General features: G+C 66.5%; 52 protein-coding genes (2 of these 52 running past the window's edge). 23 read left to right on the top strand and 29 right to left on the bottom strand.

Translation table 11 applies throughout. The features are described from left to right. A protein-coding gene (locus ACW17V_RS04100) for a hypothetical protein (RefSeq protein ID WP_492107613.1) crosses the window boundary here: on the top strand, positions 1–262 show its 3' portion. 179 nt of this gene lie to the left of the window's left edge; 262 of the gene's 441 nt are visible here — the last part of the coding sequence; its start codon lies beyond the left edge, outside the window; its stop codon occupies positions 260–262. On the opposite strand, the gene ACW17V_RS04095 is transcribed toward ACW17V_RS04100, so the two are convergent. Further along, complete coding sequence (locus tag ACW17V_RS04095) at positions 246–977, bottom strand: phosphatase PAP2 family protein (RefSeq protein ID WP_492107612.1); 732 nt, start codon at positions 975–977, stop codon at positions 246–248. The genes ACW17V_RS04100 and ACW17V_RS04095 overlap by 17 nt on opposite strands. A 150-nt stretch (positions 978–1127) precedes the next feature. Between ACW17V_RS04095 and ACW17V_RS04090 the strand changes: the two genes are divergently transcribed. Both ACW17V_RS04090 and cobS read left to right on the top strand, forming a co-directional pair. After that, on the top strand, positions 1128–1514 hold the full coding sequence (locus ACW17V_RS04090) for an RcnB family protein (RefSeq protein WP_492107611.1): 387 nt from the start codon (positions 1128–1130) through the stop codon (positions 1512–1514). A gap of 234 nt (positions 1515–1748) precedes the next feature. Next, on the top strand, positions 1749–2759 hold the full coding sequence (gene cobS, locus ACW17V_RS04085; RefSeq protein ID WP_492107610.1) for a cobaltochelatase subunit CobS: 1011 nt from the start codon (positions 1749–1751) through the stop codon (positions 2757–2759). Positions 2760–2862: 103 nt separating this feature from the next. On the opposite strand, the gene ACW17V_RS04080 is transcribed toward cobS, so the two are convergent. The 3 genes from ACW17V_RS04080 to ACW17V_RS04070 all read right to left on the bottom strand — a co-directional run bounded on the left by ACW17V_RS04080 (position 2863) and on the right by ACW17V_RS04070 (position 5076). Further along, entirely contained in the window at positions 2863–3930 is a 1068-nt protein-coding gene (locus tag ACW17V_RS04080; RefSeq protein ID WP_492107609.1) for a DUF5677 domain-containing protein, read from the bottom strand. A gap of 219 nt (positions 3931–4149) precedes the next feature. After that, on the bottom strand, positions 4150–4476 hold the full coding sequence (locus tag ACW17V_RS04075) for a HigA family addiction module antitoxin (protein WP_492107608.1): 327 nt from the start codon (positions 4474–4476) through the stop codon (positions 4150–4152). A gap of 249 nt (positions 4477–4725) precedes the next feature. Continuing rightward, positions 4726–5076, bottom strand: a complete 351-nt coding sequence (locus ACW17V_RS04070) for a DUF3147 family protein (protein ID WP_492107607.1) — start codon at positions 5074–5076, stop codon at positions 4726–4728. 105 nt (positions 5077–5181) lie between these two features. Between ACW17V_RS04070 and ACW17V_RS04065 the strand changes: the two genes are divergently transcribed. Next, positions 5182–5427 carry a DUF2188 domain-containing protein gene (locus ACW17V_RS04065; RefSeq protein WP_492107606.1) on the top strand — a complete coding sequence of 82 codons (246 nt, stop codon included), beginning with the start codon at positions 5182–5184 and terminating at the stop codon, positions 5425–5427. Positions 5428–5500: 73 nt separating this feature from the next. Further along, positions 5501–5995 carry a bactofilin family protein gene (locus ACW17V_RS04060; RefSeq protein ID WP_492107605.1) on the top strand — a complete coding sequence of 165 codons (495 nt, stop codon included), beginning with the start codon at positions 5501–5503 and terminating at the stop codon, positions 5993–5995. A 354-nt stretch (positions 5996–6349) separates the two neighbouring features. On the opposite strand, the gene ACW17V_RS04055 is transcribed toward ACW17V_RS04060, so the two are convergent. After that, complete coding sequence (locus ACW17V_RS04055; protein WP_492108730.1) at positions 6350–6583, bottom strand: hypothetical protein; 234 nt, start codon at positions 6581–6583, stop codon at positions 6350–6352. A 282-nt stretch (positions 6584–6865) separates the two neighbouring features. Beyond that, positions 6866–7249 carry a hypothetical protein gene (locus tag ACW17V_RS04050; protein WP_492107604.1) on the bottom strand — a complete coding sequence of 128 codons (384 nt, stop codon included), beginning with the start codon at positions 7247–7249 and terminating at the stop codon, positions 6866–6868. A gap of 198 nt (positions 7250–7447) precedes the next feature. Here ACW17V_RS04050 and ACW17V_RS04045 point away from each other — a divergent pair, with 198 nt between their 5' ends. The 6 genes from ACW17V_RS04045 (at position 7448) to ACW17V_RS04020 (ending at position 16137) form a co-directional block, all read left to right on the top strand. Continuing rightward, positions 7448–7945 (top strand): chemotaxis protein CheW, encoded by a 498-nt coding sequence (locus ACW17V_RS04045; protein ID WP_492107603.1) that lies wholly within the window; start codon positions 7448–7450, stop codon positions 7943–7945. A 106-nt stretch (positions 7946–8051) separates the two neighbouring features. Next, positions 8052–9152: a Zn-dependent alcohol dehydrogenase gene (locus ACW17V_RS04040; protein WP_492107602.1), complete on the top strand. Its 1101-nt coding sequence runs from the start codon at positions 8052–8054 to the stop codon at positions 9150–9152. A 202-nt stretch (positions 9153–9354) separates the two neighbouring features. Further along, positions 9355–9558 carry a hypothetical protein gene (locus ACW17V_RS04035; RefSeq protein ID WP_492107601.1) on the top strand — a complete coding sequence of 68 codons (204 nt, stop codon included), beginning with the start codon at positions 9355–9357 and terminating at the stop codon, positions 9556–9558. Continuing rightward, the gene (locus tag ACW17V_RS04030; protein ID WP_492107600.1) at positions 9555–12017 is read left to right on the top strand and encodes an AAA family ATPase; all 2463 of its coding nucleotides are present in this window, start codon (positions 9555–9557) and stop codon (positions 12015–12017) included. Before ACW17V_RS04035 ends, ACW17V_RS04030 begins: the two co-directional genes overlap by 4 nt. Before the next feature lie 605 nt (positions 12018–12622). After that, positions 12623–13942: a M20/M25/M40 family metallo-hydrolase gene (locus tag ACW17V_RS04025; RefSeq protein ID WP_492107599.1), complete on the top strand. Its 1320-nt coding sequence runs from the start codon at positions 12623–12625 to the stop codon at positions 13940–13942. Between the two features lie 80 nt (positions 13943–14022). Then, a complete protein-coding gene (locus ACW17V_RS04020) occupies positions 14023–16137 on the top strand; it encodes a phosphocholine-specific phospholipase C (protein ID WP_492107598.1) in 2115 nt (704 codons plus the stop codon). On the opposite strand, the gene ACW17V_RS04015 is transcribed toward ACW17V_RS04020, so the two are convergent. From ACW17V_RS04015 to ACW17V_RS04000, 4 genes are all read right to left on the bottom strand, one after another. Beyond that, entirely contained in the window at positions 16134–16604 is a 471-nt protein-coding gene (locus ACW17V_RS04015) for a hypothetical protein (RefSeq protein WP_492107597.1), read from the bottom strand. The two genes, ACW17V_RS04020 and ACW17V_RS04015, sit on opposite strands and share 4 nt — an antisense overlap. A 120-nt stretch (positions 16605–16724) precedes the next feature. Then, complete coding sequence (locus ACW17V_RS04010) at positions 16725–18092, bottom strand: M23 family metallopeptidase (protein ID WP_492107596.1); 1368 nt, start codon at positions 18090–18092, stop codon at positions 16725–16727. Positions 18093–18340: 248 nt separating this feature from the next. Continuing rightward, the gene (gene ctrA / locus ACW17V_RS04005) at positions 18341–19036 is read right to left on the bottom strand and encodes a response regulator transcription factor CtrA (protein ID WP_419254388.1); all 696 of its coding nucleotides are present in this window, start codon (positions 19034–19036) and stop codon (positions 18341–18343) included. Between the two features lie 412 nt (positions 19037–19448). Then, positions 19449–20225 (bottom strand): LytTR family DNA-binding domain-containing protein, encoded by a 777-nt coding sequence (locus tag ACW17V_RS04000; RefSeq protein WP_492107595.1) that lies wholly within the window; start codon positions 20223–20225, stop codon positions 19449–19451. 120 nt (positions 20226–20345) lie between these two features. On the opposite strand from ACW17V_RS04000, the gene ACW17V_RS03995 reads away from it, so the two are divergent. From ACW17V_RS03995 to ACW17V_RS03985, 3 genes are read left to right on the top strand one after another with little or no spacing between them, the layout of a single operon-like run. Beyond that, a complete protein-coding gene (locus ACW17V_RS03995; RefSeq protein ID WP_492107594.1) occupies positions 20346–21335 on the top strand; it encodes an alpha/beta hydrolase family protein in 990 nt (329 codons plus the stop codon). Positions 21336–21392: 57 nt separating this feature from the next. Then, the gene (gene fliI, locus ACW17V_RS03990) at positions 21393–22730 is read left to right on the top strand and encodes a flagellar protein export ATPase FliI (RefSeq protein WP_492107593.1); all 1338 of its coding nucleotides are present in this window, start codon (positions 21393–21395) and stop codon (positions 22728–22730) included. Then, entirely contained in the window at positions 22727–23146 is a 420-nt protein-coding gene (locus ACW17V_RS03985; RefSeq protein ID WP_492107592.1) for a flagellar export protein FliJ, read from the top strand. Before fliI ends, ACW17V_RS03985 begins: the two co-directional genes overlap by 4 nt. On the opposite strand, the gene ACW17V_RS03980 is transcribed toward ACW17V_RS03985, so the two are convergent. The 13 genes from ACW17V_RS03980 to ACW17V_RS03920 all read right to left on the bottom strand — a co-directional run bounded on the left by ACW17V_RS03980 (position 23143) and on the right by ACW17V_RS03920 (position 36851). Next, positions 23143–23424: an antibiotic biosynthesis monooxygenase gene (locus ACW17V_RS03980; RefSeq protein WP_492107591.1), complete on the bottom strand. Its 282-nt coding sequence runs from the start codon at positions 23422–23424 to the stop codon at positions 23143–23145. The two genes, ACW17V_RS03985 and ACW17V_RS03980, sit on opposite strands and share 4 nt — an antisense overlap. 4 nt (positions 23425–23428) lie before the next feature. Further along, complete coding sequence (locus tag ACW17V_RS03975) at positions 23429–23860, bottom strand: DUF4282 domain-containing protein (RefSeq protein ID WP_492107590.1); 432 nt, start codon at positions 23858–23860, stop codon at positions 23429–23431. 64 nt (positions 23861–23924) lie between these two features. Next, positions 23925–24434: a hypothetical protein gene (locus ACW17V_RS03970; RefSeq protein ID WP_492107589.1), complete on the bottom strand. Its 510-nt coding sequence runs from the start codon at positions 24432–24434 to the stop codon at positions 23925–23927. Between the two features lie 119 nt (positions 24435–24553). Further along, on the bottom strand, positions 24554–26656 hold the full coding sequence (gene flhA, locus ACW17V_RS03965) for a flagellar biosynthesis protein FlhA (protein ID WP_492107588.1): 2103 nt from the start codon (positions 26654–26656) through the stop codon (positions 24554–24556). Positions 26657–26781: 125 nt separating this feature from the next. Continuing rightward, positions 26782–28152 (bottom strand): sigma-54-dependent transcriptional regulator FlbD, encoded by a 1371-nt coding sequence (gene flbD / locus ACW17V_RS03960; RefSeq protein WP_492107587.1) that lies wholly within the window; start codon positions 28150–28152, stop codon positions 26782–26784. Between the two features lie 27 nt (positions 28153–28179). Then, positions 28180–28515, bottom strand: coding sequence for a flagellar motor switch protein FliN (gene fliN / locus ACW17V_RS03955; protein ID WP_492107586.1), 336 nt, complete (start codon positions 28513–28515; stop codon positions 28180–28182). Positions 28516–28520: 5 nt separating this feature from the next. Beyond that, positions 28521–29171, bottom strand: a complete 651-nt coding sequence (locus ACW17V_RS03950; RefSeq protein WP_492107585.1) for a FliH/SctL family protein — start codon at positions 29169–29171, stop codon at positions 28521–28523. A gap of 13 nt (positions 29172–29184) precedes the next feature. Then, positions 29185–30207: a flagellar motor switch protein FliG gene (gene fliG / locus ACW17V_RS03945; RefSeq protein ID WP_492107584.1), complete on the bottom strand. Its 1023-nt coding sequence runs from the start codon at positions 30205–30207 to the stop codon at positions 29185–29187. Continuing rightward, the gene (gene fliF, locus ACW17V_RS03940; RefSeq protein ID WP_492107583.1) at positions 30207–31856 is read right to left on the bottom strand and encodes a flagellar basal-body MS-ring/collar protein FliF; all 1650 of its coding nucleotides are present in this window, start codon (positions 31854–31856) and stop codon (positions 30207–30209) included. The genes fliG and fliF overlap by 1 nt, the downstream gene beginning before the upstream one ends. Before the next feature lie 246 nt (positions 31857–32102). Next, complete coding sequence (gene sciP / locus ACW17V_RS03935) at positions 32103–32384, bottom strand: CtrA inhibitor SciP (RefSeq protein WP_062148715.1); 282 nt, start codon at positions 32382–32384, stop codon at positions 32103–32105. A gap of 169 nt (positions 32385–32553) precedes the next feature. Next, positions 32554–34230, bottom strand: a complete 1677-nt coding sequence (flgE, locus tag ACW17V_RS03930) for a flagellar hook protein FlgE (RefSeq protein ID WP_492107582.1) — start codon at positions 34228–34230, stop codon at positions 32554–32556. Positions 34231–34362: 132 nt separating this feature from the next. Beyond that, positions 34363–35097 (bottom strand): flagellar hook assembly protein FlgD, encoded by a 735-nt coding sequence (locus ACW17V_RS03925; protein ID WP_492107581.1) that lies wholly within the window; start codon positions 35095–35097, stop codon positions 34363–34365. 14 nt (positions 35098–35111) lie between these two features. Then, entirely contained in the window at positions 35112–36851 is a 1740-nt protein-coding gene (locus ACW17V_RS03920) for a flagellar hook-length control protein FliK (RefSeq protein ID WP_492107580.1), read from the bottom strand. Between the two features lie 404 nt (positions 36852–37255). Here ACW17V_RS03920 and flgK point away from each other — a divergent pair, with 404 nt between their 5' ends. From flgK to mnmA, 3 genes are read left to right on the top strand one after another with little or no spacing between them, the layout of a single operon-like run. Then, positions 37256–39364, top strand: coding sequence for a flagellar hook-associated protein FlgK (gene flgK, locus ACW17V_RS03915; RefSeq protein WP_492107579.1), 2109 nt, complete (start codon positions 37256–37258; stop codon positions 39362–39364). Between the two features lie 9 nt (positions 39365–39373). Then, positions 39374–40294, top strand: coding sequence for a flagellin (locus ACW17V_RS03910; RefSeq protein ID WP_492107578.1), 921 nt, complete (start codon positions 39374–39376; stop codon positions 40292–40294). 34 nt (positions 40295–40328) lie between these two features. Continuing rightward, positions 40329–41537: a tRNA 2-thiouridine(34) synthase MnmA gene (gene mnmA, locus ACW17V_RS03905; protein WP_492107577.1), complete on the top strand. Its 1209-nt coding sequence runs from the start codon at positions 40329–40331 to the stop codon at positions 41535–41537. On the opposite strand, the gene ACW17V_RS03900 is transcribed toward mnmA, so the two are convergent. Continuing rightward, on the bottom strand, positions 41534–42001 hold the full coding sequence (locus ACW17V_RS03900) for an Lrp/AsnC ligand binding domain-containing protein (RefSeq protein ID WP_419254370.1): 468 nt from the start codon (positions 41999–42001) through the stop codon (positions 41534–41536). The genes mnmA and ACW17V_RS03900 overlap by 4 nt on opposite strands. 433 nt (positions 42002–42434) lie before the next feature. On the opposite strand from ACW17V_RS03900, the gene putA reads away from it, so the two are divergent. Together putA and ACW17V_RS03890 are read left to right on the top strand one after the other, a co-directional pair. Next, positions 42435–45524, top strand: coding sequence for a bifunctional proline dehydrogenase/L-glutamate gamma-semialdehyde dehydrogenase PutA (putA, locus tag ACW17V_RS03895; protein WP_492107576.1), 3090 nt, complete (start codon positions 42435–42437; stop codon positions 45522–45524). Positions 45525–45619: 95 nt separating this feature from the next. After that, entirely contained in the window at positions 45620–46939 is a 1320-nt protein-coding gene (locus ACW17V_RS03890; protein ID WP_492107575.1) for a glycoside hydrolase 5 family protein, read from the top strand. On the opposite strand, the gene ACW17V_RS03885 is transcribed toward ACW17V_RS03890, so the two are convergent. Then, entirely contained in the window at positions 46936–48354 is a 1419-nt protein-coding gene (locus tag ACW17V_RS03885) for a S41 family peptidase (protein ID WP_492107574.1), read from the bottom strand. The two genes, ACW17V_RS03890 and ACW17V_RS03885, sit on opposite strands and share 4 nt — an antisense overlap. A 155-nt stretch (positions 48355–48509) precedes the next feature. Here ACW17V_RS03885 and ACW17V_RS03880 point away from each other — a divergent pair, with 155 nt between their 5' ends. Further along, on the top strand, positions 48510–50129 hold the full coding sequence (locus ACW17V_RS03880) for a carboxylesterase/lipase family protein (protein ID WP_492107573.1): 1620 nt from the start codon (positions 48510–48512) through the stop codon (positions 50127–50129). On the opposite strand, the gene ACW17V_RS03875 is transcribed toward ACW17V_RS03880, so the two are convergent. Further along, positions 50126–51328 (bottom strand): acetyltransferase domain-containing protein, encoded by a 1203-nt coding sequence (locus tag ACW17V_RS03875; RefSeq protein WP_492107572.1) that lies wholly within the window; start codon positions 51326–51328, stop codon positions 50126–50128. The two genes, ACW17V_RS03880 and ACW17V_RS03875, sit on opposite strands and share 4 nt — an antisense overlap. 78 nt (positions 51329–51406) lie before the next feature. After that, entirely contained in the window at positions 51407–52573 is a 1167-nt protein-coding gene (gene carA / locus ACW17V_RS03870; protein ID WP_492107571.1) for a glutamine-hydrolyzing carbamoyl-phosphate synthase small subunit, read from the bottom strand. 299 nt (positions 52574–52872) lie between these two features. On the opposite strand from carA, the gene ACW17V_RS03865 reads away from it, so the two are divergent. Next, positions 52873–53157 carry a DUF1272 domain-containing protein gene (locus ACW17V_RS03865; RefSeq protein WP_492107570.1) on the top strand — a complete coding sequence of 95 codons (285 nt, stop codon included), beginning with the start codon at positions 52873–52875 and terminating at the stop codon, positions 53155–53157. 113 nt (positions 53158–53270) lie between these two features. Beyond that, positions 53271–53414: a hypothetical protein gene (locus tag ACW17V_RS03860; protein ID WP_492107569.1), complete on the top strand. Its 144-nt coding sequence runs from the start codon at positions 53271–53273 to the stop codon at positions 53412–53414. 4 nt (positions 53415–53418) lie between these two features. Here the strand turns inward: ACW17V_RS03860 and ACW17V_RS03855 are convergent, their stop codons facing one another. After that, complete coding sequence (locus tag ACW17V_RS03855; RefSeq protein WP_492107568.1) at positions 53419–54579, bottom strand: alpha-hydroxy-acid oxidizing protein; 1161 nt, start codon at positions 54577–54579, stop codon at positions 53419–53421. A 132-nt stretch (positions 54580–54711) separates the two neighbouring features. On the opposite strand from ACW17V_RS03855, the gene ACW17V_RS03850 reads away from it, so the two are divergent. Continuing rightward, positions 54712–55428, top strand: a complete 717-nt coding sequence (locus ACW17V_RS03850; RefSeq protein WP_492107567.1) for an HAD family hydrolase — start codon at positions 54712–54714, stop codon at positions 55426–55428. Here the strand turns inward: ACW17V_RS03850 and ACW17V_RS03845 are convergent. Further along, positions 55385–56379 carry the 3' portion of an acyltransferase family protein gene (locus ACW17V_RS03845; protein WP_492107566.1) on the bottom strand. 112 nt of this gene lie beyond the right edge of the window, so 995 of the gene's 1107 nt are visible here — the last part of the coding sequence; the start codon falls outside the window, past its right edge; its stop codon occupies positions 55385–55387. The genes ACW17V_RS03850 and ACW17V_RS03845 overlap by 44 nt on opposite strands.

The following is a 56379-nucleotide window of genomic DNA, read 5'->3' as shown; positions in this document are numbered from 1 at the left end:
CGCCGAACCCTGGGCGCGGATGTTCGGCGTCATGCTGATCGCCTATTCGCTGGCCTATCACGTCGCCGGCTGGACGGGGCAGCGCACCTATATGCGCGCCTCGGTGGCCCTGCGCTGCGCCTCGCCCGTGGTGATCGGCGCGCTGGTGTTGACCGGAAACCTGCCGCGGCCCTGGATTCTGATGGGCCTGATCGATCTGGCCGGGGCGGCCTGGACCTCCGCCGAACTGGCCTGGCGGCCCAAGGTCAAGCCGGCCGTCTAGCGCGCCGCCAGCGGGTCAGGGCGAAAGCCGCCAGCCAGCAGGCCATCGCCCAGGCCGCGCCCACACACCAGCCGGCCAGCACGTCGCTGGCCCAGTGGACGCCCAGATAGACCCGGGTGAAGCCCACCAGCAGCGACAGGAAGACCGCCGCGCCCAGGGCCAGAACCTTGAGCCGCCTAAGGTCGGTAAAGCGCGCGGCCAGGGCGCCCAGGGTCAGGAACACCACCGCCGACAGCATGGCGTGGCCGGAGGGGAAACTGGCGTTGACTGCCTCGACGGCGCGGTAGTCGAAATCGGGACGCTCCCGGCCAAACAGCATCTTCAGGCCCTGGCTGATCGCCAGACCGCCGCCGGCCCCGACCAGCAGCAGCAGGCCCTCGCCCCAGCGCTTGAGACAGGCCAGCAGCGAAAAGGCCAGCAGGATCAGCAGGGACAGCACCGCCAGCGAGCCCAGTGAGGTGATGTCGACAGCCGCCACGTGCAGCCAGTCGGGACCGATCAGGTCGCGCGGGCGCCCCGGCTGACGCAGGGCGTCGAGAATGGCCAGGTCGATGGCCCGGGTCTCGCCCTCGGCCACCTCATCGGCGATCGACAGAAAGGCCATGGCCGACAGGGCGGCGACCAGCAGGGCGGCGGTCGCGCCCAGTTCGCGCCGGGCGGCCCCCAGCAAGGCGGGCAGATCACGGCGCGGGTCGAAGGCAAAAAGCGGTTTCATGCCCTCCCAACGCGCAAGGCCAAGCTTGGCTCCCGACCCCGGCCGCGGTCGAGACGTCGTCAATGAAACATGAACGGGAGCTGACCGTGGCCGTTCATGTCGGGGCCACATCGACTTCACTAGGTTGGGGTCATCGAAAAGGAGACCGCCATGAAGCGCCTAGCCATCACTGCCATCGCCCTGTCGCTACTGGCCGGGACCGCCGCCACCGCCGCGCCGCAACGCCACGATGACCGCGGCAATGGCCGTTACGAACAGAACCGCTACGACGACCGCCGTGACGACCGCCGCGATCACCGCGCCGAGCGCCGCGACTATCGCGACGACCGCCGCGACTATCGTGAACATCGCCGCTGGGCCCGGGGCCAACGCCTCGACCACCGATACCGGGATAACCGCTACTACGTCTCGGACTATCACCGTCGCGGCCTGCGCGCCCCGCCGCGCGGCTATCGCTGGCAGCGCGTGAACGACCAGTACGTCATGGCCGCGATCGCGACCGGCCTGATCGCCTCGGTGATTATCGCCAACCGCTAGAGCATTTTCCGACGAAGTGGACGCCGGTTCGTCGTCAGAAAATGCGTAAAACAAAAGACTAGAGCATTTCACCGATCCAGCTGGATCGGAAAATGCTCTAGGTCCTGATCGACCCGGCCTGTTCGCCCCGGATGGCCCCCGCCGTCCGGGGCGTTCGCGTTTGAACGCCTTTTTTGAGGATCAGGCGGCCTCCGCTCTTCCCCTCCCCCACGTCAAGGCGGTAAGCGGATAGACATGCCCGAGTTCGCCGAAACCAGCTCCGCCGCCGATCCCCTGATCACCCTGGTCCCCGACAAGTGGGTGACGCTCCGCGACGCGTTCGGCGTCGACAGCGACATGAAGGTTCCAGCCTTCAGCCATCGCGACAGCCACGTGCCGGATATCGATCCGTCGTACAAATTCGATCCGCAGACGACCAAGGCCATCTGCGCCGGCTTCGCCAACGACCGTCGCGTGATGGTCCAGGGCTATCACGGCACCGGCAAGTCGACCCACATCGAGCAGATCGCCGCGCGCCTGAACTGGCCGCTGGTCCGCGTGAACCTCGACAGCCACATCAGCCGGATCGACCTGGTCGGCAAGGACGCCATCGTCCTGAAGGAAGGCAAGCAGGTCACCGAATTCCGCGAAGGCATCCTGCCGTGGTCGCTGCAGCGCCCGATCGCCCTGGTATTCGACGAATATGACGCCGGTCGTCCCGACGTGATGTTCGTGATCCAGCGCGTGCTCGAGGCCGGCGGCAAGCTGACCCTGCTGGACCAGAACCGCGTGATCCGCGCCAACCCGTATTTCCGGCTGTTCTCGACGACCAACACCATCGGTCTGGGCGACACGACGGGCCTCTATCACGGCACCCAGCAGATCAATCAGGGCCAGATGGACCGCTGGAGCATCGTCACGACGCTCAACTATCTGGAACACGACGTCGAAGCCGCCATCGTGCTGGCCAAGAACCCCTCGTACGACACGGTCGAGGGCCGCCGCACGATCTCGGCCATGGTCCGCGTCGCCGACATGACCCGCAACGCCTTCATGAACGGCGACATCAGCACCGTCATGAGCCCGCGCACCGTGATCACCTGGGCCCAGAACGCCGAGATCTTCGACCACGACATCGCCCTGTCGTTCCGCCTGACCTTCCTCAACAAGTGCGACGAACTGGAACGCCCGACCGTGGCCGAGTTCTTCCAGCGCGCGTTCGGGACGGACCTGCCGGAGAGCGCGGCGCGGGTGAAGGTGGCTTAGAGGCTTCCGCTCACCGCGATTCCCAAACGCCCGTCTCGCAAGAGGCGGGCGTTTTGCTTTTGGGTTTTGGGTTTGGGGAGCAGCGGTCGCTTCGAACTGGCTCTCAGCCACTTTTGCCTTCATTGCCGCGCTTCTTTCGCACTGCTTTGAGCGTGGCCTTCTCTAGGCGAGCGCCCAGCTTGTTCATCCTTCTCGCCATCTTCACGAGCACCGCCACAAAGATGCCTACGTCAAAACTCGGCCGGATGTTGATGTAGAGCGCCGTGACTTCTGCCAGACTCATCGCCCCCAAAGTCAGCGGGCCGACCATGCCCGAGTTGCTTGGGCCAACCAGAACAATTGTCTCCCGGCTTTCGGACATGCCCAAGAGGTCGTCGTAGGCCCGATGGTTGCTGTGTATGTGCTGTGAGGCGAACTTGTAGAAATACCGCGCCTCACCCTTGTTGGCCTTTTTTTCGAGGTCCTCGAAATTAGGCTGCTTTTTGCCAATCAGGGCGCAAGCCCAACCGTAGTTCCTCCCAAGTTCGGGCCCAAACCGGGATAGGCCGAGATCTGCTCTAGCCTTTACCGCCAATAGATCCTCGTCCTGAGCAATGGCCTCCGCGTCCAGTCCCTTGAGCGCCTGTACGTCGGCATGCGCAAGATATCGCAGCGCTAAGTCCTGGTCCGCCTGAGACAGGAGAACCGCAACCACAGTCAGTTCATGAAGGGTCCGCCACCTGCTGATCGCCGCGTCGGGAAATCCGCCCTTCATCAAGCAAATCATCTCCTCACCCACCAGGAGTGACCGCGCATGAACTGCGGTCATGGCCTCGAAGATAAAGTCTTGCTCCTGCACCGCTTGGGACCTGAAGTATTGGTTGAAGTTTCGGCCAATCTCTTCGCAGCAAACCCAGACAGTTTCGAACAGATCGAACGCCTCGCGCCACCGACGCAGGTTGCGCGTTTGGAAGCCGGCTTGGGCTTTGCGCCGCCGCGCGAGCATCTTCGGCGCCCGGTCGATCAGGTTCTTGCTGAACTCCTTGACCGATCCCTTCATCACCCTGAGGAGCATCTTATGCTGTCGCTTCGGCGACAGGGCCTGGAATATTTCATCCTTGCGCAAGGTCTCGACGAGCGCGGTTTCCAGCTCGTCCATCGGCCAGGTCTCGTTCGTATCGCGCTTGTCCATGCCGCTCTCACTCTGGACGAGAGCATGGACTTGCCAGCACATCGACACAATCTTTCCGTGTGCGGGCGGGTGGTGATCCAAAAGGTTTGTGCGAACGCAGTCATTCCGGCCACAATCACCGGCGTAAGTCCCTGTCGGTCCAGACGAACACTCGCCACGTCGGCAGAGTGTCGCTGGCCACAAGCTATTGGATCGCCGCGAACGCTGAGCGATGCACTGCTAGGCCGCCCTCGGCGTGATCTTCGCCAGCACCGCGCCCATCTTTCGGCGCTGTTGCATCAGATCAAAATCCATCTGAAGGCCCAGCCAGAAGCCCTCCGACAGCCCCCAGTAGCGCGCAAGGCGCAGATCGGTGTCGGCGGTGACGGCGCGCTTGCCGAGAATGATTTCGTTGATCCGGCGCGGCGGCACGCCGATCGCCTTGGCCAGGGCGGTCTGGCTCATGCCCAGGGGCTTGAGGAACTCTTCCAGTAGGATGTCGCCGGGCGTGGGATTGTGCAGCCAGTCCGTGGGATCGATCTGAAGGGGCTCGGCGGATTCCGACATCTTCCTGGGACCTTGGGTTCAGCGAAACAAGGGCCTGAGTAGGGCCGCATAACGCCACGCGTTATACCCTCATGCTGACCCTTACAAAAGCCGATACCCCAAAGTCCCCGCTCTCCCCGGCGAAGGCCGGGGCCCAGATTCAGCCTGAGCGTCTGGGGATGATGCGCCTTCTGACCGAGTCAGATCGACACTCGCCCGAGGTTCGATCTGGGCCCCGGCCTTCGCCGGGGAGAGCGGAAAAATTGAGCCCTACAGCTTCACCCCAAACCTCGGCCCCAGCGCCATCATCGCCCAGTAGAGCCCGATCGTCAGGACGCAGCCGGCCAGCAGGGCGGGCCAGAAGCCGAGGCCGCGCCGCAGCAGCGCCGGGATGACCAGGAACATCGGCAGGCACGGCAGCACGTACCAGAAGGTGGCCTCGACATGGCTGGCCATGCGGGCAGCATCGCGGGTGTCGCGCCACAGCCAGATCATGCCGAGGATTGAGATCAGCGGCAGCGAGGCGACGAGCGCGCCAAAGCCCGGCGACTTGCGGGCGATCTCTGAAATGGCGGCGATGATCACGCCCGAGAGGGCGGCCTTGAGGATGAGATACAGCATCCCGCTGTTGTCCGCGCTCGAGCTCTTCCCGACAAGACGTGGCGCCCGGAACCTTGGCTGCTGACGACTCGTTGATCCTTCCAACAGCCTCAGGAGCCCTCCCCCATGACCGACATCACCTACATCATCGTCGAACACGACGGCGGCTGGGCCTACAAGCTGGGCGACGTGTTCTCCGAAACCTTCGCCAGCCATGCCGCCGCCCTGGCCGCCGCCCAGCGGGTCGCGGCCGAGCAGGAGGTTTCGGGCGAAACCACCGGCATCACCTACGAAGACGCCAAGGGCCAGTGGCGCGAAGAGATCGCGGCGGGCGATGATCGACCCACGACCCACGTCGCCGACAACCCATAACAACGTTGGGCGAGTGGCCCCTGTCTTGCTCCCGAAAGCTCCGACGAGCCATTTCGAGACAGGGTCCACGCCGATGTTCGCCAAGAAGAAAGAAACCCCCGCCCCCGCCGCCCTGGCGATGCAGGAGCCCCCGCGCGCGCCGGCCGCCCAGGCCGCCGCCGCTCCGGTCGCCCGGCCCAAGCCGGCCTCGATGATCGCCCAGGGCGTCACCATCAAGGGCGACGTGGTCGGCGACGGCGAGCTGCATCTGGACTGCGTGGTGCTGGGCGACATCCGGGTCGGCAAGCTGATCCTGGGCCCCAACAGCCGGGTCGAGGGCAGCGTCACCGCGCAGGTGATCGAGATCCACGGCAATGTTCTGGGCAGCGTCACCGCCCAGGCCGTGCGCCTGTACGGCACCGCGCGGGTGGATGGCGACATCACCCATGAGCAGCTGGCCATGGAAACCGGCGCCGAGTTCCAGGGCCGCAGCCTGAAGTTCCAGCGCCCGGCCCCGGCCGCCGCCCCGGCTCCGAGCCACGTTCCGCCGATGCCGCAGGGCGCGCCGGCCTACGTCGCCCAGCACTGATCTTCCGGCCGTTTCGCACCGTTGGGGCGGTGAGCCGTGGCGCAAGCGCCATGCCTCTCCGCCCTGGCCGGTCGTGGCCCGCGAGGACGTCGAACACCTGGATCGCGGCATGACGCACCGGGTCAGCCGAACCTTCCGGACAGCCGGGCACCGGACCCCGCCATCGGGGTTCTTCCGCCGTCACGAGGACAACGGCGGAAGAACCCCGCGGCTTCCCGCCGTTTGGTGGGGGGACGGGACGGCGGGGTGCTCTGGCCGGCGGGGATTTCACCCTCCGGGCCATTGCGTGCAAATGCAGATACGTGCGGGCCCGCCGGTTGGATGCGCCGAAATGTCGCGGCGAGGCGTAAACGGTTAACCGGCCGCGTTAGCCATCTTCCGCAGGCGCCGGGCCAGGTCCTCAGGACGGTCGGCGATCTGGTCGAACAGGGCCTGGACCTCGGCTTCATGGAATCCGGCCGCCCGCAGGGTGCGCCAGGCGCCGGCCAGGACGGCCTCGGCGATCTCGATCCGGTCCTCGCCGGACACCGGCGTGTCAGGCCGACAGGCGAAGGCCCCCGCGAAGGCGGAACCAGGCGCGACAGACAGGATCGAGGCGGCGGACATCGGCAGGCTCCCTTGAATGGAGCCTCATCATGTTCCCTTTTTGTTCGCAATGACAAGCCCCCTCATACCCAAATGAAAAAGCCCCGGAGCGGGGGCTCCGGGGCTTTCCATGATCTCTGCGCGGTGACCGGTCCGGAACCCTGGAGGGGCGCGTCCCGCCGCCTCGGCCAGGCGGCCAGGGCGCAGGCGCCCGTCGTCAGGCCAGGCCGGTCCGCCTCGAAAAATCCTTCAGAAACGAGACCTTAGCCTGACCGTTCGCCGGATCTAACGGCAGACCGTCCGCTCATAGACGACGCCGCTGCGGCGGTCATAGTCGCGGGTGGTCCAGCAATCGCTGCGATAGTCGTCATAATAGTCACGGCCATAATAGCGCGGCGGCGGGGGCGGCGGGGCGTAACCATAGCCATAGCCGCGAGCCGGGCGGGCATAGCGGCCATCATTGTCATTACTGCTGGCGATCGCCGCGCCCAGGGCCAGACCCAGAACGCCGGCCACGATGGCCGCCTCGGTCTTGCCGCCGCCGTTGTGGCCGTGGTGGCGATAGTGGCGACGCGAATCCGCCGACGCCGTGGTCGCCGCGGCGACCATCGAGAGCGCGGCGAGGCCGGCGGCGACCTGGCCGATCACGGTGCTGATCTTGCGGGCCATCAGCCCCTCCCCTTCGTGTCGATCCGCCCGGCGGCGGCTTGCGTGATACCGTGAGGGCAGTCTCGCGCCGCCTGCCTGAACCGCACCTGAACGGGTGCCAGGGGTAAACCCGGCGCCGGTTTATTCACTATTTGCCGCCAAACTGGGATCGTTCGACGGAGTCACCTTCGTGGGACGGGTCGACCAGCGGAGACTTCCATGACCAGCAACGTGGCGTACAAGACGGGCGAAGCCCTTCAGGTTCTGTCGTTCGAGGTCGGAACCCAGACCTATTGCGTGCCGGTCAATTCGGTTCGCGAGATCCGCGGCGTCACCCCGCCGACCCAGCTTCCCGACGCCCCGCCTTATGTGCGCGGCGTGATCAACCTGCGCGGCCAGGTCATGCCGGTCATCGACCTGTCGGCCCGTCTGGGCAAGGGCGTGGCCGAGGACGGCCCACGCCAGGTGATCATCGTCATCGAGAGCGGCGACGACGTGGCCGGCCTGCTGGTCGACGCGGTGTGCGACAGCTTCATCGTCAATGGCGACCAGATCAATCCGCCCCCGTCGATGGGCGAAGAGAACTCGCCGCTGGTCTCGGCCGTGATCACGTCGGACACCGGCATGACCGTGCTGCTGTCGGTCAGCCACATCATTCCCGAACGCGCCAGCGCCGCCGCGGCCGCCGCTGCCGACTCCGCCGCCATCGCGGCCTGAGACCGCCGGACCTCCAGACCCCAACAATTCGAACGATTGTTCGGATAGCCCCTTCCGCTCTCCCCTGACGGGGCGATAGACTCCTCCCATTGCAGGGAGAGAGCGAATGAAGGCGGCTGTGCTGCGCGAGGTGGGCAAACCCCTCCAGATCGAAACCGTGTCCATCAGCAAGCCGGGCCCGCGCGAGGTGCTGATCCGCACCAAGGCCGCCGGCGTCTGCCACTCCGACCTGCATTTCGTCGAAGGCTCCTACCCCCACGCCCTGCCCGCCGTGCTGGGCCACGAGAGCGCCGGCGTCGTCGAGGCGGTCGGGTCCGAAGTCCGCACGGTGAAGGTCGGCGACCACGTTATCACCTGCCTCAACCCCTATTGCGGCCACTGCGAAGTCTGCCTGACCGGCCACCTGAACCTGTGCATCAGCTCTGAGACCCGCCGCGCCAAGACCGACGAGCCGCGCCTGTTCCGCGAAGACCTCTCGGGCGCCGGCGACACGAAGATGGCCCAGTTCCTGAACCTGTCGTCCTTCGCCGAGATGATGCTGGTGCACGAGCACGCCTGCGTCGCCATCCGCCGCGACATGCCCTTCGACCTGGCCGCCCTGATCGGCTGTTCGGTGCTGACCGGCGTCGGGGCGGTGATCCACACCTCCAGCGTGCGCGCGGGCGAGACCGTGGCCGTGATCGGCTGCGGCGGCGTGGGCCTGGCCACCATCAACGGCGCGGCCATCGCCGGCGCCGGCCGGATCATCGCCATCGACCGCGTGCCGGCCAAGCTGGAACTGGCCCGTCAGTTCGGCGCCACCGACCTGATCAACGCCGACGACGGCGACGTGGTCAAACAGGTGCAGGAACTGACCGGCGGCGGCGTGCAGCACAGCTTCGAGGCCATCGGCCTGAAGGTCACCGCCGAGCAGTCGTTCAAGATGCTGCGCCGGGGCGGCACGGCCAACATCATCGGCATGATCCCGGTCGGCACCAAGATCGAGCTGAACGGCTCCGACTTCCTGGGCGAAAAACGCATCCAGGGCAGCTTCATGGGCTCCAACCGCTTCCCGGTCGACATGCCCCGGCTGGTCGACTTCTACATGTCGGGCAAGCTGAAACTGGACCAGATGATCTCGCGGCGGATCAAGCTGGAAGAGATCAACTCGGCGTTTGATGAGCTGAAGCGGGGCGAGCTGGCGCGGTCGGTGATCGTGTTTGATTGAGGGGGCGTGAGGGCCGAGGTCACGCCGCTAGGCGGACATTGCTATTAGGATGGCGGATCGCCGAACCGAGCTCAACGCGGAGGTTTAGGGATTCCCCCATACCGTTGTTTACGACAACGGCTGTAGCACTCGGCAACAACCTGCACTTTTCTCTTCCCAGAATTTCGTGCTTGGATAGATCGTCCAATAGGCGGGGATTCAAATGGAAGACGAACAGAACGGGATAGACGCCCAGATTCAAGTGGTGCCGACCGTAACCTCTTCGGTTCTCGGAGCTTTTTTTGACGCCTTGGCAAAGGAAGAAGACCTCGCTGATCTAGCTGTCGGCTTGAGGAAATTGATCCTGGACGACGGCGTATTCGCCGAACCAGCGATCCGGACCTTAATGTTCCCTGAAGCGCCATGATCAAGATTGACGCCATAAACATTCATGAGTTTCGGGGCATTCGAAACCTCGAGCTAAAGCCTAACGGAAGCAACTTCGCGGCCTGCGGACCTAATGGTACGGGCAAAAGCGGGATCGTTGACGCGATAGAATTCGGCCTTACCGGCAAGATATCGCGGTTGTCCGGCAAAGGCACCGGCGATCTTTCGGTGACCAAGCACGGACCTCATGTCGATTTTCGGGACAAGCCTAACGAAGCCTGGGTCGAACTCACTGTTTCGATAGCCGCGCTAGGCGGTAAGAAGGCCGTCATTCGCAGGACAGTGAAGGGCGCAAATTCGCCAATAGTGACGCCGGCCGATGCGGATGTGCTGGCGGCGCTGGAGATGGTCAAGCTTCACCCCGAGTTCGTCCTCTCCCGTCGCGAGCTGATCCGCTATGTTATTTCAGAACCCGGCGATCGAGCGACTGAGGTTCAAGCGCTTCTGCGGTTGAGCGACGTGGGAAAACTCCGTCAGGTTCTCCAGAAGATCGACAACGCCTATCGCAATGCATTGCCGCCGCTCGAACGAGCAGAAACCGAAGCGACCAAACAGCTAATCGCCGCGCTTGGCATCACCCAACTGACCAAGGCGGCTGTGTTGGGGGTCGTAAACCCGCACCGTCAGGCATTGGGGCTAGCGCCGTTCGTAGATCTAACGCCTGCTACGCCATTGACCGACGGCCTAGCGACCGTAGGCGCGGGCGCGACCCCGCAACAAATCCCCAAGGCCCAGGCCGCCAGCGACCTCGTCGCCGCCAAGGAGGCCTTGGCATCTCTCGCGGTAAATCCATTCGTGGCAGCCGCCGCCGCGTTGACGCCTAAGCTTAAGGTTCTGGCGGCAGACCCTGCAGCGGCGGCTGGCGTCAAACGCGAAACCCTGCTGACAACCGCGCTGGACCTCTACGACGGCGAGCAATGCCCGACCTGCGACACCCCCTTCGGGCCAGACACCTTCGTGCCACACCTGAAGGGGAAGCTGGCGCACCTCAAGGAGGTTGCAGACCAACGCGCGAGCCTAACAAAGGATATCGCGCCCCTTTTGACCGCTATCCACGCAGCTGGAACTGGCCTGGCCGCCATCATTCCTTACGGCGGGCAGTTGCAACCTCCCCTGGACTGCAAGCCTCTAATAGACTTCAAGCAAGTTCTACTGGGCCGTTATCAGCAGCTCCAAGCGCTCGTCCCGCTCGAAGATACGATCGCGGTTCTGGAGGCCGCTTACGAGCTGGCTGATCTGACGCCGACCCTCGGAGCCTTGGAAGATGCCGTAGCCGGCCTGCCAGAGCCAACGGCCCAAGACGCCGCGCGGCAGTTTCTTACGATCGCCGAGGAGCGCCTGATCCACTACCGCGCAGCTCGTCAGGCGCATGCTGCTGGCAAGGAAAAGGCAACTAAGGCGGCCCGAGTCCACTCCATCTTCAACAATGCCACGACCAAGGCGCTGGAGGCCATCTACACCCAAGTCCAGGATCAGTTCGCCGAGTTTTACCGGGCGCTCAACAAAGACGATGAGAGTGAATTCACAGCCAAGCTTATTCCTTCCTTTGGCAAGCTTGGCTTTGACGTCGACTTCTATGGGCGCGGTCAGTTTCCACCGGGTGCCTATCACAGCGAAGGTCACCAAGATGGTATGGGATTGTGCCTCTACCTCGCCCTGATGAGCCATCTGCTGGCTGATGGGTTCACAATCGCGGTCCTCGATGACGTTCTGATGTCTGTAGATAAGGGGCACAGGCGCGAGGTCTGCACCCTCCTCAAGTCTCAATTCCCGAACACGCAATTCATCTTCACAACCCACGACGACGTGTGGCTAAGGCATATGCGATCGGAAGGTATCATCACCGACAAGAACGTCGCGCACTTCAAAACCTGGAGTGTGGACACCGGACCCGCCGAATGGACGCATGATACCGTATGGGACGAGATCGACGCTCAGTTGGCAGAATGCAATGTGCCCGGTGCTTCCGGCACCCTTCGTCGCTATCTTGAGTATTTTACCGGGGAGGCTAGCCATCGGCTCAGGGGAAAGGTCGAATATCGCGGCGATGGACAGTTCATGCTCGGGGACCTGCTGCCGGGTGCACTGTCCGCCATGGGCGACGGTTTTAAGAAGGCCAAAGCTGCGGCGGGCTCATGGAACCAAAAAGATATCGTCGAAACCATAGCTAAACGCGAAGCTGCATTCGCAGCGGCGCGGCAAGCGGCAGGTGCCGACCAATGGCAGCTAAATGCGGCCGTCCACTACAATCCTTGGGCTGACCTATCGAAGGAAGATTTCGTGCCCGTGGCGGCAGCCTACAAAGCTCTGGTGGAGCTATATTCCTGTCCTGTTTGTAAAGGGATGTTCCACATCACGCCGTCTCGCGGGCCGAAAGAGGCGCTGAGGTGCGGCTGCGGCGACACGAATCTCAATCTGACAACCAAGGGCAATGCCTGAGGCTTCCGGATGACGGCGAGCGCCTATCCCCACACTGTCACGAGGATAAGCCCACCTCCACCCCAACAAATTCAACGCCCTACCTCCCCGCCCCAGCGTCACGATCGAAAATCGACGCAGCCCCCTGGAAACCTCCCGCATAATCATCCTCGCCCCGTCACTGGGGAGGCCGTCCAGCTGGCGACCTGACGGGTGATGGGGGCGGTTGTACGGGTTCAAGAGGGCGGGTGACGTAAACCCGTCTATCGGAGGAAGGCCAAGCCTCCGCCCGTCCGAAGGTTCGCTCCGGGTTCCTCCGGAATCGGCGTGGCTGCAGCTTGAGGGCTGGGTCCGTCGCGAGGAGGAGAAAATCCGGGTGGGGCATAGGGTTGAACAAGACCCGCGCGCCCCGGCCAGAGGGATAACGACCGCGCGGAGCGCTCCGGCCACGGCCGAAACGGTACTCCACTACACAGTCCTCCGGGCCTGGCCCGGACGCTCCGCCGCCTCCCCAACTTGCCGCTAAAACCGGCGAGGCTGCGAACCTGTGTCCGCGCGGCGGCCACGGGATGACACCGCGCAGGGCTCCCCCTAGGCTGGCGCCGCCAGTCAGGGATTCTCGCCGCATGATCAACACCCTTCGCCGCTCCGCCTCGCTGATCGCCTTCGCGGCGGCGCTGGTCGCCTCGTCCGCCACCCTCGCCCCGGCCTGGGCGGCGCCCAGGACCGATCACGCCGGGACCGTGCGCAAGCTGGTGGGCTCGCCGGCCTTCAAGAAGGCGGCCGAAAAGCTGGACGCCGACTTTGACCGCACCATCGCCGACGTCATCACCCTGACCGAGATTCCCGCCCCGCCGTTCAAGGAAGAGGCGCGGGCCAAGGCCTATCTGGAGATGCTGAAGGCCCACGGCCTGAGCGATGTGACGATGGACGCCGAGGGCAATGTCATGGGCGTGCGGCCCGGCACGGCGACCAAGGGCAAGGGCCCGTTCGTGGTCATCGCCGCCCATCTCGACACCGTCTTCCCGGAAGGCACCGACGTAAGGGTCCGGCGCGAGGGCACGAAACTGATGGCGCCGGGCATCGGCGACGACACCCGCTCGCTGGCCACCCTGCTGGCCTATGTGCGGGCCATGGACGCGGCCGGCATCAAGACCAAGAGCGACATCCTCTTCGTCGGCAATGTGGGCGAGGAAGGCCCGGGTGACCTGCGCGGCGTGCGCTATCTGTTCAACAAGAGCGCCTTCAAGGGGCGGATCACCGCCTTCTTCTCGATGGACGGTTCGGACCCCTCGCGCATCGTCGACGGCGGCACCGGCTCCAAGCGCTATCACGTCACCTTCAAGGGTCCGGGCGGCCACAGCTATGGCGCCTTTGGCGCGGTCAATCCGATGACGGCCATGGCCAGGAGCGTGGTCGATCTGTACGCGGTCGAAACGCCCAAGGATCCCAAGACCACCTATTCGGCCAGCGTCACCGGCGGCGGCACCTCGGTCAATTCGATCCCGCACGAGGTCTTTATGGAATTCGACATGCGCTCGGAAAGCGCTGACGAACTGGCCAAGCTGGACAAGACCCTGATCGGCATTCTGGATGGCGCGACGGCGGCCGAGAACGCGGCGCGGTCCACCCGGTTTGGCAAGATCAGCTATGATCCCAAGGTGATCGGCGAGCGTCCGGCGGGCAAGACCCCGGCCGAGCAGCCGATCGTGGGCCTGACGGCGGCGGCCGTCACCGCCTTTGGCTTCAAGCCCGAGCACGGCGCGTCCTCGACCGACTCCAACATCCCCATGAGCCTGGGCATCCCGGCCGTGACCATCGGCTCGGGCGGCAAGGCCGGCCGCGCCCACGCCCTGGACGAATGGATCGATGTCGAGAAGGGCGAAAGCCTGAAGGGTATGCAGGTCGGCCTCGCCGCCCTGCTGGCCGTAGCCGGGGTCGACTAGGGCTTCAGGCGGGGCGGACTGTCACGGGAACGCCATACGGGGGCGGTATCTGGTCCAGACCAAACTGTGCGAGGTTTCCCGTGAGCTCGATCGGCCGCCGACACCTGATGCTATCGGCGGTCGGGGCGCTGACCGCGCCGCCGGCCATCGCCCGGGCGCTGGCCATCGACGCCGACGTGCGGCGCGGGACCCTTGAGGACGTCGAGCACGTGGTGATCCTGATGCAGGAGAACCGCTCGTTCGATCACTATTTCGGCGGCCTGAACGGCGTGCGCGGCTTTGCCGACCGCTTTCCGATCCCGGTCGCCGATATCCCGGGCCGCACGGGCAAGACCGTCTGGACCCAGGCCAACGGCAAATCCGCTGACGGCCCGCCGCTGATCGCGCCCTTTCCGCTGAACAGCGCCCAGACCTTCGCCCACATGCGGGTCGAGGGCACGCCCCACAGCTGGTCCGACGCCCAATATGCCTGGGATCAGGGCCGCATGGATCGCTGGCCGGAAAGCAAGCACGCCCATGCCATGGGCTATTACCGGCGCGAGGACATCCCGTTCCAGTACGCCCTGGCCGACGCCTTCACCCTCTGCGACGCCTATCACTGCGCCACCCAGACCGGCACCAACACCAACCGCCTGTTCCTGTGGGGCGGGACCAACGACCCGTTCGGCAAGCTGGGCGGCCCTTCGATTTCCAACTCGCACGACGAGCTGGCCACCAAGGGCGGGGCGGCCGAGGGCTATCGCTGGAGCACCTATGCCGAGCGCCTGCTGGCCGCCGGGATCACCTGGCGCGTCTATCAGGACATGGACGACAACTTCACCGACAACCCGATGGCCGGGTTCCAGAGCTTCCGCGACAGCCACGCCAAGGCGCCGGGCGCCGACCCGCGTCTGGCGGAACTGGGCCTGTCGACCCGCAAGCTGGACGGCCTGCGCGAGGATGTGCTGAACGGGACCCTGCCGCAGGTCTCCTACCTAGTCGCCCCCGCCGCCGATTCCGAGCATCCCGGCCCGTCCAGCCCGGCCCAGGGCGCCGACTACACCGCCCGGGTGCTGGACGCCCTGACCGCCGATCCCAAGGTCTGGGCGCGGACGGTGCTGCTGGTGATGTTCGACGAGAACGACGGCTTCTTCGACCACGTCCCGCCGCCGTCGCCGCCGTCGCGCGATCCGGCCCGGCCGGGCGCCGTGCTGGGCGGCTCGACCGTCGACACCACGGCCGACTACCACCAGGTGCGCAACCCCACCGAGGCCAAGGACGAACGCGACGACCTGATGGGCCGCCCCTATGGCCTGGGCCCCCGCGTGCCGATGTACGTGATCTCGCCCTGGAGCCGGGGCGGCTGGGTCAACAGCCAGGTGTTCGACCACACCTCGGTGATCCGGTTCCTGGAAACGCGGTTCGGGGTGATGGAGCCCAACATCTCGCCCTGGCGGCGGGCGGTCTGCGGCGACCTGACCAGCGCCTTCGACTTCCGCACGCCCAACACCAGGCCGTTCGTAGCCGACCTGCCCAAGACCCTGGAAGACGCTCGCCGCGCAGGGGCCCTTCCGGGCCGCACCACGCCGCCGACCCCGCCCCTGCCGCTGGTCCCAGAGCAGGCGGCGGGACCGCGCCTGTCGCGCGCCCTGCCCTACAGCCTCGACGTCGCTGAGAGCACGCGGGACGGCGCCGTCGCCTTACGGTTCGTCAATGCCGGCAAGGCCGCCGTGGTGCTGCATGTCTATGACCGCCTGCGGCTGGACCAGCCGCCGCGCCGCTACACGATCGAGCCCGGCAAGCGCCTGGAAGACGCCTGGCCGACCGGGGCCTACGACCTGTGGATCCTGGGCCCCAACGGCTTCCACCGCCACCTGATCGGCGCCGCGCCAAAGGCCGAGCCCGTGGTCGAGGTCGCGTCCGATCCTTCCAGCCGCGCGCTGACCCTGACCCTGCGCAATGACGGCCCGACGGCGCGCCGCATGGTCGTCACCCAGAAGCCGGACGGTCCGGCGTGGCGGATCACGCTCAAGCCCGGCCAGGCCGCCAAGCGCGTCTGGCCGCTGAAGTCGACCGGCGGCTGGTACGACCTCTCGGCGCGGATCGAGGATGAAGCCGGCTATCTGCGACGCCTGGCCGGACGGCTGGAAAGCGGCGCGGACTCGTTCACCGACCCGCTGATGGCAGGCCGGGCGCTGATGGACCAGTCAGACTAAAGCGCGACCAGAAGGATCGGCAGGACGGCGCCCGCCGCCAGCAGGATCCAGCCCGCCCGCTTGTCGCGTCCATAGGCTTGGGCCATCCAGACGCCCAGGATCGTCGACGCCGCCAGGCCGATGGCGACAATCAGGAAGATCGCCTTGAGCATCGTCACCGAGACCTTGGCTTTCTCCTCGGCCTTGGCGGGAGCCGCCGGACCGGGAACCGCGGGTTTGGCCGGCTCGGCCGCCCGTTTGGGCTTGGCCTGAAAGACCTGCTTCATGTGAACGCGGCCCAGCTTCTCGACGAGCGGCGCGGGCTGGTAGCCAGGCTGGCTCTCATGCAGGCCATACAGCTGGTAGGCGCCCGTCAGCGCGAAGAACACCACGCTGGGCGCGATGAACAGGCCCAGCCACGTGTGAATCCGGCGCAACAGCGCATAGCGCAGGGCAGGATTGACGCGCGGCTTGGCTGGAGCGGTCATGAGGCTCTCTTCAGAAATCTGGATGCACGGCGGCCATGGATCGGCCCCGCGACCACGTGATCATGGTCTACGGGCCGGGCAGCGCTAATGACCTGGATCAACTAACCGCCGCGAAGGCGCCTAGCGCAGTTTCGGCGCGGCTTCGGTCTTCAGTTCGGCCAGGGCCAGCTTGGGCGTGTCCTCGCTGGCGGCGACGGACCCGCCATCGGCCAGCATGCGGTCGATGCGCGACTTCTTGGCCTTGAACGACGCCAGTTCACCGCCGCTTAGGATGGTGCCCTGCGGCACCTTGGCCCCGATCGGATTGACCCGCTGGCCGTTCAGCCAGACTTCGTAATGCAGGTGAGGACCGGTCGACATGCCGGTCGAGCCGACATAGGCCACGACCTGGCCCTGGCGAACGCGCATGCCGGCCTTGATGCCCGGCGCATAGCGCGAGATGTGGGCGTAGCCAGTGTCCCACTTGCCGGCGTGGCGGATGCGCAGCCAGTTGCCATAGCCGCTCCAGCGGCGGGCCTCCAGCACGACGCCGTCGCCGGCCGCCAGGATCGGGGTGCCCTGCCCTGCTCCGAAATCCACGCCCTTGTGGGCGCGGTTGAAGCCCAGGATCGGGTGGCGCCGGGCGCCGAAGGTCGAGGTGATGCGGGCGCCGTCGACCGGCGTGCGCAGCAGGAAGCCCTTGATGTTCTTGCCGGCCTCGTCGAAGAACTGGGTCTTGCCGTCGCGCTCGAAGCCGTAGAAGCGCTGGCCCTTGACCTCGGCATATTCCAGATCGCCGGCCTCGATCGTGCGGCCGCTCTCGGTGACCTTGCGGTCGAACACCAGGCAGAACTTGTCGCCTTCGTGGATATCCCGCGAGAAGTCGATCTTGTGCGAGAACAGCTTGGCCGCGTCGCTGATCACCCGGGGCGTGCCACCCACATTGGCGACGCTTTCATAGAACGAGCCGTTCATCTCGCCGCAGGCGACCTTGGTCTCGTCGCGGACCTCTTCCTCAAGCTCGCGCAGCTTCAGCGCGCCGTCGAAAGTGCGCGAGACGGTCAGGGTCGAGGATGGGCTGGTGCGCATCGACAGGCCGATCAGGCGGGCCGGGCCGCGCTGGCTGCGACGCTGGGCGATGGCGGCTTCGAAGGCCATGCCGGCCTTGATGTTGACGGTGTCGATGGCGCCATGCAGGGCGGCGACCACCTGGCGAGCCTCTTCCGGCGCGACACCGGCGCGCTGGACGGCGCCTTCGAGGGTCTCGCCGGGACGAACCTTGACGGGGATGCTCTGGGGACGGTCGAAGCCGGGCTGGGCTTCGGCGCTGGCGAAGGCGATATGCTGCAGGGCGACCAGGGCGGCGGGATCGAGCGCGGCCTTGACGGGAGTCGGGACGTCAGCGGCCGTCAGCTTCCAACCCAGGCCCAGAGCGGCCAGGCCGGCGACGGCTGTGAACAGCCGGGGCGCCAGACGAAGGGTCGGGCGTCGCGGATCAAATTCTTGCATCGGTCCCCCGTCGGTTTCGATGCCGCGCAAGGTCAAAATGACACGGCTGGGTAGCCCCCCAGCAATCGCTGCGCCGGAACATGGCCGTGAGCCTTTCCGGCGGCAAGCACTATTCTGCGCTTCGGTCGTTTTGTCACGGATGAGGTTCAAAGCCCGACCGATCAATGGGCAAGCCTATGACTGTAAAAGAAAAACGCCCGCCTTTGGGGCGAGCGCTTTGCTTGTGCGAAAAAGAATCGGCGCACCGATCAGGCGGCGGCGACCTGCTCGTTCGGATCGCGCAGCACATAGCCGCGGCCCCAGACCGTCTCGATATGGTGCTTGCCCTGGGCCGAGGCGGCCAACTTCTTGCGAAGCTTGCAGATGAAGACGTCGATGATCTTCAGTTCCGGCTCGTCCATGCCGCCGTACAGGTGGTTGAGGAACATCTCCTTGGTCAGGGTCGTGCCCTTGCGCAGGGAGAGCAGCTCCAGCATCTGATATTCCTTGCCGGTCAGGTGAACGCGGTTGCTGTTCACTTCCACCGTCTTGGCGTCGAGGTTGACCACGATGTCGCCGGTCTTGATGACCGACTGGGCGTGACCCTTGGAACGACGGACCACCGCATGGATGCGGGCGATCATTTCGTCCTTGTGGAAGGGCTTGGTCATGTAGTCGTCGGCGCCGCCGGAGAAGGTCTTCACCTTCGTGTCGATTTCCGACGAACCCGACAGGATCATGATCGGCGTGTTCACCTTCGCCACCCGCAGGGTGCGCAGAACATCCAAGCCGCTCATGTCAGGCAGATTCAGGTCGAGAAGGATCAGATCGTAGTCGTAGATCTTGCCCAGATCGACGCCTTCTTCGCCAAGATCCGTCGTATAGACGTTGAAGCCTTCAGACTTCAGCATCAACTCGATGGTCTGCGCCGTTGCGCTGTCATCCTCGATCAACAGTACGCGCATGAGCCCCTCCACGCCACTCGGTGGCGTTATTCGACGTCTTGGCGGAAGCCGCCTGATTAACCCTGCCTGCACTTTGCGGCGAGTTAATTTAAGACTGGTTAATGGTGAATGATCCTGTTGGCTGAATGGTTAATCTGATTTGCGAATCGGGTGCAAGCGGTCGCTGAGTCGCAGCGCAAATTCGTCGGGGATGACTTTCAGGCCCGCCAAAGCGGATTCTCCCGCACCGCGAAATCGCTAAAGTCAGCCCCTTCAACGCCATGGCGTCCAAGCTGGCCCTGGGGCGAGCCCGCGCAGCCCCAAGGCCTTGGCGCACCCTTGCGGCGTTCTGTCGCTAAGAATTTCCGAGGCTTTCGACGGCGCCCTGGCGATGTTCAGGTCCTGCCGCGACAGCACGTCGCGGACGAAAAATTCACGGCTCAGACGGCAGCCACCCCACCTGCCGGAGTTTGGCCACCGAAGCGCGCGAAACGGGAGCCTGAAGGCCGTTGGAAAGCTCCAGCTTGAGGTTGCGTCCGTCGGCCCGGACCCCGATCACGGCGGATCGCGCGACCCACCAGGACCGATGAACGCGCATCCCCTCGCGATCACCCAAACCTGAGATCACGCGCTCGAAGGGCCCGGCGACAAGGCGCGACCCGGCTGGGGAATGGATTCGGACATAGTGATCCTCCATTCGCAGGCACAGGACTTCATCCAGGAGCGGCGGCGCCAAGGGTCCGGGCTGAAGGACGGCCGGCGTGCGGACGGCGGCCGGGACCCGATCTCGGGTCAGGGCCCAGCGAACTCCGACATAGGCCGCCAGGGACGGGGTCGAGATGATCAGGCACTGCCCGTACCAGTCGAGCGCGGTCAGGGCGGACAGCGATGGCCAGAAGCCCCGCGCGATCAGCGACACGATCAGGGCCAGCGGCGCGGCGCCCACCAGCAGACCACCGCCCAATGTCACTATGGCCGGGATCCGCCACCGCTCGGCCGCAGCCAGACCGAGGCGCGCGACCAGACCAAAGATCAGCACCGCAGCCCAACTCGACAGCACCCAGTGGATGATCCGAACGGCGGCGCCGCCGCTGAGAAAGTTGCCAAAAGGACCAAGCAGACCGAAAAAGAAGCCAATCGCCGTCGCCACGGCCAGGTCAATCGCCCAGTCGCGGGCGGTTCCCAGCAGCGGTGGCGCGGTCTTCTCCATGATCGCTCTATAAGCACAGTTCGCCGCTTCGCGAACCCGTTCGCCCATTCGCGAAGCCGATGTGGCGACGTCGAGCCCGGCGGGTCATTGGGGGGTCATTGGTTCATCCCCGAGGCCCACATGTCGACCCGCTCAATCCTGATCGCCCCCCTCATCGCCCTGGCTCTGAGCCTGGCCTCGCAGGCAAACGCCGCCACAGCCGGCTTCACCGTGGTCCAAGTCCCCGATCCGAAGGGCCCGCCGATCCAGGTCGGGATCTGGTATCCGGCCGATGCGCCGGCCAGGCGTATGCCCGTGGGCGTCAACGACCAGACCGTGGCGACCGGCGCGCCGGTGGTCGGCCACCACCTGCCGCTGATCGTCATGTCGCATGGCAACGGCGGCTCGTTCGCCGGTCATGCCGACACCGCCCAGACCCTGGCCGAGGCCGGCTTTGTGGTCGCCGCCCTCACCCACACCGGCGACAACTACATGGACCAGAGCAAGGCCACGGACATGGCCAACCGGCCCCGGCAGCTTTCGGTCCTGATCGACTACATGCTGACCGCGTCGCCGATGAAGGCGGCCATCGATCCGCAGCGGGTCGGGGCGTTCGGCTTTTCATCCGGCGGCTTCACCGTGCTGGCGGCGGCGGGCGGCAAGCCGGACCTTTCGCGCACCCTGGGCCATTGCCGGGCCCATCCCGACTTCTTCGACTGCAAGTTGACCGCCGCACACCCGCTGTCGATGAGCGCCGTCCTGCCGACCTGGACCCATGAACCGCGCATCAAGGCTGTCGTCTCGGCGGCCCCTGCCCTGGGCTACGCCTTCAAGGACCTGAGCAAGGTGACCATGCCGGTGCAGCTATGGCGCGCCGCCGAGGACCAGATCCTGCCCGATCCCGAATACGCCTCGGCGGTCAAGGCGGCGCTCCCCAAGCCCCCGGAATATCATGTGGTTCCCGGCGCCGGCCATTTTGACTTCCTCGCCCCGTGCAACGACCAGGGCCGGGCGATAACCGCCCAGATCTGCGCCAGCGCCCCGGGCTTCGACCGTGCGGCGTTTCACCACGCCTTCAACGCAGCGGTTACGGCGTTTTTCACCGCCCACCTGCCCTCAACACATCCCTAATTTCACAGGTGGTTAACGCTGTCGGTCGAGGATGGAGCCTCACTGCCGAGAGCTGATTTGCGTAGCCTGATCGCCGCCATTGAACGTATCGACCCGCTGACCATTTCCGGTCGCGTCGCCGCCGTGAATGGCCTCCTGATCGAGGCGCGCGGCGGCCTGACGCGTCTGGCGGTCGGGGCCCGGGTCGAGATCGATCGGCTGGGCCTGCCGGTCCTGCCGGCCGAGGTCGTCGGCTTCCGCGAAACCCGCGCCCTGCTCATGCCCTTCGGCCCTGTCGAGGGCGTGGCCCCCGGCGCCGAGATCCGCATCATGCCCGAAGGCGCCACCGTGCGGCCGACCAAGGCGTGGCTGGGCCGCATCATCAACGCCTTTGGCGAGCCTATCGACGGGCTGGGCCCACTGCCGCAGGGCGAGGCGCCCTACCCGCTCAAGGCCGCGCCCCCACCCGCCCATGCCCGCGGCCGGGTCGGCGAGCGCCTGGATCTGGGCGTACGGTCGATGAACGTCTTCACCACCACCTGCCGCGGTCAGCGCCTGGGCATCTTCGCCGGCTCGGGCGTCGGCAAGTCGGTGCTGTTGTCGATGCTGGCCAAGGAAGCCACCTGCGACGCCGTCGTCGTCGGGCTGATCGGCGAACGGGGCCGCGAGGTGCGCGAGTTCATCGAGGAAACCCTCGGCGAGGAAGGCCTCAAGCGCGCCATCGTCGTGGTCGCCACCTCGGACGAGCCGGCCCTGACCCGCCGCCAGGCCGCCTACATGACCCTGGCGGTCAGCGAGTATCTGCGCGACCAGGATCTGGAAGTGCTGTGCCTGATGGACTCGGTGACCCGCTTCGCCATGGCCCAGCGCGAGATCGGCCTGGCCGCTGGCGAGCCGCCGACCACCAAGGGCTATACGCCCACCGTCTTCACCGAGCTGCCCAAGCTGCTGGAGCGCGCCGGTCCCGGACCGATCCGCCCCGACGGCACCGTGGCGGCTCCGATCACGGCCCTCTTCACGGTGCTGGTGGACGGCGACGACCACAACGAGCCCATCGCGGACGCCACGCGCGGTATCCTGGACGGCCACATCGTCATGGAGCGCGCCATCGCCGAGCGCGGCCGCTTCCCGGCGATCAACGTCCTGAAGTCGATCAGCCGGACCATGCCGGGCTGTCAGTACGACCACGAACGGTTGATCGTCAAAGGCGCCCGCCAGGTGATGGCCGCCTACGCCAACATGGAAGAACTGATCCGCATCGGCGCGTATCGCGCCGGCGCCGATCCCGTCGTCGACCGCGCCATCCGCCTCAATCCGGCGATCGAAGAGTTCCTCAGCCAGGACAAGGACGAGGCCACCAGCCTCGACGATTCCTTCGGACACCTGGGCAGTATCCTTGAAAGTGACCACGCATGACCAAGTGGGCCGCATCCCTGATCCGGATCTCGACCCACGAGGTCGAGACCCTACAGAAGCGGCTGGCCGACATCGTCGAGCGTCGCATGGCCGCCGAACTGCGCGTGGTGATGCTGGACGCGGAAGCTGAAGCCGAAGCCAAGCAGGCGGAAGGCTCGGCTGAAGCCGGCTGGTACATGATCGGCTATCGCGAAGGCTCCAAGCGCAAGCGCGCCGACATGATGCTGCAGATCGAGCAATGCCAGATCGAGGAACAGGGCGCGCGCGACGCGCTGTCCTTCGCCTTCGAAGCCCTGAAGAAATACGAGCACGTCGCCGAGGCGGCCAAGGTTCTGCAGCGCAAGAAGATGGGCGCTTTCGAGAACGCTCAGCTGGACGAGCTGGGTCTGCGCCGCAAGGCGGTCGCGGGTCGCTAGAGGACGCCGGCTTCCAGCTCGTCCAGATAGATGAACTCGGGAGCCTTCACACCGGCGATCCGCCGGATCTCGACAAGGCGCGGCGACTCGAAGAAACGGCGCGCGTCGTCGTGCGAGGTCCAGGTCGAGAAGTGGACGATCCGGTTGGGGTCGCTATCGTATTTCAGGACCTGATAGCTGCGTTCACCGGCCTCGCGCCGAATGTCCGCCGCATTGTCGAACACGGTCTTCCAGGCCGGATAGTCGGCCACTTCATGAATGATCAGGACGTGAGGCATGCCGTCACTCGGAGGGTGAGCTCTCACGCGGCGGGCGGGCGCGGAACGCGGCATGGTCGGCGTCGCTGGTCTGCCGAAGGGCGCGCAGATCTTCGCTGATCCGGAAGATCGCCACATAGAACTCGCAGAAAGCGCGCCACAGCAGCACCATCGCGCCGGCGACCAGCAGACCGGCGATCAGCACCGGGAAGGCCAGCAGCAGCGAGCCTATGCCCGGCTCCTTGAGCGCCAGACCGACAGCCGCGCCGACGACGGAAAAGGCGAACAGCGCCACAACGCCGAGGCCGGCCCAATAGATCAGGTGAATCACCGGACCCGTCACGAGCCGATCGAAGGTCAGGAGGTCCCAGAACAGGGCGCCGCTGGATTTTGTCTTCTTGGCCGGAGGCATACGAACAGACCCGAAATCGGCGACAAAACCGCCGTCTTGGCGCATCGCTAGCAGCGCGAAGCCCGCTCGGCAATGCCGAGCGGGCCAGAGCTTCTGATGGAGGAAGGCGCTACTGGGGCTTGGCGGCCGCCAGGGTAGCGTCGATCTGGGCCTTGGTCGCCGTGGTGCTCAGCACGCCGGCGTTGGACGACAGACTGGCGCTGGGCAGAGCGAACTTCGCCGCGCCGTGGGTGATGACCACATTGACCGACCCGTCGGCGGCGGCGCTGGTGCCCGAAATCGTGCCGATCGAGACGCCGGCGGGGTCCTTGACCTCCGAGCCGACCTTGAAGTCGCTCGTGACCGTGGCCGAGGCCGGCGCGGCGCTGGTGTCAGCGCTGGGCTGGGCCGGCGGGGTCGCGGTCGTCGTGGTCGTCGTGGTGCTGGTCATATCGGCCGGCGTCTGAAGCGCGGGCGGCGTCGGCGTGGTGGCCGGCAGGGCGGGAGCCGCTGCAGGCGAAGCCGCGGGCGGCGTCTGCTGGCCAGGGGTCGGCGTCGCCATAGTGCTTTGAGCGAAGGCCGCGCAAGCGAAAGTCAGGGTCGCGGCGGCGGCGAAGAAAGCGATTTTGTTGCTGTTCATGTGAAAGCTCCGTCGGTGTCGGTCAGCCCCTTACCCGGGAAAACTAACGTCGCCGCACGGTCGCGGTTCCGACCGGTAGCCGACACTTCAGGTTGTCAGAGTGGGTCGACGGCGCGCCGTCAGACCATGCCGACGGTCTTCAGCCGCGCCCGTGGGTGGATCTCGTTCTGGCTCATCACCACGGTCTGGCCCCGGAAACGCTCGATGATCGAACGCACATAGGGGCGCACGCCGGGGCTGGTCAGCAGCACAGCGGCCTCGCCCTGCAGGGCGGCGCGCTCGAAGGCCTCGCGAACCCCGCGGATGAACTCCTGCAGACGCGAGGGCGCCAGAGCCAGTTGCTTGTCGTCGCCCGGCCCGACCAGGGATTCGGCAAAGGCCTGCTCCCACTCGGCCGACAGGGTGATGATCGGCAGGGCGCCGTCGTCGCCGCGATTGGCCCAGCACAGCTGGCGGGCCAGACGGGCGCGGACCTGCTCGACCAGCTGGGTGACGGAGCTGGTGTGCGGGGCGGCCTCGCCGATGCCTTCCAGGATCTGCGGCAGGTCGCGGATCGAGACCCGTTCCTTCAGCAGGGCCTGCAGGACGCGCTGCACGGTGGTCGCCGTGGCCACGCCCGGGATCAGGTCGTCGACCAGCTTCTTCTGGCCTTCCGGCAAGTCCTTCAGCAGCTTCTGCACTTCCGAATAGGACAGCAGGTCGGCCATGTTCTCCTTGAGGATCTCGGTCAGATGCGTGGTCAGCACGGTGGCCGGATCGACGATCGTGTAGCCCCGGAAGGTAGCTTCCTCGCGCAGGTCGTCGGCCACCCAGGTCGCCGGGAGGCCAAAGGCGGGCTCGCGCACGTGCTCGCCGGGCAGTTCCACCTGGCCGCCGCGCGGGTCCATGGCCATCAGCATGCCCAGACGAACCTCGCCGGCGCCGGCTTCCATTTCCTTGATGCGGATCGCATAGCCCTGGTTGGCCAGGCGCATGTTGTCGAGGATGCGCACCGGCGGCATGACGAAGCCGAACTCGGTGGCCAGGGTCTTGCGCAGGGCGCGGATCTGGTCGGTCAGGCGACGGCCGTCCAGGTCGTTGATCAGGGTCAGCAGGCCATAGCCCAGCTCGATCTTGACGTCGTCGATGGCCAGGGAAGCGCTGATCGGCTCCTCCTCCGGCTCGCCGGCGACCGCCTCGGCCAGGGCCGGGTCAAGGGGCGGAGGCAGCTTGGCGGTCATCGAGCGGCGATAGGCCAGGAAGCCCGCACCCAGAGACAGCACGGCGAACGGCAGGATGGGCATGCCGGGGATCAGCGCCATGATGCCCGACGAGGCCGAGACCATGCCCAGGGCGACCGGGTTCATCGACAGTTGCTTGGTCAGGGCGGCGTTGGCCGAGCCCTCGACGCCGGCCTTGGACACGACCATGCCGGCCGCGATCGAAATGATCAGGGCCGGAATCTGGCTGACCAGGCCATCGCCAATGGTCATCAGCGTATAGGTGGCCGAAGCCTGGCCGATCGGAATCTTGTGCTGGATCACCCCGATCAGGATGCCGCCGACGATATTGATGCCGGTGATGATCAGGCCGGCGACGGCGTCGCCCTTCACGAACTTGCTGGCGCCGTCCATGGCCCCGAAGAAGGTCGATTCCTGCTCCAGGTCCTTGCGACGCTGCTTGGCGGTGTCCTGGTCGATCAGGCCGGTCGACAGATCGGCGTCGATGGCCATCTGCTTGCCGGGCATGGCGTCCAGGGTGAAGCGGGCCGCGACTTCGGCGATCCGGCCCGAACCCTTGGTGACGACCATGAAGTTCACCACCACCAGGATGATGAAGACGATCACCCCGATGACGAAATTGCCCTGCATCATCAGGTTGCCGAACGCCTCGATGACCGCGCCGGCGCCGTGCGCGCCTTCGTGGCCATGGCCCAGGATCAGGCGCGTGGAGGCGATGTTCAGGCCCAGGCGGTACAGGGTCGCCACCAGCAGAACGGTCGGGAACGAGGTGAATTCCAGCGGCTTCTTGATCAGAACCGCCGTCATCAGGATCAGGACCGAGCCCGTCAGCGACACCGCCAGCAGCAGGTCCAGCAACATCGGCGGGACCGGCAGGATCAGCAGGACGATGATGCCGACGACACCGACCGCCAGGCCCATTTCGCCGCGCAGGATCCCCGCCCACAGCGAGCTGGCGCTGGGCATAGAGGAACTGGTCTTGGGCAGGGCGGCGTCAGCCATTCAGTGCGTCGATCCCTTGGGGGCAGGCTCGTCGCGCATGAAGCGATTTGCGCGCGGTCGCCAGTTCCTTAATTCATATTAGCCATGTCAGGCGCCGGACCGATGGTCGCGGCGCCTGAACGGATTCAGGCGGCGGCGGAGCCCATTCCGCCCTGCGGCGGCGGCACCGAGATGCCGGCGTCGCCATATTCCTTGAGCTTGTTGCGCAGGGTCCGGATCGAGATCCCCAGGATGTTGGCCGCGTGGGTGCGATTGCCCAGGCAGTGTTCCAGCGTGTCGATGATCAGGTGCTGCTCGACCTCGGCCACCGTAGAGCCGACAAAGGCGCGCGACACGGCGTCGGCGGCCATCTGGGCGCCGCGCGCGACAGCGGCGTCGGGGTTGGGGGCCATGGGCTGGCCGTCTGGCAAGCGGATGGCGAACTCTTCGATCTCCGCGCCGGGCGACAGCAGCACTGCGCGGTGCATGGCGTTTTCCAGCTCGCGGACATTGCCGGGCCAGCGGTGGCCGATCAGGCGACGCTTGGCCTCGGCCGAGATCGGCTTTTCGGCGACGCCGTTGGCGGCCGAGTACTTCTTGATGAAGAACTCGCACAGGCTCATCACGTCGGCCGGGCGCTCGCGCAGCGGCGGCAGGCGCAGGTTCACGACGTTCAGGCGATAGAGCAGATCCTCGCGGAACGTGCCGTCCTTCACGGCCTGGGTCAGGTCGCGGTTGGAGGTGGCGAGGATGCGGATGTCGACCTTGACCGGCTTGGAGCCGCCGACGCGGTCGATCTCGCGCTCCTGGATGGCGCGCAGCAGCTTGGCCTGCAGGCGGGTGTCCATCTCGCTGATTTCATCCAGCAGCAGGGTGCCGCCGTTGGCTTCCTCGAACTTGCCGATGCGGCGGGCCATGGCGCCGGTGAAAGCGCCCTTCTCGTGGCCGAACAGCTCGCTTTCCAGCAGGTTCTCGGGGATGGCGGCGCAGTTGACGCTGATGAACGGCGCCTTGGCGCGGCGCGACTTGCCGTGGAGATAACGGGCCATCACCTCCTTGCCCGAGCCGCTTTCGCCGGTGATCAGGATCGAAGCGTCCGACGGCGCGACCTGGTCGGCCAGGCGGATGACGCTTTCCATCGACGGATCGCGGACGATCATCGGCCGCTCGTCGTCGGTGACGGCGGCCAGGACCGCGGCGATCAGCTCGGCGTCCGGCGGCAGGGGGATGAATTCCTTGGCCCCGGCCTTGATCGCGGCGGCGGCGCGCATCGGATCGGCGTCGACCCCGCAGGCCACCACCGGCACCCGGATCCGCTCGGATTCGTTGGCTGCGATCAGGCCCGCGATATCCAGCGAGTAGTCGACCATCAGCAGGTCGGCCCCCTGGCCCGCGCGCAGGGCATGGGTCGCCTGCTCGATGGTCTCGACGTGCGAGACCTTGGCGCCCGTGTTCATCGCCATTTTCACGGCGACCGAGAGCTGTCCGTTCAGTTTACCAACGACGAGAAGCCGCATGATCTTGTCCTCCTTGACGCGTCAGGCTCAGCCCGCCGCGTCGCCGTCCTTGATGATTTCCGTCATGGTCACGCCCAGGCGCTCGTCGACGACGACCACCTCGCCCCGGGCCACCAGCCGGTTGTTCACATAGATATCGATCGCCTCGCCGACCTTGCGGTCCAGCTCCAGGATGCTGCCCTGGCCCAGCTGCAGCAGTTGGGCGACGGACATGTGAGCGCGCCCGAGAACCGCCGAGATATTGACCGGAACGTCGAACACCGGCGCCAGGTCGGAGGCGATCTTGTCGCTCAATTCGACGGGCATCTCCGAGGCCAGCATCTGACCTCCGAACTCGTCGAGCGTGAGATTGTCTTCGGCCATGGCAGTCAGCTTTCGCTAGCGGGAAGCAGGGGTTCAGCGTGGAGTCCCTCGGCGGCGATGGCCGCCTCAAGGGCGTCGGCGACACGTTGCGTCGCCTCGTTGGGATCGAAGGCCGCCCGACCATCACCCCAGTCGAAGGTGAAGGCGGCGGGCGGCATGTTGTTGTCGGCGCGAGCCACGATCTGACCCGGGAAGCCGATCGCGTGAGCGGTCTCTTCCAGCGCGGCCTGGGTGCGCTCGACCAGATCCGCCGACACCCGGACGGTGATGCGGGGCTGGGCCTCGACCTCGCGGGCCAGGGCCACCAGGGCGGCGCTGGCCGGCGCTTCGGGGAAACGCTCCAGGGCGGCGTCGGCAATCTTGCGACCGGCGGCCAGGGCCAGCAGGGCCGAGCCCGAGCGGTGTTCGTGAGCCACGGCGGCCAGGGTCGAAAAGGCTTCCTGCACGGCGCGGGAAATGTCGGCCAGAGCATTGGCGGCGTGCTGCTCCGCACGCGCCACGGCCGAGCGTTCGCCCTCCGCATGGGCCAGGGCCTTGGCGGTCTCGACCTCCTCGGGGGTGAAGCTGCGCTTCACCTTGGGGGCCTGATAGGCGACGCCGCCGCCGGCGTCGAAGACGGTGTCGAAGGCGAAGCGCTTGTGGGGGATGTCGGTCATCTTGCCATCCTCCTCAGTAGATCAGCTCGTCGTCGCTGCCCGAACCGGCCAGCATGATCTCGCCCTTGGCGGCCAGGTCCTTGGCGACCTGGACCATGGCGACCTGGGCCTGGTCGACGTCCTTCAGACGCACCGGACCCATGCTTTCCATGTCTTCGCGCATGATCTTGGCGGCGCGTTCCGACATGTTTGAGAAGAACATCTCGCGCAGCTTGTCGGAGGCGCCCTTGAGCGCCAGGGCCAGCTGTTCCTTGCCGGTGGCGCGCAGCAGGGTCTGCACGCCGCCCGGATCCAGTTTGGACAGGTCTTCGAACACGAACATCAGAGCGCGGATGCGCTCGGCGGCCTCGCGGTTGCGCTCTTCCAGGGCCGCGATGAAACGGGCCTCGGTCTGGCGGTCGAAGTTGTTGAAGATCTCGGCCATCATCTCGTGGCTGTCGCGCTTGGACGTGCGCGCCAGGTTCGACATGAATTCGGTGCGCAGGGTCTGCTCGATCTTGTCGAGGATCTCGCGCTGCACCGGCTCCATCCGCAGCATGCGGGTGACGCACTCCAGGGCGAAGTCTTCCGGCAGGGACGCCAGCACGCGGGCGGCGTGGTCGGACTTAACCTTGGACAGCACCACGGCGACGGTCTGGGGGTATTCGTTCTTCAGATAGTTGGCGAGCACCGCTTCGTTCACGTTGCCCAGCTTGTCCCACATGGTGCGACCCGCGGGACCGCGGATCTCTTCCATCAGGGCGTCCACCTTTTCAGGCGGCATGAACGAGTTCAGCAGGCGCTGGGTCTGCTCGTAGGAGCCCATGATCGCGCCCGTCGAGCTCATGCCCGAGACGAACTCGACCAGCAGCTCCTCGACGACCGACGCAGAGACCGTGCCGAGGCCGGCCATGGCCTGGGAGACCTCCTTGATCTCCTCGTCGTCCAGGGCTTCCCAGATGCGCGTGTGGTCTTCGCCCAGCGACAGCAGGACGATCGCGGCCTTTTCAGGCCCCGACAGGTTGGAGACGTTGCTGACGGAGGCTTTCATCGCCATCAGGCTGACTCGTGCAGCCAGGTGCGCAGGATGGCCACCGACTCGTCAGGGTGCTTGTCGACGAACTCGGAAACCCGCTTGATCGACGAGGCTTTCACCTGACCTTCGATCTTGGCGATGTCGATGCGCTGATCGATGTCGGCGCCGGGCCCGGCGATGGCGATCGGCTCGCCGGCCTGGTCAATTACAACTTCCTGGGTCGAACCGTCCGACAGGGTGACCATGCGGGTCACCTGCGGCGTGCCCAGGACGGCCTGGTTGCTGGCGCTCGGCGCCATCATGCTGTTCAGGAACGGGCGGACCGCGAAGATCAGGATCATGATGGCGACGATCCCCAGCACGGCCAGCTCGGCGATGCGCATGATGTCGTTCTTGCCAAAGGCCGCCAGCAGACCATCCTTGCCCATGGCCTGGTCCTCAGGCTGCGGGAAGCGGATATTGGTCACCTTGACCTGGTCGCCGCGGGCGGCGTCGAAGCCGATGGCCGTCTTGACCAGATCTTCCAGCTGGGCGCGCTCTTCCTCGGTTCGCGGCGTGTAGGCTCCGGGCTTTCCGTCCTTGCCGGCCGGCGCGGTGACGCCGTCGATGGCCACGGCCACGGCGACCTTCTTGATGGCGCCGGGCTCGGTCACCTCGGTGCGCACCGACTTGGAAATCTCGTAGTTGGTGACGCTTTCGTTGGCGTTCGAGCGCGAACCCAGCGCCTGGAAGCCGCCGGGGGCGCCGCCCGGGATGTTCTGGGCCGCCGAGACGCCGTTGGTGTCGTCGTTCTTGGTTTCGCTGTTGCCCGACTCGTTGGTGCTTTCCGAACGGATCACCTGGCCTTCGGGATCGAACTTTTCTTCCTGAACGGTGATGCGGTTCAGATCGAGCTCGGCGGTGACGTTGACGCGCGCCTTGCCGGGGCCAAGCACGCCGTCGATCATATCCTTGACGGTCTTGGCGATGCGGGCCTCGACCTCGGACTTGCGATCCTGGGCCAGCTGACCGGCCAGGCTTTCGTCGCTGGCGGCCGACAGGGTCTTGCCGTGCTGGTCGATGACATTGACCTTTTCCGGCTTCATGCCGGCCACCGAACCCCCGACCAGATTCTGGACGGCGCGGACCATCTCGGCCGACGGCTCGCGGCCACCGGTGCCGATGGTGACGGCGGCCGAGGGCTGCTCGGCGTCTTCCTCAAAGATCTGTCGCTTGGGCAGCACCAGGTGCACGCGGACCGAATTGACGCCCTGCCATTCCTTGATGGTGCGCTCCAGCTCGCCCTGCAGGGCGCGCTGGCGGTTCAGTTGCTGGACAAAATCGGTCTGGCCCAGAGCGTTGTTGCTGTCGAAGATTTCGTAGCCAATGGAGCCGGAGGTCACCAGACCCTTGCCGGCGACCAGAAGGCGGGCGGAGGCGACCTTGTCGCGCGCCACCATGATCGTCGAGCCGTCGCCCTTGGTCTCGTATTTCACGCCGGCCTGATCCAGGGCCTGGGTGACTTCCGAGGCTTCCTTCAGGTCGAGGTTGGAATACAGGAGCTCGGTCGGCTCCTTGCCCATGAACATGACCAGGGCGACAAGAATGGCCACAACGCCGGCGCCCACGCCGACCAGCGCGGCGAGCCGGCCGACGCCGAACCTCTGTATCGCGCTCAGAAAGCTATCCACTCAGGCCAATCCCCCAGAAAGCCACCCCGACGGGGGACAATGACGCCGACCGCCCGGAGGCATGCGTCGCTAGGCAGGATTTACCCAGTTCAAGGTAAACGAGGCGTTTATATTTGGAGGGCCCGGACCCATCCTGAAGCGCCAAAACGTCGCGGCCGCGCCCCGGGAAGGGCGCGGCCGCTGAACGTTCCAGAGTAGGCCGCCAACCGCGAGAGGTCGGAAAGCCCATATCTTTCAAGCCCGCCGTTAGCGGTACTGCTGGAGCCGGGTGGTCCGGAGACCCGCCAGACCATGCTTGTCGATCGATTGCTGCCAATTGAGGAACTCCTCATTGGTCAACTTGTATCGATCGCACGCTTCGTCGAGCGAGAGCAGACCGCCGCGAACGGCGGCGACCACTTCGGCTTTCCGCCGGATCACCCAACGCTGGGTTTCCGGAGGCGGCAAGTCGGAGAGAGTTAGAGGCGCACCGGTAGGACCGATAACGTACTTCTCACCCCGGCTGTTCGTGCGCTGCTGCTGCAACATGGCTTTACGCCTTTCCCACAACCATCACTGTTGAAGGTCACTATAGGCGCCAGCCAATAACAGCGGCTTAATTCCAATAGTAAAGAAAGGCCTAAACACCTGGCTTCTCCGTGAAGTCTTTAGTGTGCCGATGTGGAACACGGCCATTAAATCGAGTTAATACCTATAACTATCGCTTAATGCTCAAGAGTTCCTCAAGCATCTGGTCAGCTGTAGTGATGATCTTGGACGAAGCGGAGTAGGCTCGCTGCGTCGTGATCAGTCCGGTGAACTCAGTGGACAGATCGACAGTCGAGGCTTCGAGTGTCGAAGGCGCGATTTGACCAGCACCGCCCTGTCCCGGGGTCTTCAGGCTGTAGGTGCCGCTTTCGTTGGTCACGCGATAGGCGTTGCCGTTGACACCCTTCAGGCCGTTAGCGTTGGAGAAGGTGGCGACAGCGACCTGGGCGATCCGGCGCGTTACACCGTTGTCGAAGATCGCCGAGACATAGCCCTCGTCGTCGACTTCGATGTTGGTCAGGTTACCGAAGGCCGTGCCGTTGGTGTTGACCGACTGGACGACCGACTGGCTGTTGAACTGGGTCAAACCGCCGGCGGCGTTGGCCAGGTCGATCTGCAGGGTCTGGCTGTCGATACCCAGGGCGTCAGACCAACGCGGGGCGGCCGTGGAGACCGCCGGATCGGAGGCGCCGATGGTGATCGAGGTCGGGTTGCTGCCGTTGAACAGATTGCCGACCGTCGCCAGCTTGCCATCCGTGGTGAAGGTGACGCGACCCGAGCTGATCAGGCCGTTGGGGACGTTGTCCAGATCACCGGGCTTGGCGCGCAGCTCGGCGTACCATTCGTTGGGGGTGTTGCTCTTGAGCAGGGACAGGGTGACCGTGCGCTGGCCGCCCTTGGAGTCCGAGACCGGGACCTGGATTTCGAAGTCCGGCTTGACGCCGGTGGTGGCGTCCAGCGCGTAGTCGGACATCGAGTTGGTCGCCGCGTCATACAGGTTGCCCGACACCAGGTCAGCGTCGGTGCTGATGCCCAGGGCGGCGGCGGTGACCGTAGGCGTACCCGCGCCGGTGCCGCTGACATCGATCGGCAGGGTGGCCAGGATCCCCGTGCCGGCGGTCATGGCGCCGGCCGCGTAGGTGGCCGTGCCGTTGCCGACCACCACGCCGGCCTTTTTGATCTCGACCGCATAAACGTTGGCGGTGGCGGTGGGCGAGTAGGCCACCGAATAGCTGTTGGTGGCGGCGGCGGAGTCGGTGACGCTGGGCTTGGTGATGCTGAACTTGGACTGGGCCGACAGCGGCTGCTCCGAGCGCAGGTTGGCGTTGATCGCGGCGCGGGTGGTCTTTTCGGCGGTGCCGCCGACCGAACCGACATTGATCGACGACAGCTGGGTCAGGTCCGACGGGTCGGGCGTGATGTCGCCGGTCACGGGATCGGCCAGCCAGCCCTGCAGATAGAGGCCAGCGTCGTTCTTCAGGTAGCCCAGATTGTCGAGCTGGAACGAACCGGCGCGCGTGAACGAACGGGTGTCGGTGGCCGTCAGGCCTTCCGGCTTCTCGGTGGCGACGAAGAAGCCCGAGCCGGAGATCGACAGATCAAGGTTCGAGGTCGAGGACTGGGTCAGGCCCTGCTGCGTGATGAACTGGTGGGTCAGGGCCTTCACGCCGCCGGCGCTGTAGGTCGAGTTCTTGCTCTGCGAGGTGACCAGGGTCGAGAAGTTGGCGGTCGAGCGCTTGTAGCCAACCGTGTTGACGTTGGCGATGTTGTCCGAGATCGCGGCCAGGGCGGACGAGTTGGCGATGAGGCCCGAGACGCCCGAAAGCATGGCGCTGTTGATGCTCATGACGAAATTCCTGCGTTGACTGTCAAATGACTGGAGGGTTCAGCGCGGTTTGCGTTTGGGCTCGGCGGAAACCATTTCCGGGGAGAGCCGCGTCGGCGTCATTCTGACGCCCGGTTCATCGGGTGGTGACGGTTAGGCCGCGGCCGCCGTCGTGTTGGTTGTGGTGTTGGCGGTCGTTGTGGGCGCCGGGGTCGGCGCCGGCGGGTTCTGCACGCCGATCACGGAGTCGACCGGGTATTTCGTGCCGCCGATGGTGACCATGTTCTGACCGCTCTCGTTAGTGATGGCCGTCACGATGCCCTCGATACGACCTTTCGACGTCGCGGGGATCGTGCTGCCTTCGCCGTCCTTGGCGGTGATCTTCAGGGTGTAGGCGCCGCCTGCGGGCTGGGCGGTGCCGTCATCGCTCTTGCCGTCCCATTCAAGCGTGTGATCACCCTTGGACATATCCTCGGGAAGGAGGGTCCGGATCGTCTTGTTGTACTTGTCGACGATCTCGATCTTCACGCTGGTAGCGGCGCGGCTCTGCTCATAGGACCATGTGGCCTTGCCGTCCTTGATCACGGCCTTGTCGGTTTCGACGGTGGCCAGCTTGTCCATCATGGCGACGGCCTGGGTCATACCGCCGTCGTTCATGCCCACCAGCGCCGCCAGCAGGTCATTGGTGACCAGCTGCTGCTCGACGCCGGTCATCTGGACGATCTGACCCGTGAAGGCGTTGGAATCCATTGGCGACAACGGATCCTGGTTCTTCATCTGGGTGGTCAGCAGCTTAAGGAAGGTCTCCTTGCTGCTGGCCAGGGTGTTGCGGGAGTTATTGATCTTGTCGAGCGTGGCGTTGGAGCCCGAAACTGCGGCGGTAGCCATGGCGCGGTCTCTCTCTAGATTCTGATGTCCAGACCGCTGTCAGGGGCCATTCGGAGCCCGGGCAGCAGATCTGAAGCGGAAAGGATGGGAGCGTCGTCGTTCTGGGCGGACTGGAAGGCCTTGCCCGACCAGGCACGGCGGCCGTCTTGGCCGCCGTTGAAATTGAAGAAGGCGTTCTGGCCGTTCTGACCGCCCTGGCTCGACACGTCGAAGCGCAGGGCGTTGTCGGCGATCGTGAAGCCGGCCTGCGACAGGGCCTGGCGGAGCTCCTGCGACTTGCCGCGCAACTCCGCCGCCGCCTGGGCGGTGTCAAAGGCCATCGAGGCCGTCAGCGCGCCGTGTCGGCCGATCTCGATGCGGACATCGACCTTGCCCAGACCTTCCGGCGTGAGGGCGACGTCAAAACGCGTCGTCTGGGCGTCGAGCTTCTTGAGGATCTCGGCCGACAGCTGGGCCACCGTTTCCGGCGAACCGCGCGTTTCAGCCCGGAGCCCCGGAGCGACCTCGGGGGCGGCGGCGACAGTCGCGGCCGTGGTCTGCGAGATCGTGGGAGCATCCGGGGTGGTTGCGACATCGATGGCGGCGGCGCTCAGCGCCTCCGCGCTGGCTTCGCCCTGACCACCCTGCCGGGCAGTGTCGCCCTGACCGGCGCCGGCCTGGTCGGCGAGCGCAGCGGTATCGACGCCCGCGATCTTGACGGCTTCCGTTTCGGTGGAGGCGACGGGTTCGGACTCGGTCGATGCGATCGTGGCGGCCGCGACCTTCACGGCGGGCTCGGCCGCGGCCTGCGCGACGACCTGAACGGTCTCGGCGACCGGCGGGGCGGTCTCGACGACGGGCGCGGCGACGACTGGCGGCGCTTCAACGTCGGCGGGAACGACAACGGGCTCGGCCGACACCGACATGTCGACCGCAGGCGCCGCGACGGCCGGGGCGGTCTTGGGCGCGGGCTTGGCGGCGACGGTCGGCGTCGCAGCGGCCTGTGCGGCCAGGGCGGTGACATCGACGCCGGCCTCCTCGGCCGCGATCGGTGTTTCCAGCAGGGCGCTCTCGGGGATTTCGATTGCAGCCGTCGCGGCGGGCGCGGGCGCTGGCGTTGGCGCGGCGACCTTCGCATCGGCGACAGGCGGCGTGACGACGCCCTGGCCCGAGAGCGCGTCTTCGACCAGCGTGGGCGCGATCAGCGATACAGCGTCCAGCGCGGCGGTGGCGGCGTCCAGGGCGGTTTCGACGGGTGCGGGGGCAGATTCAGCGGCGGGCAGGGATGCGACAAGACCGGAAAGGGCCGGCGGCGGCGTCACAATCGCCGCTGTAGCGTCGATATCTGGAAGAGCTGCGCCAGCCGCGGCGTCGAAGGTCTCTTCCGTCTGCGGGATCATCGCCGCCATAAGGGTCGCTGCGGCCATGGCGGCTGCGTCAGCCTGGGCGGCGGCTTCGGCGGCGTCATCCGAGGCCACCTCCTCTGCGGCGTCGGAAGCCTGGGCCGCCGCGGCGGCGGCGTCATCGGCCTTGGCGGAAGCGGCGTCGACCTTGGCGACTTTGTCTGCGACGTCAGCCCTGTCGGCGGCTTTGTCTGCGGCCTTGCCCGTCGCCTTGTTCGCCCCCTGGGTCGAGGCGTTCCTGGGCGGAGCCGGCTCGTCGGCGGCCGTCACGACGGCGAGCAGCGCATCAAAGCCTTGATCCATACCCTGGCCGCCAGCGCCCGACGGGGGGCTGAAGGAAGGTGCGGCGGCGGTGGCGGCGATCACGGTCATTCGTGGGCTCGGTCCGTTGAGTGCGGCGGTTCATGACGAACGCGCCTTTGTCCGAACCTCCTTCAGCAACCGTCGGGCCAACTCGCTCAAGACGGATCATCCCATTGTTTTTGCTTGTTTTAATGCCTTGTTTACAACTTAAAATCGTCGGTCAGCGGCGCTTTTTGCCGAGTCGAATGGGGTTGCGAGGGGCGTGGCTTGCCGCGTCGCCCGGTCGCGCCCCCAGTTGGCGCCCTCCTTGCGCATCACATCTTGCCGAATACCCGGCGCGTGGAACAAAACGCCATGAATTTCAGTGGCTTGGCATATATCAAGGGCATTGACCCTTCCCCCGCCCGGCAGTTTTCGCCGGGCAAGGGCGCGTCGCGTGGTTCGCGGATTGCCGGGCTGACCGGAGCGTTCGCATGACTCTGAATTCCATCATGAACACGGCGAGTTCGGGAATGATGGCGGCCCAGACGGGTCTGCGCGTCGTCTCCGACAACATCGCAAACGTCAATACCGCCGGCTACGTCCGCAAGACGATCAGCCAGTCAAACCAGATCTCGAACGGCATGGGTGTCGGCGTCAATATCGACGCCATCAAGCGGGCGACCGACCGCTTCCTGCAGCAGGCCAGCCTGAACTCGGTGGCCGACTCCGGCCGCGCATCGGCCCTTTCCGAAGCCTTGAACACCGCCCAGAACCTGTTTGGCGACCCCAGCGGCGACAATAGCTATTTCGGCAAACTGGACGACATCTTCTCGGCGTTCTCCAAGGCCTCGGACGACCCGTCGTCTACCCTGCTGCGCACCCAGGCCCTGACCCGGGTCGACGACTTCCTGGGCGAATCCAGCCGGATCACCGCAGCCCTTTCCAATCTGGGCAAGGACGCCGACAACCGGATCGTCTCCGACATCGAGCGCGTCAACGACCTGCTCCAGCAGATCAACACCCTCAATACCGATATCACCCGCGCAAAGGTGGCCGGCGCCGATGGCACCGGATCCGAGAACGTCCAGAGCGGCCTGATCGACGAGCTTTCGAGCCTGATCAACATCCAGGTCAGCCAGCGGGCCAACGGCGGCGTCATCGTGCGCTCGACCGAGGGTCTCAGCCTGGCCGGCGACGGCGCGGCGGTGATCTCCTATCAGAAGTCCAGCACCGCGACCGGCTTCCTGCAGTGCATCCAGGCCAATGGCGGCGACACTCCGGTGGCGCTCAACATCTCCAGCGGTGAGCTGAAGGGCCTGCTGGACCTGCGCAACACCGAGCTGCCCAACCTGTCCGACCAACTGGGCGAGTTCGTCACCCGCGCGTCGGAAGAGCTGAACCGCGCCTCCAACGCCGCGTCGTCCGTGCCGGCCCCATCCTCGCTGACGGGCCGCAACACCGGCCTGGACGAGGCCACCGCGCTTGATCACTTCACCGGCAAGACCACGATCGCCCTCACCGACTCCAGCGGCGTCATCCAGCGCGAGATCGAGATCGATTTCGACCTGGGCACGATGACCGTCAATGGCGCGGCGGGCCCCAGCTTCACCAACACCAACTTCATCGCCCAGTTGAACACAGCCCTGGGCGGTCAGGGTACGGCCTCGTTCGGCAATGGCGCCCTGAGCCTCAGCGCCAACTCGGGCAACGGGGTGGTGGTCGCCGACGACCCGACCACGCCGTCCAGCAAGATCGGCAAGGGCTTCAGCCAGTTCTTCGGCCTCAACGACATCGTCCAAAACAAGGGCTTCTCGCCCTACGAAACGGGCCTGACCGCCAGCGATCCGCATGGCTTCACGCCCGGCGACGTGATCACCCTGCGTCTGACCGACACGGACGGCGGCCGCATTCGCGACGTCAACATCTCGGTGCCAGCCGGCGCCACGATGCAGGACCTGATGGACACCCTGAACGTCCGAAATGGCGGCGTGGGTCTCTATGGAACCTTCGCCCTAGACGCAAAGGGCGCGATGAACTTCACGTCCTATCCCGGCTCTACGGTCAGCCTTTCGGTGGCCTCTGATGACACCGAGCGCGGTATGGGCGGTCCTTCGATCACCCAGTTGTTCGGGGTGGGCCCCACAGAGCGCAGCACGCGCGGCGAGCGTTTCGTCGTCAATCCGGCCATGGATCAGGACCCTGCCCGGCTGCCCTTCGCCAAGCTGAACCTCTCGGCCGCCCCCGGGGTGATCGCCCTGGCGGTCGGCGACGGACGCGGCGCCCTGGCCCTGGCCAAGGCCGGCGACACCATGACCGATTTCGCCGCGGTGGGCGGGGCTTCGGCTGCAAAGACCAGCCTGCTGCGTTATGCCGCCGATTTCAGTGGCTCGATCGCCCGCAAGGCCGCCGCCGCCGAAAGCCGCAAGGACGCCGCAGAAGCGGTGGCCATCGAGGTCGACACCCAGCGCCAGGCGCAGGAGGGGGTCAATCTCGACGAGGAACTGATCAATCTCACCACCTATCAGCAGGCGTTCAACGCCTCCGCCCGCCTGATCCAGGCGACCAAGGACATGTACGATGTCCTGACAAACATCCTCTGAGGCTGACCGATGACCCGCGTCTCAACCGGCTCCAACTACAGCATCATGACCAGCAACCTGATGCGCGCCCAGCAGCGCCAGAACATACTGGGCGAACAGGTCGCCAGCCAGAAGGTCGCCAACGACCTGAAGGGCTATTCCAAGAACGCCGAGGTGCTGACCGCCATGCGCAGCGCCCAGGCCAAGATCGACGGCCTGATCGACCAGACCAAGCTGGTCGCCAACCGACTGGACATGCAGGACACAGGCATCGGCCAGGTCGCGGACGGCATCCAAACCGGGCGGGCGGCGATCGAGAACGCCATGGCGGCCGGCGGCGCCACCCTGATGCAACAGCTGGAAGCGGCTTTCGGCAACGTCACGCAGGGTCTGAACACCAAGTCGAACGGCCGATATGTATTCGCCGGCGCCCTGACCGACACTGCTCCGACCACCGCCAGCACCCTGGCTGACCTGACCGCCGCGCCGACGACGGCCGACCTCTTCAAGAACGACACCTATATCGCCACCAACCGCATCGACCAGCAGACCACCGTGCAAACCGGCGTTCTGGGCGACGCCCTGGGCACAAAGGCCTTCGACGCCTTCAAGCAGGTGCAGGCCTATGTCGAGGCGAACGGCGCCTTTAGCAGCCCCCTGACCAGCGCCCAGCACGACTTCCTCAAGGGCATGGTGGCGACTTTCAAGGACGCCCATACCGATGCGCTCAATACCCAGGGCAAGAACGGCCTGGTGCAGAAGCGGTTCGAAACGGCCGGCGTCGAGCTCAAGGACCAGGCCGACACCCTGACCGGCATGGTGGGCGGTATCGTCGATGTCGACATGGCCGAGGCCGTGACCCGGCTCGAAGCCGCCCAGCTGGCGGTTCAAGCCGCGGCTCAGGTGTTCGCCAGCCTGCAGAGCTCGTCGCTACTCAACGTCCTGAAATAGACCAAACCTCGCAAAGACGGCCTTGAGGCGCTATATGGCCGCGATGGACGCCGACATCCTCGATCATGCCCATCCAGAGGCCCTGGCCGACCGCGCTGTCGCGATGGCCCGCGACGCCGTGGGCCTGCCCGCTGGCGCGCGCGTCGTGGTGGCGATGTCCGGCGGCGTGGATTCCACGGTCACAGCCGCCCTGCTGGCCCAGGCCGGCTATGACGTCGTCGGCGTCACCCTGCAGCTCTACGACCATGGCGCGGCCATCGCCAAGAAGGGCGCCTGCTGCGCGGGCCAGGACATCCTGGACGCCCGCATGGCCGCCGAGCGCATCGGCATCCCGCACTATGTTCTCGACTACGAAAGCCGCTTCAAGGAGCAGGTAATCGAGGAGTTCGCTGACGCCTATCTGCGCGGCGAGACGCCGATCCCGTGCGTGCGCTGCAACCAGACGGTCAAGTTCCGCGACCTGCTGGACGTGGCCCGCGACCTGGGCGCCGAAGCCATGGCCACCGGCCACTATGTCCAACGCGGCATGTCCGGGAATCGGCCGCAGTTGCGCCGGGCCGGCGATCCGTCCAAGGACCAGAGCTATTTCCTGTTCGCCACCACGCGCGACCAGCTGGATTTCCTGCGCTTCCCGCTGGGCGACATGCCCAAGAGCGAAGTGCGTCGCGTCGCCGCCGAACTGGGTCTGACCATCGCCGACAAGCCCGACAGCCAGGACATCTGCTTCGTGCCCGAAGGCAAGTACACCACGGTGATCGACCGCATCCGGCCGCATGGCGCGATCCCGGGCGACATCGTGCACATGGACGGCCGTGTGCTGGGCCGGCACGAAGGCGTCACCCGCTACACCATCGGCCAGCGCCGGGGCCTGAACATCGCCGTCGGCGATCCGCTGTTCGTGGTCCGCATCGACGCCGACAGGCGCCAGGTGATCGTCGGACCGCGCGAGGCGCTGCTGACGGCCTCGCTGGTGCTCAAGGAAGGCAACTGGCTGGGCGTTCAGGACAGCCTGGAAGCGGCGGCGGAAGCCGGCCAGCCCGTGCTGGCCCGCGTCCGCTCGACCCGCGAACCCGTGCCGGGTCACCTGGCCATGATCGACGGCGACCTGCGCGTGGTGTTCGACACTCACGAAGAGGGCGTCGCCCCGGGCCAGGCCTGCGTGCTTTACGATCCCGCCGATCCGGACCGCGTGCTGGGCGGCGGCTTTATCGCGAGCACGGTCCGAGCCGAGCTGGCGCCTTAAAGCGGCAACTGCACCGTACTCTTGACCTCTTCCAGCACCGCATAGGTCCGCGTCTCGCGCACGCCGGGCATCTTGACCAGGATGTCGCCCAGGAAGCCGCGATAGGCCTCCATGTCGCGCACCCGGGCCTTGATCAGATAGTCGAAGCCGCCCGCCACCATGTGGCATTCCAGGATCTCGGGCGCGCGGCGGACGGCGGCGGCGAAGTCTTCGAAGACCTCGCCTGTCGTGCGCTCCAGCATCACCTCGACGAAGATCAGCAGCGCGCGGTCAACCTTGGCCGGATCCAGCAGGGCGGCATAGCCGGTGATGAAGCCGCGCTCGCGCAGGCGTCGCACCCGATCGAAGGTGGCGGCTGGCGACAGGTTGCACTGCTTGGCCAGCTCGGCATTTGTGATGCGGCCATCGGCCTGGAGAACCCGCAAAAGCCGGCGATCGGTGTCATCAAGAGCGGAACTGGCCATTTGCGCCTTTCATCGAAGATTGTTCGGAAAATAATTATCGAAACCAGAGCACATTCAGTGAATGTGGCGATACACCAATCTCCGTCCTAGCCGGTTTCGCACCGCCGTTCCTCCAGACGGCACCCGGAACCCTCGAAGACCTGTCCCTGCCCTGATTGGGGGACACCAGCGACGCCTTTCCCCCAGGGTGTCGCCGAGAGCGGAAGGGACGCGCGTCTCCCCCCTAGTCGCGTCCCTTCCCACCTCTCTCTTTCAGCGTCATTCTGATCCTGGGCCCAGCGGCGGCGACATCGCGGCGTCTCGGCTGGAGCAAACATGCGCTCGACGTAGCCGGCTCTGAATTTTCTACGGCGTTGACGCGCTACAAACGAAGCACATTCGATCTCAGCCTACATATACCGTTGATCATCATTCTTCCCCAAGGGCGAACCGCATGACCGACTGGGACAGCCTCGACAACGGCAAGTATCGCGACGAAGCGGCCGTGATCGCCGACCTGCTGGCCTCCAAGGCCCTCTCAAGCGAGGACCGCGCCGCCGTCCGCGCCGAGGCCGAGGCCCTGGTGCGCGGCGCGCGCCGCAGCGTCCGCAAGCAGGGCGTGGTCGAGAGCTTCCTGCAGGAGTTCTCCTTGGGCACCCGCGAGGGTCTGGCCCTGATGTGCCTGGCCGAGGCCCTGCTGCGCACCCCCGACGACGACACCCGCGACAAGCTGATCGCCGAGAAGATCGGCTCGGCCGACTGGGCCAGCCATCTGGGCGGCAGCGACAGCCTGTTCGTCAACGCTTCGACCTGGGGCCTGATGCTGACCGGCAAGATTGTCGAGCCCGACGACCAGGCCCAGAAGGACCTGCCCGGCTTCATCAAGAAGATCGCCGGCCGCTTGGGCGAGCCCGTCATCCGCGCGGCCGTCGGCCAGGCCATCCGGATCATGGGCGAACAGTTCGTGCTGGGCCGCACCATCGAGGCGGCGATCAAGCGCGCCGCGCAGGACAACGACATCTGCAGCTTCGACATGCTGGGCGAAGGCGCCCGTACCGCGGCCGACGCCGCGCGTTACGAGACGTCCTATGCCGACGCCATCGAAACGGTCGGCAAGCTGTCGAACGGCGTCGGTCCCGAGGCCGGTCACGGCGTGTCGGTCAAGCTGTCGGCCCTGACCCCGCGCTATGAGGCCACGCAGGAAGCCCGCGTCTGGGACGAGCTCTATCCTCGCGTCCTGCGCCTGGCCCTGATCGCCGCCAAATACGACATCAACTTCACCATCGACGCCGAGGAAGCCGACCGCCTGGCGCTGTCGCTGAAACTGCTGGACCGCCTGTGCCGCGAGCCGGAGCTGGGCCAATGGACCGGTCTGGGCCTGGCCGTCCAAGCCTATCAGAAGCGCTGCCCCGAGGTGATCGCGCGCCTGACGGCCCTGTCCAAGGACACCGGCCGCCGCCTGATGGTGCGCCTGGTCAAGGGCGCCTATTGGGATAGCGAGATCAAGCGCGCCCAGGTCGCCGGCCGCCCGGACTATCCGGTCTATTCGACCAAGCCCGCCACGGATCTCTCCTACCTAGTCTGCGCCAAGGCCCTGGTCGAGGCCGCGCCGCACCTCTACGCCCAGTTCGCCACCCACAACGCCCACACCCTGGCGGCCGTGGTGCGGATGTCCAAGAACGCCGGCGTCAAGATCGAGCACCAGCGCCTGCACGGCATGGGCGAAGCGCTCTACAAGGCCGCCGACGACCTCTATGACGGCATCACCCTGCGGGCCTACGCTCCGGTGGGCGGCCACGAGGACCTGCTGCCCTATCTGGTTCGCCGCCTGCTGGAAAATGGCGCCAACACCAGCTTCGTCCACGCCCTGCTCGACGAGCGGGTGCCAGTGGAAAAGGTGGTCGTCGATCCGATCGACGCCGTCGAGGCCCACCCCGACCGTCACGCCAAGATCCCGACCCCGATAAACGTTTATGGCCACCGTCGCCTGAACTCCGCCGGGATCGACCTGTCGATCATGGCCGAGCGCGAACGCCTGACCGTAGCCGTGGCGGCGCTGGACAGCGTGACCCTTTCGGCCGGCCCGCTGGTCGGCGGCAAGATGACGGCCGGCGCCGCGCCGCAGCCGGTGGTCAGCCCGTCGGACACCGCCCGTGTCGTGGGTGTGGTCTCAGAGGCCCAGCTCCCCCAGATCGACCAGGCCTTCAAGCTGGCTCGCGCCGCCCAGCCGGCCTGGGATCGCTCGGGCGGCGCCGCCCGCGCCAGGGTTCTGCGCGCCATGGGCGACGCGCTGGAAGCCAATATCGACCGCCTGATCGCCATCCTGTCGCGGGAAGCCGGCAAGACCCTCAGCGACGGCATCGCCGAGGTCCGCGAGGCCGTCGATTTCTGCCGCTACTACGCGGTGCTGGCCGAGGATCAGTTCGGTGACGGCGAGATCCTGAAAGGTCCGGTCGGCGAGACCAACGTCCTGCGCCTGGCCGGTCGCGGCGTCTTCGTCTGCATCAGCCCCTGGAACTTCCCGCTGGCCATCTTCACCGGCCAGATCGCCGCCGCCCTGGCCGCCGGCAACGCCGTGCTGGCCAAGCCCGCCGAACAGACCCCGCTGATCGCCACGGAGGCGGTGAAGCTCTATCACGCGGCCGGCCTGGACCCACGCCTGCTGGCCCTGCTGCCCGGTCGCGGCGAAACCGTCGGCGCGGTGCTGACGGCTCATGACGAGCTGGACGGCGTGGCCTTCACCGGGGGCACCGACACCGCCTGGCGGATCAACCAGACGCTGGCCCAGCGTCAGGGCCCGATCGTGCCGTTCATCGCCGAGACCGGCGGCCTCAACGGCATGTTCGTCGACACCACCGCCCAGCGCGAGCAGGTGATCGACGACGTCATCGTCTCGGCCTTCGGATCGGCCGGCCAGCGATGCTCGGCCCTGCGCCTGCTGTTCCTGCCGCACGACACCGCCGACCACATCATCGACGGTCTCAAGGGCGCCATGGACGCGCTGGTGCTGGGCGATCCGGCCCTGGCCGTCACCGATGTCGGCCCGGTGATCGACGCCGACGCCAAGGGCGCGCTGGAAAAGCACCTGGAGCGCCTGAAGCGCGAAGCCAGGATCCTGCACGCCCTGGAAACTCCAGCGGCCGGCACGTTCTTCGCCCCGGTCCTGGCCGAGATCCCGGGCGGCGACTTCCTGGAGCGCGAGGTATTCGGCCCAGTCCTGCACGTGGTCCGCTACGCGCCTGAGGACCTGGAACACGTGGCCAGCGCCCTGGCGGCCCGTCGTTATGGCCTGACGCTGGGCATCCACTCTCGGATCGAAAGCTTCGCGGCCGACGTCCAGCGCCTGGTCCCGGCCGGCAACACCTATGTGAACCGCTCGATGACCGGCGCGGTGGTCGGCGTGCAGCCGTTCGGCGGCGAAGGCCTCTCGGGCACCGGCCCCAAGGCCGGCGGCCCGCACGCCCTGCTCCGCTACGCCGTCGAACGCGCGCTGAGCATCAACATCACGGCCCAGGGCGGCGATCCGGCGCTGTTGAACCTGTAGCCCTGCAACAACCGCCACCAGGCGGTTGTTAGCGGTATCGAGACACGGCATGGTCCTCCGGCACGCGCCCTCAGAGCGCGTTCCGGAGGACGCCCATGACCCTTTCCCGCCGCGCGCTCCTGGCCGCTCTCGCCGCCTCGCCCGCCCTGGGCGCGGCAACCGCCAAGCCTAAGGGCTTCGTCGGCGTGGCCGACGGCAAGCTTGTTCTCGACGGCAAGCCCTACCGCTTCGTCGGCGGCAATCTCTGGTACGGCGCGTGGCTGGGCTCGCCCGCCGCCTATGGCGACCGCGCCCGGCTGGGCCGCGAGCTGGACAAGCTGAAAAACCTGGGCGTGACCAACCTGCGGGTTCTGGGTTCGGGTGAGACGTCGCCGGCCAAGGTGGCGATGGACCCCACCTTCCGCGGCCCCGGCGAGGACTACAGCGCCGACCTGCTGACCGGTCTCGACGTCCTGCTGGCCGAGATGGCCAGGCGCGACATGAAGGCCGTGATCTATCTGAACAATTTCTGGGACTGGTCGGGCGGCATGCCCGCCTATCTGAACTGGACCGGCAACGGGACCTGGTTCCAGCAGGGCGACCCGGCCCATCCCTGGCCGGCCTATCCCGACTATTCAGCCCGCTTCTACGGCGACGCCAGGGCCAACGCGATGTTCCGCCACTTCGTGCGGGCCGTGGTCGGACGGACCAGCACCGTCACCGGCAAGCCCTATCGGGACGACCCGACGATCATGGCCTGGCAGCTGGCCAACGAGCCGCGCCCGGGCGGGACCGAGGACTTCGGCGTCAGGAACCTGCCGACCTACTACCGCTGGATCGACGAGACGGCGGCCTACATCAAGACCCTCGATCCCAATCACCTGGTCTCGACCGGCAGCGAGGGCTCAAAGGGGTGCCTGGAGCGCGAGTCCTGCGTCGTCGAGGCTCACAAGCCCGCGTCCATCGACTACATGACCCTGCACGTCTGGCCCAACAACTGGAGCTGGATCGACTTCAAGGATCAGCCGGGCACCTACGACGCGGGCGAGGCCCAGTGCCGCGACTATGTCACCCGCCACATCGCCCTGGCCAAGGGCCTGAACAAGCCGCTGGTCATCGAGGAGTTCGGCCTGATCAGGGACGAGCGCGTCTTCGAGCCCGGTGCGCCGGCAACCTTCAAGGATCGCTTCTATCGCACGATCTACGACATGACCCTGGCCGACATGAAGGCCGGGGGACCAACAGCCGGCACCAATTTCTGGGCCTGGAACGGCGAGGGCCGCGCCCAGCAGCCGGACGCCTGGTTCAAGAAGGGCGACATCAGTTTCGTCGGCGATCCGCCGCAGGAGGAACAGGGCCTGTTCGGGGTGTTCGACGCTGATGTCTCGACCCTGGCGGTGATCGCCGAGCACGCCGGGGCGGTGCGGGCGCTCTAGCGACCCGCGACCGCCCTGGCCACGGCTTCGGGCAGTCGGGCCGCCAGACGGCGGGCCTTCAGCGCCGGACCGTCCGTGACGCGGAATCCGACCAGAACGTCCGGCTCGACCCCGCCGATCTCATTGGAGCCGTCGGCGCGCAAACGCAGACAATCGGGTAGAGATAAGCGACCGCCGCTGTTCTTCAGCGTCAGGGGGCCGACGTCCGTTGCGTGGCCGCAACCCGCGCCCAGCGTCGGAGCCCCAACGATCACGGCGGCCTTGTTGTCCTGCAGCACGGCGGCGAATTCCTCGGAGGCGCTGGCCGACTTGCCGTCCACCAGCACCATCAGGGGACCGGACCAGACGCCTTCTCGCCAGGTCCATTTGGCTGGCTGGAAAACCGACTGCCCCCAGGGCTTGTCCGCCAGGGCGGCCGGATCGGCCGACGCCCAGACGCCGCTGCCATAGCCTGCGTCGATCAGCAGAGGGCAGCTCCTGTCGGCGGCCGGGTCGCACGGCCGGCGCGCTTCGGCGGCGCGCGCCCGCAGGTCGGCCGCTTGACGCAGCAGGTCAGCCCGGGTCGCGCCGCGCTCCTGGCTGATGTTGTTCTCGATGTCCTCAGCCAGGCTGTCCAACTGGCTGGCCGCCTGGGGCGAGCGGACATGGCGAACCGGTCCGCTCTTCACCCGCACAGGCGTGACCATGCGCAGGGCGACCTCGGCCCATTCGCGGCCGCCGCCGTTGCCGGTCAGGTCGATCATCAGCACCTCGGCACCGGCCACTTTCATGGCCTGCAGCCGCGCGCCGAAGCGGTCGGTCAGGATCTGATAGACGGCCGCATCCAAACGCTGCGCGCAGCCGCCATCGCACGGCTTGTCCATCGGCAGCTTAAGCTCGGCCGCCGCGGCGTCGCACACAGCCCGATCGGCCATGAAGAGCACGATCTGAACGACCCCGACCTTGCGGCCATCAATGGTGACGAGGCCGCCGGGGAATTCGCGCGCGCCCTCGCCACTGTCGAGCGCTGTCCAGCCAGGCAGACCCGAGGCGGCCGGCAGCCGCGTGCGCTGAGGTCGCAGGTCTGCGCAAGGCAGGCCATCACCGGGACGGATGTCGCTTGAAGCCAGCGCGGCCTTGGCCCAGTCAATCCGCACATGGCCATCGGCCAGACTGGCCAGCGCCTTGTCCATCAGCGCCCGGGCCTCGACCTCGGAAGACGCCTTTTCCAGCCCGCCCTCCAATGCCTGGAAACTGCTGTCCAGGTTCAGGCCGCGATCGACCCTAAGCCACTCGATATTGGGGTAGCGCGTGTCCAACGCGGCCCGGATTTGCCGGGCGTCCTGGATCCACGGCGCGGGATCGTAGGCGAAGGCGGGCGCGGCGACGGCCCACAGGGCGACAGCCGCCAGGGCGGCGCGAACGGGTTTCAGCATAACAGGGGTTTCCCAACCGACTTCCCCGCCTCCTAATCGGCGCGTTCGCCGAGGGCACGTTAAAAGCCTGTAAGTGATGCGCCGGTGTGGATTGCCACCGGTGTCACATGCTACCTCTGCTCCCCAAGCTCGCCAGAAGCCGCCGGAGGACACCCATGGACACCCGCCAGACTCTCGACCGTCGAGGCCTGCTGATTGCCGTGGGCGCGGCCGCCCTGGCGCCGTCCGCGGGCTGGGCGACGACCTCCGCCTCGCCCGTCGTGGCCACCACTGCCGGCAAGGTGCGCGGCGCGACAGCCGGGGGCGTCCACGTCTTCAAGGGCCTGCGCTATGGCGCCGACACCGGCGGCGCGCGGCGGTTCATGCCGCCGGTCAAGCCGCAGCCCTGGAACGGCGTGCAGGACGCCCTGGCCTATGGCGCGGCCTCTATGCAAACCGGCAAGGGCGAGGACGGCGAGACGCTGTCTGAGGACTGCCTGTTCCTGAATGTCTGGACGCCCGCGAAAGCCGGCAAAACAGGTCTCGCCGACGGGGTCAAACGGCCGGTGATGTTCTACATCCACGGCGGCGCCTACAACGGCGGCTCCGGCGGCAGCCCACTCTATGACGGGACGAAGCTGGCCCTGCGCGGCGAAGTGGTGGTGGTCACGGTCAATCACCGGCTCAACGCCTTTGGCTACCTGTATCTGGCGCGCCTGTTCGACGATCCCAGCGTCGCCGACAGCGGCAATGTCGGCCAGATGGATCTGGTCCTGGCCCTGGAATGGGTGCGCGACAACATCGCGGCCTTCGGCGGCGATCCGTCCAATGTCACGGTGTTCGGGCAATCCGGCGGCGGGGCCAAGATCGCCACCCTGATGGCCATGCCCACGGCCAAGGGCCTGTTCCACCGCGCCGCCACCATGAGCGGCCAGCAGGTCACGGCCGGCGGCCCGTTCAACGCCACCAAGCGAGCGCAGCTGTTCCTCGACAAGCTGGAGGTCAAGGATCTGGCCGCCCTGCGCGCCCTGCCCGCCGATCAGCTTCTCAACGGCTTGAAGGCCATCGACCCCATCGCAGGCTCGGGCGGCGTCTATATGGGTCCGGTGCTGGACGAGCGCTCCCTGACCCGCCACCCGTTCTTCCCCGACGCCGCGCCGCAAAGCCTGAACGTGCCGATGATGTGCGGCAACACCCATGACGAGACGCGCGGCTTCGTCGGCTATGACAAGAAGATGCTGGACCTGACCTGGGACGAGGTGATCGCCCGCCTGCCCGGCCAGTTTAACGCCCGCATCGACATCGACCCGGCCACCGTCGTGGCGGCCTACCGCAGGATCTATCCGGCCTATTCGCCATCAGACGTGTTCTTCGCCGCCTCAACGGCGGGACGTTCGTGGAAGGCGGCGATCATCCAGGCCGAGGAGCGGGCCCGGGCCGGCGCGCCGGCCTATGTCTATCAGGTCGACTGGCGCTCGCCCCGCGACGGCGGCGTCTGGGGCGCGCCCCACACCATCGACATCGCCCTGGTGTTCGGCACCGTGACCGCGAAGGGCTCGCTGGCCGACGGCGGCGCAGACTCGATCGCCATGTCCAACCAGATGAGCGACGCCTTCATCGCCTTTGCCCGCACCGGCAATCCCAACACCGCCGCGATCCCGGCCTGGGAGCCCTATACCCTGCCCCGCCGCCAGACGATGGTGTTCAACACGCCGGCTTCAGAGATGGCGGATGACCCGCGAGGGGCGGAGCGCGAGCTGTTCAACAAGGTGCCCTTCATCCAGTTCGGGACCTAAAGATAGCTCAGCCACCAGTCGTTGCGCCGCGCCTTCAGCCCCGCCCACCACAGGCACAGCGGATAGAGCGCGGCGACCACGGCGATCCAGATCAGATAGACCACGCCCAGCGGGAAGCCCCAGCCCCGCAGGGCCTGCGCATCCGGGCCGCTCGGACCCCAGACGAAGGCCGAGAACGGATAGCCCATCGCCACCCCCACGGCCGCCGCCAGCAGGTGGGCCGCGAAGAAGTGCAGCAGGTAATAGAACAGCGGTACGCGCCCGAACGTGACCAGCACCTTGGCCGGCGGTCCCTTCAGTCGCTCCAGGGCCAGCAGCATCAGGAGCGCCGGACCCAGGGTGATCAGCGCATAGGCGAGCGACGGCGGATACTTGCTGATCTGGAAGAACGACATCGCCGTGCGCAGGCCGTCAGCTTGCGCCTTCCACGGCGCGGGATCGCCATAGCCATTGAGGCCCCGGATGATCAGGAACGCGATGATCGCGCCGACGCCGAGAACCAGCAGCCAGCGGGTGCGGCGGGCCTTGTCCATCAGGAACACGGGACCCAGGCCGTAGCCCAGCAGCATGATCCCGATCCAGGCCAGGAAGGGATAGAGGATGAACAGGCCTACCCCGACCGGGACCAGACCGGGTCGGGTGGCCAGGGCGACCACGGGCGCCAAGGCGCCAAACTGCTCAAGCGGGACAAGGGCCAGCAGGCCGTGACCGACGACGATCACCGCGCTCAGCGCCAGCGAGACCCCGCGCGGCAGCCAGATCAGCGCCGACAGCAGCAGCATCCCCAGGCCGATGCACCAGATCACCTGCAGGAAGAACAGGCCCGGCCGCAGGCCGATCGCCAGGCTGACCACCAAGACCTCCAGCAGGATCAGCCAAAGCCCCCTGGTCAGCAGAAAACGGCTCAGCGCCGGCTTGCCCTTGCCCCGCTGCAGCTGGAACCAGACCGACGCACCCGACAGGAAGACAAAGGTCGGGGCGCAGAAATGGGTGACGAAGCGGGTCAGGAACAGCGCAAGGCTGGTCTGGGTCGGGTCGCTGGGATCGAAGTTCAGGGCGTCGATGTGGAAGAAGTCGCGCAGGTGGTCCAGGGCCATGACCACCATGACCAGGCCCCGCAACATGTCGACCGCCTCAAGCCGCCCGCGCGGCCCCGTCGCCGGCGCGCCCAGTTCGTCAGTCTTCGTTTGATCCGTCATGGCGCCCTCCCCCGAGTCTGGGAGAGATTGCCGGATCGGGCGGGATTTTCAAATCCCGCCGTTCTCCCAGCGGAAAGCCTACTTCGCCGCGTCCATCAGGCCCGCGAAGCGCTCGAACAGGTAGAGGCTGTCGGTCGGCCCGGGCGAAGCTTCCGGGTGGTGCTGGACGCTGAACACCGGCTTGCCCTCAAGCGCGATGCCGGCATTGGTGCCGTCGAACAGCGACACGTGGGTCTCGGTGACGCCCGCCGGCAGGCTGGCGCTGTCGACCGTGAAGCCGTGGTTCATCGAGACGATCTCGACCTTGTCGGTGGTCAGGTCCTTGACCGGATGGTTGGCCCCGTGGTGGCCCTGCTCCATCTTCACCGTCTTGGCGCCCAGCGCCAAGGCCAGCATCTGGTGGCCCAGGCAGATGCCGAACACCGGCTTGCCGCTGGCGACCAGCTTCTGGATCTCGGGCACCGCATATTGCCCGGTCGCGGCCGGGTCGCCCGGGCCGTTGGACAGCAGGACGCCGTCGGGCTTGCGGGCCAGGATGTCCTCGGCCGAGGTGTTGGCCGGCACCACCGTGGCGCGGGCGCCGACATGGGCCAGAGCCCGCAGGATGTTGCGCTTGACGCCGTAGTCGAGGACCACGACCTCGTACTTGGGCTTGTCCAGCTTGGCGTAGCCTTCCGGCCACGACCACAGGCCCTCGTCCCAGGTGAAGGTCTGGGTGGTCGAGGCGTCTTTGGCCAGGTCCAGGCCCTCCAGGCCCGACCAGGCCTTGGCCTTGGCGACCAGGGCCTCGAGGTCAAAGACGCCGTCGGGCGAGTGGGCGATCACGCCATGCGGCATGCCGGTTTCGCGGATCTTGCGGGTCAGGGCGCGGGTGTCGACGCCGGCCAGGCCGACCATGCCGCGACGCTTCATCCAGCCGTCGAAATCGCTGTCGGCGCGCCAGTTGGCCTGGGCGGTCGGAACCTCGCGGAAGATCGCGCCCCGAGCGGCCGTTTCCGACGCGCCGGACATCTGTTCCAGGTCGTCGACATTCGTGCCGACATTGCCGACATGCGGAAAGGTGAAGGCGACGATCTGGGCCATATAGGAGGGGTCGGTCAGGATTTCCTGATAGCCGGTCATCGCAGTGTTGAAGCACACCTCGCCGACCGCATCGCCGACGGCGCCGCAGCCCACGCCTTGCAGGATGGTGCCGTCGGCGAGCGCCAGGACACCGGTAACGCCGGGGAGAAGGTCTTGGGACATCTCGGAAGCGCCTCCTAAAAACGCGTGGTCATTGTCGCAAACTGGCGGGCCGGGCGTAACCCCGCGCCACCGGGAAAGCGGGCGATCTCTTTGCAAGACGGCGGTCGGGCTTTTGGCCCGACCGCCGCGCAAACGGCGGCGTGTCTAGGGGGTGCAGGGAGGGGGGTCAACCCCTCTGATCACGCGAGTCCGGGGCCGCCGCCACATTCCCGTGATATGCGAAGGAGTCCCCTCGTCGGGACAAGCCTCAATCCCTTATGGTTCAAGGCTTGCCCCATCAAAGTCAGGGAGGACGTCCCGTGCTCGAACTGCGCCCGAATTGCGAGTGCTGCGACCGCGACCTGCCGCCCTCCAGCGATCAGGCGCGGATCTGCACCTTCGAGTGCACCTTTTGCGCCGACTGCGCCGACACGCGATTCTTCGGAACCTGCCCCAATTGCGGCGGCGATCTGGTGGCCCGGCCGATCCGGCCCGAGGGCAAACTGCACCGTTTCCCCGCCTCGCTGCGCCGGGTGGTCAAGGCCCACCCGGCCTGCGCCAGCCTGCGTCCACCCGAGCCGGGCCCCTCCTGGGCGGCGCCCTGAAACAGGGACCTGTCGGCCGCACATCGGACAAGTTGTCGCGTCGCCGCATCCATTCAAGATTATGCTGCGTTAACGCCTTAGAGCTCATCATGGAGCGTCCAAGGAGCAGAACGATGACGACCCTCAGCGCCGCCCGCCTGATCACCACGGAAGGCTCGACGTCCAGCCTGCTGAGTCTGGGTGAAACAGCGCTGCGCCTGATCCTTGTCGCCGCCCTGCCGATCGCCGCCACGATCTTCGTCGTCCAGTCGTTCTAGGCCTTCAAGTCCTGACCAGACCCGCCGCGCGCAGGTCGGCCAGGGTGGGATAGCCGTCGACCGCCATCAGCAGATCGGCCTCCGCCAGGATGCTGCGCAGGACGTGAACGACGCCCGCCACGCCTTCCAGCGCCAGGCCATAGGCATAGGGTCGGCCCACGCCCACCGCCGCCGCGCCCAGGGCCAGGGCCTTGACCACGTCGCTGCCCGACCGCACCCCGGAATCGAACATCACCGGCGTCGTGCCCGAGGCCTCGACCACGCCCTTGAGCATGTCGATGGCCGCCAGACCGCCATTGGCCTGCCGGCCACCGTGGTTGGAGCAATAGATCCCGTCCACCCCGCCATCGATGGCCCGCCTGGCGTCGTCGGGATGGCAAATGCCCTTGAGGATCAGCGGCAGCTTGGTCATCGACCTCAGCCACGGCAGGTCGGCCCAGGTCAGGGGCTTGCCGAAGGTGCGGCCCCACTGGGCCACGGCGGCCTGCGGATCCTCCTCCGGCGGCTTGGCCAGCAGGGCGCGGAAGGCGGGGTCGGACATATAGTTGGCCAGAGCGTGGCCGCGCAGCTGCGGGAAGTTGGCCTCGTTCAGGTCGCGCGGCCGCCAGCCGGTCACCCAGGTGTCCAGCGTCACGACGATGGCCTTAAAGCCCGACGCCTCGGCCCGGCGCACCAGGCTCTCGGCGACGTCCTTGTCCTTGGGCGTATAGAGCTGGAAGAAGCCCGGCGTGTCGCCCAGGGCCGCGCCGACCTCTTCCATCGGGTCGTTCATCAGGGTCGAGGCCACCATCGGTACGCCGGTGGCGGCAGACGCCCTGGCCGTGGCGATGTCGCCATGACCGTCCTGGGCGCACAGGCCGATCACCCCGATGGGGGCCATGAAGATCGGGCTGGGCAGCTTGATCCCGAACAGGTCGATGGACAGGTCGCGGGTGGTGCAGTCGACCATCATCCGCGGGATCAGGCCCCAGCGCTTGAAGGCCTCGGCATTGTGATCCTGGGTGAACTCGTCGCCGCAGCCGCCCTGGACGTAGGACAGGGTCGAGGGCGGCAGGGCGGCGCGGGCCCGGGCCTCCAGCGTCTTGAAATCCACCGGCAAGGTCGGCTTCACGCCGCGCATCAGGCCGCCGAAATAGATCTCGTTCTGATAGTCGCCGAACGCCATGGTCGCCTCCCCGGCTTATGATCTTTGCGACCAACCTGAACAGCGATCAGACCGGATGCAAGGGCGGTGATACGCGGGCCTGCCGCCGCAAGGCGGCTTGACGCCCGCCGGTGATCCGGCGACGGGAAGGACATGCAAACGCCCCCCACCGCCATCACCACGGTCGGCGTCGACGCCGATGACACGCTCTGGCACTGCGAGAGCCTGTTTCGCCTGACCCATCAGCGGTTCGTCGACCTGCTGTCCGAGCATGGCGACGCGGCGCATATCGAGTCCCAGCTGGCGGCGACGGAAAAGCGCAACCTGCGGCTCTATGGCTACGGGGCCAAGGGCTTCACCCTGTCGATGATCGAGACGGCCATGGAGTTGACCCATGGCGAGGTCTCGACCCGGGTGATCCGCGAGATCCTGGCCGCCGGCCGCGAGATGCTGACCGAGCCGGTCGAGCCCCTGCCCGGCGTCGAGCACGCCCTGGCCCGGCTGTCGGAGCGCTATCGCCTGATCCTGATCACCAAGGGCGACCTGCTGCACCAGGAACAGAAGCTGGCCTCATCGGGGCTGGGCGACCTGTTCGCGGCCGTCGAGATCGTCTCGGAGAAGGACGCGGACACCTATCGCCGGGTGTTCGACCGCCATGGCACGGGCGCCGAGCAGGCGGTGATGGCCGGCAACTCGATGCGATCAGACATCCTGCCGGCGCTGGAGGCCGGGTCGTGGGGCGCGCTGATCCCCTATCCGCTGGTCTGGGCCCACGAAGCCGCCCAGGCGCCGGCCGATCACCCGCGCTATGTCGAGCTGGACGCGATCAGTGAACTTCCGGCTTGGGTGGACCAGATTTCGGCCATTTGAGCCCCGCGATCCAGTCGCGGGCCGGGCGCTCGAACAGGATCAGCGACAGATAGGCCAGCGGGAACAGGGCCACGACCCAGAACAGAACCCACAGGCGCATCAGGTCGCCGTTGAGGTTCCACATCCCAAGGCCCACCCAGGCCAGGCCCATCTTCAGGGCGATGGGGTGCAGCATGTAGAGGGTGAAGCTGAGCTGGGCCCAGGGGGCCAGGCGGCGGGTCACCGGTCCCACCGGTCCGGCGGCGTCGGCGGCGATCCCGGCCAGGCCGACGGCGTAGACTGCCAGCAGCAGCACGTCGCGGGGGACCTTCAGCGGCGAGGCGATCAGGAAGGCGGCCAGCAGGCCCCACATCACCAGGTTCGGATAGGGCAGCTTGGCCAGCAGCGGCCGGATCTGGAAGCCCAGCATGCCGATCAGGAAGCCGGGCACGGCCCGCAGCACGCCAAAATCCCAGGTCCACTGATGGAACGGGCGGTCGCCGTGCGGGGTCTGCAGCAGGATCACCAGGCTGAGGATCGCCAAGCCGCCGGTCACCCAGCGGCCCCGGGCGGTGATCCAGAACAGCAGCGGCAGGGCGATATACATCCCCATCTCGGCGCTGATCGCCCAGCTGACGAAGTTCCAGGTCTGGGATTTGCACACGCCCCAGGCGTGGATGAACAGGATGTTGGGCACGATGCAGGCGGCGTCATAGCGCCGGGGATCGCGGTCCTGGATCCAGCCGGCCAGACCGGCGGCCGCCACGGCGATGAACACCAGCATGGTGGCCCAGTGCAGCGGCCCCAGCCGCGCCACCCGCTTCTTGAGAAAGTCGCCATACTTGGCCGGGGTGGTCAGGCGGCCGGTATAGATCGCCGCCATCACATAGCCGCTGATCACGAAGAACAGGTCGACGATCAGGCTGAAGCTCTTGATCGTGTCGTCGGCCAGCTGCCAGTGACCGTCCAGAT

It is taken from the genome of Caulobacter sp. FV2ye17ST, from assembly GCF_058680955.1.
Note: the sequence above shows the minus strand (reverse complement) of the source record. Positions and strands in the feature narration are given on the sequence as shown.

Coding starts and splice junctions, on each gene's coding strand:
- ACW17V_RS04095 (WP_492107612.1), bottom strand. CDS start 977: ATGAAACCGCTTTTTGCCTTCGACCCGCGCCGTGATCTGCCCGCCTTG.
- ACW17V_RS04090 (WP_492107611.1), top strand. CDS start 1,128: ATGAAGCGCCTAGCCATCACTGCCATCGCCCTGTCGCTACTGGCCGGG.
- cobS (WP_492107610.1), top strand. CDS start 1,749: ATGCCCGAGTTCGCCGAAACCAGCTCCGCCGCCGATCCCCTGATCACC.
- ACW17V_RS04080 (WP_492107609.1), bottom strand. CDS start 3,930: ATGGACAAGCGCGATACGAACGAGACCTGGCCGATGGACGAGCTGGAA.
- ACW17V_RS04075 (WP_492107608.1), bottom strand. CDS start 4,476: ATGTCGGAATCCGCCGAGCCCCTTCAGATCGATCCCACGGACTGGCTG.
- ACW17V_RS04070 (WP_492107607.1), bottom strand. CDS start 5,076: ATGCTGTATCTCATCCTCAAGGCCGCCCTCTCGGGCGTGATCATCGCC.
- ACW17V_RS04065 (WP_492107606.1), top strand. CDS start 5,182: ATGACCGACATCACCTACATCATCGTCGAACACGACGGCGGCTGGGCC.
- ACW17V_RS04060 (WP_492107605.1), top strand. CDS start 5,501: ATGTTCGCCAAGAAGAAAGAAACCCCCGCCCCCGCCGCCCTGGCGATG.
- ACW17V_RS04050 (WP_492107604.1), bottom strand. CDS start 7,249: ATGGCCCGCAAGATCAGCACCGTGATCGGCCAGGTCGCCGCCGGCCTC.
- ACW17V_RS04045 (WP_492107603.1), top strand. CDS start 7,448: ATGACCAGCAACGTGGCGTACAAGACGGGCGAAGCCCTTCAGGTTCTG.
- ACW17V_RS04040 (WP_492107602.1), top strand. CDS start 8,052: ATGAAGGCGGCTGTGCTGCGCGAGGTGGGCAAACCCCTCCAGATCGAA.
- ACW17V_RS04035 (WP_492107601.1), top strand. CDS start 9,355: ATGGAAGACGAACAGAACGGGATAGACGCCCAGATTCAAGTGGTGCCG.
- ACW17V_RS04030 (WP_492107600.1), top strand. CDS start 9,555: ATGATCAAGATTGACGCCATAAACATTCATGAGTTTCGGGGCATTCGA.
- ACW17V_RS04025 (WP_492107599.1), top strand. CDS start 12,623: ATGATCAACACCCTTCGCCGCTCCGCCTCGCTGATCGCCTTCGCGGCG.
- ACW17V_RS04015 (WP_492107597.1), bottom strand. CDS start 16,604: ATGACCGCTCCAGCCAAGCCGCGCGTCAATCCTGCCCTGCGCTATGCG.
- ACW17V_RS04010 (WP_492107596.1), bottom strand. CDS start 18,092: ATGCAAGAATTTGATCCGCGACGCCCGACCCTTCGTCTGGCGCCCCGG.
- ctrA (WP_419254388.1), bottom strand. CDS start 19,036: ATGCGCGTACTGTTGATCGAGGATGACAGCGCAACGGCGCAGACCATC.
- ACW17V_RS04000 (WP_492107595.1), bottom strand. CDS start 20,225: ATGGAGAAGACCGCGCCACCGCTGCTGGGAACCGCCCGCGACTGGGCG.
- ACW17V_RS03995 (WP_492107594.1), top strand. CDS start 20,346: ATGTCGACCCGCTCAATCCTGATCGCCCCCCTCATCGCCCTGGCTCTG.
- ACW17V_RS03985 (WP_492107592.1), top strand. CDS start 22,727: ATGACCAAGTGGGCCGCATCCCTGATCCGGATCTCGACCCACGAGGTC.
- ACW17V_RS03980 (WP_492107591.1), bottom strand. CDS start 23,424: ATGCCTCACGTCCTGATCATTCATGAAGTGGCCGACTATCCGGCCTGG.
- ACW17V_RS03975 (WP_492107590.1), bottom strand. CDS start 23,860: ATGCGCCAAGACGGCGGTTTTGTCGCCGATTTCGGGTCTGTTCGTATG.
- ACW17V_RS03970 (WP_492107589.1), bottom strand. CDS start 24,434: ATGAACAGCAACAAAATCGCTTTCTTCGCCGCCGCCGCGACCCTGACT.
- flhA (WP_492107588.1), bottom strand. CDS start 26,656: ATGGCTGACGCCGCCCTGCCCAAGACCAGTTCCTCTATGCCCAGCGCC.
- flbD (WP_492107587.1), bottom strand. CDS start 28,152: ATGCGGCTTCTCGTCGTTGGTAAACTGAACGGACAGCTCTCGGTCGCC.
- fliN (WP_492107586.1), bottom strand. CDS start 28,515: ATGGCCGAAGACAATCTCACGCTCGACGAGTTCGGAGGTCAGATGCTG.
- ACW17V_RS03950 (WP_492107585.1), bottom strand. CDS start 29,171: ATGACCGACATCCCCCACAAGCGCTTCGCCTTCGACACCGTCTTCGAC.
- fliG (WP_492107584.1), bottom strand. CDS start 30,207: ATGGCGATGAAAGCCTCCGTCAGCAACGTCTCCAACCTGTCGGGGCCT.
- sciP (WP_062148715.1), bottom strand. CDS start 32,384: ATGTTGCAGCAGCAGCGCACGAACAGCCGGGGTGAGAAGTACGTTATC.
- flgE (WP_492107582.1), bottom strand. CDS start 34,230: ATGAGCATCAACAGCGCCATGCTTTCGGGCGTCTCGGGCCTCATCGCC.
- ACW17V_RS03925 (WP_492107581.1), bottom strand. CDS start 35,097: ATGGCTACCGCCGCAGTTTCGGGCTCCAACGCCACGCTCGACAAGATC.
- ACW17V_RS03920 (WP_492107580.1), bottom strand. CDS start 36,851: ATGACCGTGATCGCCGCCACCGCCGCCGCACCTTCCTTCAGCCCCCCG.
- flgK (WP_492107579.1), top strand. CDS start 37,256: ATGACTCTGAATTCCATCATGAACACGGCGAGTTCGGGAATGATGGCG.
- ACW17V_RS03910 (WP_492107578.1), top strand. CDS start 39,374: ATGACCCGCGTCTCAACCGGCTCCAACTACAGCATCATGACCAGCAAC.
- mnmA (WP_492107577.1), top strand. CDS start 40,329: ATGGCCGCGATGGACGCCGACATCCTCGATCATGCCCATCCAGAGGCC.
- ACW17V_RS03900 (WP_419254370.1), bottom strand. CDS start 42,001: ATGGCCAGTTCCGCTCTTGATGACACCGATCGCCGGCTTTTGCGGGTT.
- putA (WP_492107576.1), top strand. CDS start 42,435: ATGACCGACTGGGACAGCCTCGACAACGGCAAGTATCGCGACGAAGCG.
- ACW17V_RS03890 (WP_492107575.1), top strand. CDS start 45,620: ATGACCCTTTCCCGCCGCGCGCTCCTGGCCGCTCTCGCCGCCTCGCCC.
- ACW17V_RS03885 (WP_492107574.1), bottom strand. CDS start 48,354: ATGCTGAAACCCGTTCGCGCCGCCCTGGCGGCTGTCGCCCTGTGGGCC.
- ACW17V_RS03880 (WP_492107573.1), top strand. CDS start 48,510: ATGGACACCCGCCAGACTCTCGACCGTCGAGGCCTGCTGATTGCCGTG.
- ACW17V_RS03875 (WP_492107572.1), bottom strand. CDS start 51,328: ATGACGGATCAAACGAAGACTGACGAACTGGGCGCGCCGGCGACGGGG.
- carA (WP_492107571.1), bottom strand. CDS start 52,573: ATGTCCCAAGACCTTCTCCCCGGCGTTACCGGTGTCCTGGCGCTCGCC.
- ACW17V_RS03860 (WP_492107569.1), top strand. CDS start 53,271: ATGACGACCCTCAGCGCCGCCCGCCTGATCACCACGGAAGGCTCGACG.
- ACW17V_RS03855 (WP_492107568.1), bottom strand. CDS start 54,579: ATGGCGTTCGGCGACTATCAGAACGAGATCTATTTCGGCGGCCTGATG.
- ACW17V_RS03850 (WP_492107567.1), top strand. CDS start 54,712: ATGCAAACGCCCCCCACCGCCATCACCACGGTCGGCGTCGACGCCGAT.